The following is a 57671-nucleotide window of genomic DNA, read 5'->3' as shown; positions in this document are numbered from 1 at the left end:
TCTGTTATCTTACGAGCTACCAGCGCCAAGTCTTTCAAATCAATCACACCATCTTTATTGATATCGGCACGTTTGGCCTCAGCCCAATCCGGACTGCTGGTATCCTTGCCATAATTAGCAGCGACAATCGCTAAGTCACCGATGGACACTTTGCCATCTTTATTGATGTCACCAGTCATACCAGGCTCCGGCTCCTCTGCAGTTATCTTGAGCTTATGGCCCGACGTAACAGTTTCGCTCTCCTTGCCTTCCGCATCTGCTACGATCACTTTTTCAATCTGAATAGTACTCTCTGTAGCTTCCGCTACTGTTTTAGTACCGAAATCCAAGGTTAACAGCTGCAGATTGCCAGTCACAGCATTTCCCGCACCTTCACTCACCACCAGGAGTCGTAGTTTTCCAGGCGTGTGATTAGCAGTTTCAAGCACCTGGATTCCACTACGCAAGGAAGTAGCAGCCTTGAATTCCAATAGCTTAGGATCATAGTTCATGGTTATATCCATCGCATATACAGCATCTGTTACACTTTTTACCCCAAACGCCAGTTGAAAGTCATTACCTCCAGCTACAGTGTCTACCCCAGACAGAACAGAAGTCATCTTACCCGATGGATCAACCTCACCATTCCCGTCTTTTTTAACGGTAATGATCTCGTGGATTTTGGGTTTAGTCGAACCCTCCCACTGAATCTTCACTTCAAACACATTACTATACTTGGAAGTATCAAATGTATTATAAGATGAGGACAGGTTACCTATCTTATGCCATCCTCTCGCATCTCGCACGGAAACCGCAGCGTTTGAATTATCCGATGGATTTTGCAAAACTATCACTTCTTTTACCTTTGTATCCTTCGACAACTTATAATTTAAGGAACCCGTATTCCCAGTACCCGGCATATAGAAGGTGGATAGCTTTTGGTCAACGGACAGAGACGCTTCATTCCCTATAACTCCAGCAGGTTCAGCCTGAATAGCCGGATTGGCAGTTCCCGGTCTTTCAATTCCTTCATTAACCAAAATTTCATTGAGCGCGAGCCATGCATCTTGTGTTTCTGTTGAAATTAATCTTACATATCGGGCTTGCTTGCCGCCGTCAACTTGAACTCGCTTATAACGGTAAGGCACCTCGTGTTCTGGGAAATTCAAACTCCGATCGCTCGGATTAGTAAACATATGGATCGTATCCCATGTCTCTCCGTCTAGCGACAGCTGTAAATCTCCTTTACGGAAGAAATCTCCTTCACCGTCTCCAATCACGACAGCTACATTCTGGACATTCACCACACCGCCCATGTCGATCTGAATATACTTCCCTTTCGATTGAATCGAACCGAACCAAACCTTGTTCTCTAAAGAAGTATTGTACACGTTGTTGATAGAACCTTCATAAATGCTTCCGTAATTATGAGTAATCATAGGTGGAGAGAATTTGTTCAGCTTGATCATGAGCCTTGTCAGATCTACAGTGATATTCTCAGTTCCCTTGTTTATGATCCGGAAATAGGCAGCACTAGCAAACGCCCCATTCCCCTCATTAATCTGTTCCCATTCCACACCGTTCTTTGAGGATTCTAACCGAACTTCTCCGTTTGAAGCTTTCAACACCACTTGCGTGATCTCTTCAATGGATTTCAAATTAATCCCAACATATTGGGATGGCTTTAATGTGATTCCGTCCATATTCGATAATTGCACAGAATTATCTGCTACCATAACAGGAGTATCCTTCAACTCTGTCACATCGGTGTAAATGGATACCTTATCTTTACCTGCATTTACGGAAAACTCGCGAACTGCCGTCCATAAATCAGGCTTACCTCCAGGTATTCCAGCATGAGTCAATCGATATCGAACCATCCTTGCCTCCACATTGAGCCCGGAAGCAGAAATTTTATACCCGGAACGCTCTTCTCCGATTGCAGTCCATTCTTGACCGTTCACGGAATACTCAAGAAACCCCCTTTGGAATATATCGTGATCCGCATCATTTCTACCTTGTGTGATCGCAATTTCTTCCACTTTAATGGTTTTTCCAAAATCAACACCATACCAGTCTCCATTCTGTTGAAGGGTCTGAATATAGACGTTCGTTGCTAAATCTCCGTCTACCATCAGGTTTAATCCTGAAGGAGAACCATAAGAGCTTACAGCTAGAGGTTTAACATATTCCGGGTCCACCAAAGTATAAATCTGAGCATCCAGTTTATTGATGAGCTGCTCAGCAAAAGGAACCAGCCGCTTTGCTCCTGCCTCAACTGTCACATCTGGAGAATTAAGCTTCTCAATTTTGAATGTTTTGGATAAGCTTAATGCGCTTGTGGCCTTAGCCAGTGCTTCCCATGCCTGATCAACATTCTCTTTCTGGATTGCTATCGCAGAGAGAACTGCCAATTTATCGGCAAGAACGACATTTTGCAAGCTATTTAGCCATGGATCAATTTCTTCTTCCATATTTTCATTCGTGTTATTTACTCTAAACGACGCGATGGCATCCAATACTAGATCAAATTCTTGAATCAATGTATTCCCCGTCGTTTCTATCGGCTGACCACTTGAGTATTCACTTAAGAATTGCGCTAGCTCAGCTTTGATATTTTCCGATTCACCTACTACAAGTCCATGACCGCTAGGCGATGGGTCACTCATATGATAGGCGATCGTATTAAGCTCAGAAGCAACTTCAGGAGCAATATGCTTAAATGAATCGAGCCAGCTCTCCTCTTGATCAAAATCATCTACATTCCAAGTGTAATCCGCAACCGCGAATATACCGATCTTAGATAATTCCGCATGCTTCATAGGATTAGACACTACACCTGAAATATTATGTGTACCTGGAATGAGCACTTCTGCTTTACCGAGCAGCAGTCTTGCATCCTTATAGTCATTCACTGGCCAGTTTAACCACATATAAGGGTCTCTTCCATGTGCATCTTTGGGCCACTGCATATCTGCCGCGTTAACAGAGGCAACAACGCCGTTCCCGGTCCACATTATATCTACATTCTCTGGCACATTTCTCAAGGCTTCAAGATAGGGTCTGCCAGTCGTTCCTGTCCAGCTTTTATTATAATATGGAGGACAATAAATTAATGATTTGACGTCTTTCTTGGACGTTACCCAATTCGCAACATCCGTAATAAGCCTAACATGTTTGTCCTTATCCACTAACGATTGTGATGTGCTGATATCATCCATAAATAGTCCAAATTGACGTACGCCTACACTGTACAATTGTTCAAGCTTCGCAAGTAAGGTTTGGAGTTCAGCATCATAATTGTTCCAATTGATCATATTGAACCCTGGATGAATCGCCCATACAAACTGCGTCTTGGATTCATGACCGACATCCACCAGTTCTTTGATCTTGGCAAGCTCAGCTGCAGGATAAGGTGTTCTCCATTGCGCGTTATGGTACTTATCATCTTTAGGTGCAAAAATATAAGTGTTCATCTTTAGTTCTCCACCAAAACGCATCAAGCTCATTCGATCTTCATGTGACCAAGGTGTGCCGTAAAAGCCTTCGATAAATCCCCGCGAGCGAGTGTCAGAGAAATCTTCGATAGTGAGATTACGAACCTGCAGATCAGGAATTTGATCAAAAATCATCTTCAGCGATGCCAGGCCATAATAAGCCGCATCCGTATTTTTACCTAATATCGCAATAACACCTTTATTCTGTTGCTTGGTGCTAACGTTAAGAACATAAGCGTCCAGCTCATTGAAGTGATCCGCCTCATAGGGAATATTCTGAGTGAAGTAGTTGTCTACATAGCCTGATGAATTTCTAGTTCCCAAAAAGATATTTGTTTTCCCTGCTACTACAGCTCCTGACTCAGTGACCTGAAGTGATTTGGAATCCAGTATCCTTTGAAGCAGCTTTCTTGTCGGCTGGTCAATCGAATCTTCAATAACAACGTTTACATTTTGTGTAATGGTTAAGGTTGTCTCTTCTTCGGTTTGTTGCTGCGGTAATGGATAGATTTCATAGGATTCCGTTAATTTTGCATCTTTTTGTGGAAGATCAGAAGCTACATCCGCTGCAGCTGCAAAACTGGAGAACAAGCCGGCCACCATCATAAGTGTAATGAAGATACTGAGAATCTTCTTCGGCATTTCCTTAACCCTCCTATAATTAACCTTTCAACGCACCTGCTGTTAACCCACCCGTAATTTGACGTTGATACAACACATACATCACAATGACAGGAATCATAGAAATGGAAAGACCCGCAAACAATGGCCCCCATTCCGTTCTGTACTGCATTTCCCCTTGCATAATGGCTATTCCGACAGGAATGGTGTATTTCGCTGGATCGTTGATCAATACCGTGGCCATGATGTACTCATTCCACACCGTTAAAGCATTCATAATTCCTACTGTGATTAATCCTGGCTTCGATAATGGCAACATGATCTTGAAGAAAACGCCGTATAGTGAAGATCCATCAATTGTTGCGGCTTCTTCAAGCTCACGGGGAAGTGCCTTGAAAAATCCAACCAGAAAGAAGATACCGAATGGAAGGATGCCAATCGTTCCGACAGAATAAACAAGCGTGAGCCCTACTAAGGAGTTGGACAAATTCATATCTCCGAGAAGAAAGAACAATGGTATCAATCCGAGTGTGGTTGGAATCATCATTGAAGCAACGTATACAAAATAAAACAGGCCTCTAGATTTAAAGGTAAACCGAGCTAATATATATGCTGTTGTAGCAGCCATAATAAGCGATAACAGTGTACTAGCCACGGTTACTATAATGGAGTTCAGGAAGTAATCTCCAAAGTTTGCTCTGCTCCACACATTTGAATAGTTTTCAAAACGAAAAATAGATGGGAAATCCCACGGTTTCCCGAGCATAACCTGCTGATTATCCTTTAAGGATGTCAGGAATGTCCAAAGAACAGGATATAAGACTACCAAGCTCCACAAGATGAGGAAAAATCGAACTGCAATTTTTGATATCAGCAGAAGTGGTTTTTTGGCGGGATTATCGTTCAAAGTATTTTCCTCCTTACATTTCAATGGACTCTCGGTGAAGAATGCGCTGCAAAATTAGAGTAGTGATTAAAGATAACAGTAAGATCAGCACCCCGATGGTTGCCCCGTAGCTTAAATGGAACTGTTTGAAGCCCATCTGATACAAATAATAACCGAGCACTTGTGTCTGATTATCCGGGCCACCATCCGTCATCAGCTTAACGATAATAAAGGAGCCGTTCAGTGTTGTGATTACGATGTGAATGATAGAGGTTTTGAATTGCTCCCAAATCAGGGGTAAAGTAATTTTAGTAAACTGTTGCCATTGCCCCGCACCGTCAATACTGGCTGCTTCATATAGCGAGGAAGGAATACCTAGAATAGAAGCGATAATGAGCAGCATATAGAATCCGATACCAGCCCATACACTAGGAGGAAGAAGTGACCACATTGCGAGGTTTGAATCACCTAACCAGTTCGTTTCCACTGGTTTTCCTGTAAATAACGAGATGAATGCATTCAGGAATCCAAGACGGGGATTGTATATAAAACTCCACAATACACCGATAACGGCTACGGAAATGATATTCGGAAAGAAAAACACCACTCGGTAAAAACCGTATTCTTTCAATTTTAAACGGGTTAATGATACTGCGAAAAACGTTGCAAATAACATGATTAAGATGACCTTCCAAAAAATCAAGAAATAATCATTCGAAATGGCTTTTGGTATGATCTCATCCGAGAATAATTGTCTATAATTATCAATACCGATAAAATTCATCGATTCGGAACCGCCTGACCAATCGAAGAAGCTTAAGTACAAGCCTCGAAACAGTGGATAAATAGTAAATAGACAAAAGATAGCAAACGTAGGCAGCAAGAAACTCGCAATAAACAAATTACGTTTCCACAATTTATTTTTCTTCATGAGCGTAAGCCATCCTCCCCTTAAATTTGAAAGAACAATCAGAGGCACCTATGTCCTCTGATTGTTTAGAAAGAAGAGTCATGAACTTACTTCCGGATTTTGGCTGCCGCCTTCTCCATACGGTCCATCCATTCTTCTGGTGTAATAGAACCTTGCAGCAATGCAATGGTTGCATCATTCTCAGCCTGCTCAATGTCCGCGGCCAATTTAAATACAGGAGCAACGATCGTGTCACTACCGTTGAAATATTTCATTGCCGTTTTAACAACATCACTTGCGCCTGAAGATTCCAGATCTGCCTTGACGTTCATCAAAGCGCCAGTCAGCTCAGCCCAACGAACTGCGGCTTGTTTAGTAAAGATAAATTCAATAAATGCTTTTGCTGCATCTGGATTTTTAGCCTTCTTTGCAATTGCAATGTTACTAGTGTAAGGAATAGCCACAAATTTACCGCCTGGCTTTTGCATAACGGAAGGAATGAATCCAAATTTGAAGCCTTCTGGAACATCTTTTTTCATTTCATTTTCGAGCCACAAGCCATTAGGAATCATTGCATCTTTATGTTGCAAGAAGAGCATTTGGGAGTCTGTATGACTCATACCGAACGATGCGTTATCGAAATACCCTTTGTCCCTCATATCAACGATCTTTTTCAAGGTATTCGCTACAGCATCATTTTTGAAAGAACCTTCTTTAGCAGCTTCTTGATCCTTTAAGATCTGCGGATTGTCCCCATTCTCAGATACAAAACCTGTATTTAAGAGACCTCCCACGATGTAGTATGGGTATTTACCGGTATGAATGTAAGGATATACGCCATCCGCTTTGATTTTTTCACTTGTGGCGAGGAAGCTATCCCAATCTTTCGGAACATCCCATCCCTTTTCAGTAAACAGGGTTTCATCATAGAAGGTTCCCCATGATCCGAATACGAGTGGAATCGTATAGTTTTTGCCACTGTAGTCTTGTGGAGGTGCGATCAAGTTGCTCGTAAGCTGCTCGCCGTCCACATTGCTCGCATCTTTAACCCAATCTGTAATATCCATCAATTGGTCGTCGAGCACCATTTGCGTTTCGTTCGAGCCTGCTCCATCGATGTATACAACATCTGGTGGATTACCTTGGATCCAGCGGGGCTTCATTTGCTCGTTGATTTGTGAACCTGCGGATTCCTTAATGTTGACATCTGGGTACTTCTTCTTGAATTCACCAATGACTTCTTTCCACCAACCGTCTCCATAACCACCGACAAAGTATTGGATTTCGAGGTCTCCCGTTACTTTCGGCTCTTCAGGCTTGGGCTCGTCTGTCTTCGCTGGCTCAGTCTGCGTCGCAGCTGTTGTTTTCTCGGGAGCTGGAGCTTCAGCCCCATTTGTCCCCCCGCCACATCCTGCCAGAGACAATACAATGGACATCATAACTAGACTTAATGCCGCTTTCTTTTTACCCTTGCTTTTCATTGGCTATCCCCCTCGAATAAACTTGCTCGACTTCTCTAAGCAATTGATTTTACAATTCTGACTGTAATTCCATTAACACTTTTCCATTATATAGGCTATAAAAACGTAACCACATGATCTCTTTTGATGTGGAGTTGATACTTTTTGTCCTATAGAACCTTTTTTGTTTACAAAAGAAGGACACCTGAGTAAAAACTCAGGTGTCCTTCTCTCAATTCAATATTTTTTGAGCAATTGCTGCTAAATCCATAATGTCGATCTTTCCGTCATTATTAAGATCTGCACGCTTAGCCGTCTGCCAATCTACACTGTTCTGATCTTTACCATAGTGCGAAGCTGCAATCGCCAAGTCACCGATGCTCACTTTACCATCCTCATTTAAGTCTCCGGATTTTATCGGCGGCTGCTCATCTGCCTTAATCTCGACTTCGATATTTGAAAGATCGGCTTCTGTCTCCAGTCCATTCGCGTCACCAAATACAGCACTGCTTACCTTTATGCTCGCTAACTCAGACTTCGTCACTGGCTTTGCTTTGAAGTTTAGTTCAAGCACCTTGGCATCACCGGTTAGACCAGTTCCCGTACTAGCCGTGATTAGGCGAATGGTTCCGATTGGATCATTCTTTGATTCTAACACCTGTATCCCATCGTTCATCGATTCGCCCGAGATGTACTCTAGAAGATTCTCGTCGTACTTCAATCGAATGTCTTGCGCATAGGTCGCATCCGTGACATTGCTAACGCCCATGTCAACTGTAAAGGTCTGACCTTGATTTATCGACTTAGGTCCACTTAAAGTTATCGCAGTAGGTTCATTCCGTTCAACAGGAACATATTCGAAAGCATCAATCATCGCAATGGTATTCGAAGAGGCGTTGTTCTTCGCCCCTTTCACGACAATCTTAATTGTATGTTCCCCTTTGGAGAGATCGGATTGTTGGAATAATACCTGCTGCTTCATCGTCGATGGACCATATCCATCAACAGCCTCTGCGACTAGCCCTCCATCGAGATACACATCGAAATGTCCGTGGTTTGCCTGCAAAGCGCAGATAAATTTAATCGATGTTCCTGTAAACGTGAACGACGCTGAAGCCCCTTGTTGATTACTATAGCTTTCTGTGCCCTTGTAATCGCCTGTGTCACTGTAAGGACTCCACGTTCCGGTATATACAATCGACGGATCTTTATCATCTACTTTTATTGGAAGCACTGGTGGCTTTACACTGGATACAATCTTATATTGCTGTCCTTTCACTGTTGGAAATTCAATCAAGTTCCCATTCACCGTGAAGTTGATGGATTCCTCGCTTCCAACACGAACGACCTTGAATTTATTGGATTGTACAAATCCAGGGTATTTAACAGAAGCCTTATTACCCTGCTTAGAAGTAAGCAAGGCTTCTTTCAAGATCGTACCTTCCCAGCGCATATCCACTTCAAATCCGCCTCTTGCCACAAGTCCTTTAACGTTTCCGGTAGCCCATGCATCTGGTAAAGCAGCTAATAAATCGATACTTCCAGTTTGGCTTTGTAGAAGCATTTCTGCGATTCCTGAAGTTGCTCCGAAGTTACCGTCAATTTGGAACGGTGGATGTGTATCGAACAAATTGTCGAGCGTGCTGCCTCTAAGCTGCTCACCTAACAGTTTATGTGCACGGTTACCATCAAGCAGACGTGCCCATAAATTGATCTTATTCGCTTTACTCCACCCCGTTCCACCATCGCCACGAGAATTCAAGGTGACTCTTGCTGCTGCAAATAACTCCGGATTATTCACTTCATTAATAAGCGTACCTGGATACAAGCCGATCAGATGCGAGATATGGCGGTGCTGATCTGTTGGACTATCGATATCATTCTTCCACTCCTGCACCTGCCCCCAGTTTCCGACCTGCGGCATCCATAGCTTGCTTCGTTTCTCCATGACCTCGTTACGCAGCTGTTCATCGACACCCAAGATTTCACTAGCCTTGATGAACTGTGTGAACAACTCCCAGACTAATTCCTGATCATAAGACACACCGATGGATATATCCCCTTGCTCTGGAGAGTAGGAAGGAGATGATACTAGACTTCCGTCTGAATCTTCGACCAGGTATTTAACCCAGAATTGTGTTGTTTCTTTGATAATGTCATACACTTGGCCTCTTAAAAGATCTTTATCTCCACTAAAAGCATAGTGATCCCACACCTGCTGCACCATGAAGGCGTTGGCAGCCGGTGACCAGCCCCAATAGAAATCAGAGCCTGGTGCAGTATAACCAAATGGGTTGTTGACGGTATGAATCGCCCAGCCTTCCCCTTCAATTCCATGATGTCTTTGGGCTGTTTCCCTACCCGGCTCGCGCAGGGAATCAATATAATCAATGTACGGAATATCGGTTTCCGCTAAGTTAACAACCTCGGAAGGCCAATAATTCATCTGCACATTGATATTCGTATGATAGTCACTGTTCCATGGTGGATTATTTACTTGATTCCATACCCCTTGTAGGTTAGCAGGCAGTGAGCCTTCCCTGGAGGATGCGATAAGCAAATAACGGCCATATTGGAAAAATAATGCCTCCAAGCTTCTTTTCTCTCCGTCACTAGCATTCGTTTTATAACCATTCAAAAGCTCATTCGTAGGAAGATTTGTAGTAACCCCACCAAGATCAAGTGAGACTCTATCGAACAGTTCCTTATAATCTGTCAAATGGGATGCACGCAACTGATTGAATGATTTAGCGGATGCTGCGTTTAGGTTCGCTTCTACAATTTCTTTTGGCGTCTTGTCACTCTTATACGTAGGATAATTATTGGCATAATCTGTTGCAGCGGTCATCAGGATCGTGACAACACTCGCACCGTTTACGGTAAGTTTCCCATCCTTCGCTGTTACAGTTCCTCCTTCATGCTGTACTTGAAGCTGCGCTTCGTATGCCATCTTATTACTGGGTACCTTTCCACTTAGCGTTAGTTTATTTCCTTCACCCTTCACCGTATTGGACGGCTGAGCACCAGTAAGGCGAACATCGAAGGTCATCGGCTGATGCTCATCCGTTGTCAGTCTCATCACCATGACCTTATCCGGATAACTGATGAAATACTCACGCTTGTATTTTACATTGCCCGAAGTATAGGACACTCTTGCCATGGCATCATTAAGATTCAATTCACGCCGATAATCAGAGTACGTCTGAGCACCGCTGTTCCCCGATGCGCTTGTCATCTCCATCTCGGACAATTGAATTTTCGTTCCGCCCTTGCTTACAAGATCGAATTTATAGAATTTATAAGCTGTAGCATTGGAAAAAGTATATGATTTCTTCTGTTTGCGGCTTGCAAACTCTTCATTGGATCTGTTATCTAGCGGGGTCCACTGCTGCCCGTCATTCGAGCCTTTCAGCGTCCAGCTCTTCGGATCCCGATCAGGCACATCATTCCCTGAAGTGAACGAATAGCCGGTAATTACCTTAGCCTCTTCATATGCCCACTGCACCCAAAAAGGTGGTGCTCCATCACCTGAATACCATTTCGTATTTACCGAACCATCGGTTAAATTGGAAATAGGCTCGCCGTATTGTGGATTATCCGAGCTCGCTGTTACCGTATACGCTGACTGACGGTTAAAATCTAAGAACACGTCACCAAATGCTTGATACGCTCCGAAAGAACTATCACCAGCACCCATAACACCAGTAATCTTCCCTACAAGAGCCTTAGCTTCATTAATTTTCCCTTCTTTTAGAAGCTGTCTTATGGTCTCAACATGTTGCTGAGCACCGTCTTTAATACCATATTGAAAATTTGAATCTGCTCCAGGCCCACCGCTCCACAGTGTCTTTTCATTAAATTGAATTCGCTCCTGCTCAACACCACCAAATACCATGCCACCCATATAACCATTTCCGATAGGGAGCGCCTGCGTCTCCCAGTTCGTGGCCGGTGCTTGATACCATAATGACAAATCCTGATCTGTCGCAGGCGCAGTTTCAGCTGCCGACTGAACATCTGCATACACTTTTGGACCTAAAACACCATTAGACGGAAGTATGCTGATAAGTAGCTGCGAGCAAGCGATCCATACAGATAGTAGAATTGCAGTCTTTCTGACTAATCTACTTTTACCGATTGGCATGCGTTGATCCCCTCTCATAATAACAACCACTGATTGTAAAAATGAGGCAACCTACTACTCCACAATCTTTTTCGCAAGTGCAGCAAGATCAGCAATATCTATTTTGCCGTCCTTGTTCAGATCTGCGTGATTAATCTTACTCCAATCTGGACTGGAGGAATCCTTACCGTAATGGGCAGCCATGATTCCTAAATCGCCGATACTCACTTTGCCATCGCCGTTTAAATCTCCAGGTAATTCCGTATTTACTGTGATCTGAATGGTTAAGGATGTCGGTTGGAGCACGGATTCTCCCCCTTGACTGTCACTTATTATCGCTTGAGTAAGCCGGATAACTCCCTCTGTGTCTTGTATTATATCTGCTGCTTTGAAACCAAGTTCAACAATTTCAGCATTGCTAGTAATCGGATACTGACTACCCAAACTTGCCAAGAGAACCCTTAGCTTACCGGGAGTACTTGTAGATGGTTCATTGATAATAATTACGCCTTCCTGCAAAGAGCGAATTGAATCTGGAAGGTATTCCATGACAGCCGGATCAAATTCAAAGGTAATGTCCTGTGCATACACATCACTGGAGACACTGGTGATCCCATACTTCACGGTAAAAGACTCCCCCGGCATAACAACCTTCTTACTCCCTACTAAAGTAGCTGAAGGCATAGGATCAGATGCATCTGCGTTCACTACAGGATTCGTAAAAGATACACAGCTTAAAACCACGGCGATAATGGTCATCATTACCGCCTTTTTGTACCATCGACTATTGTTCAAATTCTTCTCACCTTCATCTTTTAAATTTTGTTCAGGATGTTAGCGTGTGTTATTGAGTTACGATTTGTTTCGCTAATTGAGCAAGATCTGTAATATCGATCTTACCGTCACCATTCATATCCGCACGCTTCGCTTGCTGCCAATCAGGACTTGATGAATCTTTGCCGTAGTGTGCAGCAACGATACCCAGGTCACCAATGCTGACTTTTCCGTCGCCGTTAAGATCGCCTGATATTCCTGTTTGTTCTGGTTTCACTTTTACAGAGATTGTAGCTGGTGCAGTTGCGGTCTCTGCTCCGTCTTCATCACCAAGCAGTACCTCTGACACGCTGATATTAACGGTAACCGTCTCAGATACTTCTTTTGCCTGGAATGTCAGCTCGGCAATTTGTTGATTTCCGCTTAATCCGTATTCCGCACCTTCACTCGCCATAATCAAACGAAGCTTTCCAGGTGTTTTAATTGTCTCTTCAACAATCGCAACACCTTGGATCAGTGATTTAGCGGACACATAATCCATGCGGTCAGCATCGTACTGAATGGTGATGTCCTGTGCAAATACCTTCCCGGAGATATTGTTCACATCATACCGGACAACAAAAGGCTTGCCGGAAGTAACGGATGCATCAGCACTCAATACGGCTTGCACTTGAGCCGTTTCCTGCTGCACTTGATACACTGTTATCTCGGCTGCGGATGCGAATTCACCCACGCCTTTTACAGCTTCCAGCTTAATGTGAGTCGCTTCCACCGGAGCGAAATTCACTTCCTTGAGCTGTTTGCTTCGCAGCCAGTTCCCGCTTGTCATGAGCGTGTAATTCACACCATCGGTGCTTGTGTACACGTTGTAAGCAGTAATTGTGCCATTGCCTTCATCCGGCCGAGGTAAGTATCCTAGCTTGCTGATGGTATACTTTCCGCCCAGATTCACCATTATTGATTGCGGAAGTGGATCAACGTTAAACCACTTCGTATGCCAATGTGTATCCGGATCGCCGTCCAATGCCAAATTCGGATCGTTTTCGCCTGCTTCATAGCTCGTAGCTTCTGCACTCATTTGACTTTGCGGAATTTCGGTTAGGTTGCTCTGTCCAGTAACCGTCACCACACTTGTTGCTGTAAATCCGCCTTCTTCCGTCGTCGCGGTAATCGATGTCGTACCCTGCCCTTTTGGCGTGACCATTCCCTTACTGTCTACGCTGGCAACACCAGGATCGCTGCTTACCCACTTAACTGTCTTATTACCGGCATTCTCAGGCTCAATGCTCGCTTTCAATTGAACCGGTGCGTCCAACGCCTTAAGTGAGAGTGTCTCACGGTCAAGCTTTATGCCAGTAACCTTCTGTCCGTCTTCCAGCGGGATGCCGAACAGCTTGAATTCACGAATAGCAGCCTTTGATTGAGCATCAGGCAGTCCGGTGATCGTAATTCTAGCGAATCTACCCTGGCTTCCAAATGTATCCTGAATGGTGCCAGTTTCCTGATTATTCGTTCGATTCGTTACTGTAATCCAATTGGAGTTCGCGGTTTCCCGAACTTCAATTTTGTACTGATAAGCCTTGTTACTGTGTTCAAAAGAAACTTCGGAGGATTTAATGGAATGCATCATACCGAGATCAACCGTCCAGCTATGGCTATTGTTCTTATCCGCTGCTGACCAGAATGTGTCCACATTCCCATCATTAGCGAGGCCAGCCGGATGCGCTTGATCCTCACTGTCCGCTGTAGCAGGTTTACCTTCTGAAATCAATCGAACTTCAGGAGCTGCCTTCGGCGCCTCATAGACATCGACCTCCGAAGCCGAAGCGAACCCTCCAAGTGCAACAGCTGCTTCAAGCTTCACATAGCGGGCGGAAATACTATCGAAAAGGATGTATTTTTTCAAGTTGTTTCTGAGCCAGGTACCACTGGATACCTTCGTATATGCTTCTCCATCTGTGCTGACGTAAAGGTTGTATGAGGTAATGGTTCCGTTCCCAGCATCCAGACGTGGTGCATACCGGAATTGGCTAACATTGCGAACCTTACCTAAATCGAGAATGATGGATTGCGGGAGCTTATCGGATCCATCCCATTTCGTATGCCATGCGGAATTCCGGTCCCCATCAATCGCTTTAGCTGCTTCCGCACCAGGCTGAAAGCTTTTCGCTGAGGCTGTCATCTCATTTTTAGGTATCACTGTCGGTGAAGGCTGTGATAGATCACGATACAGATTGATCTCTGCAGCAGATACGACACCCCCAACAGCTTCTGTCGCTTCAAGTTTCACAAAAACAGCTTCAACTGTATCAAAATTCACCGTCTTCTCTAGTTTGTCATCATTCCATTGTCCACTGCTTACGAGCGTATAGTTGGTTCCATCCATACTCGTATACAGCTTGTAACCTGTAATTGTGCCGTCTTTGCCACCGTACTGTCTTGGCAAGTATTTCATTTTATTCACATACTGTTTAATCCCCAGGTCTAAAGTGATGCTCTGCTTACTTCCAGCATTTGCTGAAGAAAGCCATATCGATTCATAGCTGCCATCCAGCACATTAGCTGCCGGCGTATCCGAAGCCGCATTCGTTGCAGTTGCAATCATATCTTCCTGCGGAATACGACTTGGGTCTGTGTCCACCTGAGGCAGCTCAATTTTGACAGCATCTACAAGTGGAGTCGTATCTGCTGTAAAGCCTGCGACTTTCACAATAAATTCCTTATCAGTGGATATGGATGGTGTTTTAATGTACAGGATGCCGCCTTTATCTTGCTTAGCATAGTACCAGCCACTTGTTGCGCCATCCCATGCTGCTTTGGACTGCAATTCAGGATAGGATGTTCCATCTACAGAAACAGCCTCCGGGTGATCTGGCATGTGGATTGTAAACTGATTCTTACGTGACTCCAATTTGCCTTTATAGTCACCTACGCTTGCTCCAACCTTGATAATCAAGTCTCCACTCCCTTGCTCAGGAGCGGTGGAGGTTATTAATGTTTTGGCAAATTTGCCTGTACGATGCTCCTTCGATATACCATCATCTTCATAAATCGTAAAGCTTGACGATTTATAAGGATAAATATCATAAGTAATTGGATCAGGAGGAACCTGACCGTCGTATAACGATTCAGGATACATCGGGATGATAGCCCCGCCCTTTACTAGAAGCGGCAAGCGATCCAGTGGAGCATTGTATTCGTCTAACATTTTTGAACCGTAATGTTCTTCTCCTGTCCAGTAATCGATCCATTTTCCTTTCGGAAGATATATTCCGTTTCGCATAGTCGTGTCGGTATATACTGGCGCAACCAGAAACGATTCCCCAGACATGAATTGATACTGTGTTAAAGTTCCTTTGGAGTTCGGATCATTCGGATAAGAATAGATCATTCCCCGCATGATCGGAGCCCCGGACTCGTAAGACTCATTGAGATAGGTATACAAGTATGGTGTCAATTGCTGTCTTAGCTTCAATGCATCCCTGTTATAGCTCGTATAAGGTTCTCCCCATACCCAAGGCTGCTTATCTTTGGCTGCCCAACCAGACATGTTCATCAGGATTGGAGTGAAGATCTTCCACTGTAAGTCTCGAACGTAGGTTTTAGCGCTTCCTCCGAAGATCCCATCAATATCTCCGGTTGAGTAAGGCATCCCAGATAGCCCTGCTCCGATCATCGACGGGATATGGAATCGAATGTATTCCCAGTTGCCCGACTGATCTCCGGACCATACGGTAGAATATCGCTGGGTACCTGCCCAGCCACCAACGGACCAGACATAACCTCTGTCATCAGAGTTATCTTCAATTCCTGTAAACGCCTGTTTGCTGGCGCCCAGGGCGAAATCGTATCCAGGTCCCACCCAGGCAACGTCGAGTTTAGCCAGCCTTGTACCCTCTACTCCAACTTCTTGCGCGATTTTATCAACACCATTTTGAGTCCATAGTCCGGTATAGAAACCTTCCTTGTGTAGTTCGTCAACGGTGTTGCCTAGATCCGTATAACCGCAACCATATCCGTCATTCGGTAAAATCCAGGCTCCAGGCATATCATTTTCCCGATATTTTTTAGCAATAAGGTTAACGACATCGGAGGTCTTTTCTGGATCTCTGTTGTAACAATCCGCATCACCAAGTCCCATACCCCAACGAGGAATCAAGGATGGTTTACCTGTAAGATCTGTATAAGCGTTCAAAATATCTTTCATTGTCTCACCGTAGAAATAATAAGCATCAAACCGATTTTCGTTATGCGTCAGCTTGACGGTCGAATCAAAATCATAAGTACCGCTTTGAAAAGTGTTACGAAGCACTCCATATCCTGCAGTACTCAAGTAGAATGGTGCAGGATTCGAAACCGTGCCGCTTCCCCAATCCCCATAGTTGTTAGCGATAGTAATTTTGCGATCACGATGATTGAAGAATCCATTCTGCATACCGCCGCCGTAGAAATATTCATCCTCACCCCGGATAAGCTGTTGTGAGGCTGACTGTCCGTTATAGTTCAAGCTAGCAGATTCTTCCCACACCACCGTTTGGTTGTCACTTTTGTACATGGCGAACTTCAACGGATTTTTGTAGGCTCTCAGCACGAATTTTCCTGTTTCCATCTTGTAATACGTACCTTCATCAGACCACTTTACATTAACAGGTCCGAAATCATCCTTGATGACGATTGGCTCGATCGGCTTTTCCGCGCTTTTTCCTGTCAATTCCTTGAATTGCCCGTTCACACCAAGCCAAATCCGGAACATATCCTCCCGCTGAAAAATCACTTTTATCTTGTCAGAGCCTGACGTAATCTCAAACGTGTTATTATCTTTCTTTACGAAGTCAGAAATGTTACCAACGGAAGCACCATGGGCGGTTTCCGGGCGAATCATGAGCCCTGTAACCATAAGAATCATCAATGCCAGCATCCACATACCAAAGCGATTATAAATTGATCTCAATCCATTCCCTCCATTCAAATGAAGCGGCAAGACAGGATACAGCCTCCACTGTAGTTTGAATTCCTTGTCTTGCCGCTTGGATTCAAGTTGCTATTGTTATTCGATAACAATGTCTTTAGCTATAAGCACCAGGTCCGTCAGATCGACCTTGCCGTCACTATTGATGTCTGCCCGTTTCGCCTTATCCCAATCTGGGTCTGCAGAACTCTTTCCGTAGTTAGCTGCGACAATAGCCAGATCGCCGATGCTGACTTTGCCATCACCATTCAAATCCTTAGAAGGTTCTGGCACTGTTGTTGTAAACTCCACCTGAGCCGAGGAAGTAGCTGCGCTTGTTTCCTGTCCTTCGCTATCCCCAAGCGTTGCACGCTTTACAGTAATACGTCCGGTTTGGGGCTCTGTCAGATCCTTAGCCTTAAAGGTAATCTTAGCTACATCAACATCCCCTTTAATCGCACTCCCTGAACCTTGGCTAGCCAGAATCAGACGTACAGTGCCTTCTGTATTCTTCGTCTCAAGGATACTCACGCCGTCCACCAACGCATTAGCGGATACATAATCCATTAGTGAAGCGTCGAATTCAATCGTGATATCTTGGGCGTACACCGCCTTTGTAACATTGTGGAGACCTATCGTTATGTCGAAATTCTGACCATAAGGAACGCTTTTCGGAGCAGCTAAACTTGTTGCCACTTCACCTGGAACCTCCCTAGCCACTGTAATCTTACTCACCGCTTTATGTCCTCCGGATACGGTAGTTGCAGTAATATCAGCGGTTCCTGCCTTTAACGCAGTCACGACAGCTTTCCCGCCTTGAACTTGAACAGTCGCAATAGCTTCATCGCTGCTATTCCAGGTCACCTGTTTATTCGTTGCATTCCCCGGTTGAAGTGAAGCACTCAGCGTTTGTGTTTCTCCGGCCTTCATCGAAATTTCAGTTTTATCCAGCTTGATACCGGTTACCGGAACTTCAGGAACGTTATTGCTGTACATAAAATTATCAAACACGGTAACTGAAGGACCGAATACTCTAGCCCCCATTTTCCCAGCGTCTGTTGGGATCTGTGCAATAGCATCATCAAAATAAGTCGTTCCATTGATAATCAGCGCTACATGTTTCCCTTCAAACTTCACTTTTACGGTCGATGTTGTGCTTTTTTTCAATTTGGCGGCCTGAGCATTGGTCAATAAACCATAGGAATCCTGAGCGTTCACCCAGTACCAAGCACCTTGATCAAAGCCTATAGAAGCCCAAGCATCATTATTGACATAGCGCAAAATAACACCCGTTCGTATAACATCACTCTGCGGCGTAATCTTAAACTCGATCTCACCATCTCCAATGCTCGGAGATTGCTGATCGATAAACAGATTATTTACACTGTTGGAGGTGAACTTAACGGCATGCTCGCCCGCTTGATCAGGTGCTTCTACAAGCTCCATACGTCCGACACCTTTACCGATGACATGCTCCCAGCCTTCGAGCGAGTTATTCTCAAAGCTCGCTGAATATCTCACAGGCGCTGGAACTTCTACAGGATCATCGGGGTTAGGAGCGTAGACTTCAAATTCATACATGGAGTAACCATAGGTTCCCACTCGCTTCGTACCTAACATTCGGACATATCTCGCTTGTTCAGTTGGGAATTTGACAATCTCTACTCCGCCAACGCAAGCGTTAGTCGTGTAAACGTCCCGCCAGTTCTCCGCATTATCGGATACTTGAACTTTATAGCCTTTGGCATAAGCACTTTCCCATTTGAAAATAACCTTGCTAATGTCAGTACTTTGGCCTAAATCAACATAGATCCACTCGTTGTCGGTATATTTGGAGGACCAGCGAGAAACACCCGTATCAACCTCATCCACTACAAGACTAGCCGGAAATTGAGGTACTTCGACGGAAGAAGCTACTGCTGTTTTGTGAGCAGCTAAATTGATGGTCCAAGCGGGTGATCCTGCTTCCTCCGCAATTTCTTTTCCTGATAGTACCCGATTAAAAATCTTGAATTCATCCAGTAGTCCAGTGAATGCTTTGGATGAACTGCCGATTATAGCCGCAGGTAGCATTGTCGTTACAGCAACAGAGCCTTTTAGATCTCCATCAATATACAGAGAAGTTCCATTTAGATCTCCTCTGAAGGCAACATGTACCCAGCGCCCAACTGGAATCGCTGCATTAAAGCTGTAATCATAGCCCTCTCGGGTGAATCCGGCATTTGGTGTCCCTTTCTGCTTCAGCTTTATTGCACCATATTCGGATTCCATCAGTATTTTTTCATCCGCTTCATGTTGATCATCAAGCTTAACCCACGTGGACACCGTCCAAGGGAAGCCCTTTATTTGAAGCGGTGTTTGAATATGATCTGAAGTCCCTGCAAACCGTACGCCTTTTCCTGTTTTTCCATCATCCACGCGAGTAACGCCAGCTCCTAATGTAGCATCATAGGAATTTCCGGACTGATCAGAGACCGTCTGCGCGCCTTCTTCAAATGGATAATGAACAACAAGATCAGTGGCCGTATTCACTTCATGTAATAAATTCGTTCCAGGACCTTCGCCTAGCTTCGCTGACAACTGCTGGAACTCGGTGAATGTGCTGTCCGTGGACTGGCCTCTCCACATCTTTTCTGCAAGGACAGGCATCGCTTTCTTCACACGATCGTGGACGTCCGCCTCACTTACTTTCTTGCCCATCATATCGTTCCAAGCCCCAAACATCGCACCGAGCAGGTTCGGCTCACCTTCCTGCAGCTTCGTATTTCCACCAAAGTTCGTTGGGTCCCAGTTATTAAACAACCACTGAGAATCCAGATAATCATGGTAATATCCAGCTTTCGGTACAATGTAGAGCGTGGAATCCACCGTATTGATAATTTTGAATCCATCTCTCACCGATGCTACCGGATCTTGCCAACCGTTATTCCAGGCGTTTACGGCTATATCCTTATCTACTACCGTGGTACCCGGGAATGCATTCAAGCTGCCCCACATTCTTGATTTCTTTCCCTTGCTCTTTAAGTGTTCGTTCATCGTGTTCAAAAACTCGCGATACTTCTCAAATGTAGTCCGATCATTAGGTGCGAATTCATCGCCTCCAAAATGAACTGTTTCTGAATCAAACCATTCCCCATCTAAATATTCGTCCCATACATCCTTGATGAAATCGACCGTTTCCTGACGTGTAATATCCAGATGATCGACAGGCAAATTATCCTTAACCAGATCTGGTCTAACCTTTGTAAATGAAAGAGCATGGCTGGGGGTATCAATTTCCGGCGTGATGTTAAGCCCCCGTATTTTGGCGATGTCCTGCAGTTCACGCATATCCTGTTTCGTGTAGTGTCCATCCTTTGCCGTTAATTCCGGGTACTTGGTACTTTCTAAACGGAAAGCCGTATATTTGTTCCAATGCTCCCGGCTGTTATCCTTAAAAATCTCGTTATCGTTCAGATGGAGCTGGAAATCATTCATTTTGTAGTAGGACATAAATTTGGCGTAATCCTTCAGGAAGTCTATCGTGAAAAACTTGCGTCCTACATCAAGCATAAAACCGCGTTCTCCATACTTAGGAAAATCCTTCGCTACCCCTTTTACAATGCTGGTCTTCTCAGGATCTTGCTCCAAAATTTGTAGTGCCGTTCTTGTTCCATAGAACACACCGGTCTCGGTGTTTGCATGTATTTCCACATAATCTCCTACTTCAAAGTAGTAGCCTTCCTTGCCAATCGATTCATCAGCTGTCTTATCGAGCCTAAGCAGGAAGTCCCCTTTAGAAGCAGGCTTATTTTGAACAATCGGTAAATCGTATCCGGTTAATTCCTTAAGATCCTCTTGAAAGACCTCTGCGGTATTTGGTAGTTGGCATAAACATTCGTCGGTGGGAATTACGATTCTGGAATTAGCTGTCATCTTGAAAGAACCACTACCACCAGTCCACTCTTGTAAACTAGGTATCACTTTTGGTTTAGCGTTCTCTGCTTCAGCTGCTGCTGCAACTGGTAGTGGAGTAGAGTAAAGCACTAGACAAAAAACTGTAAGGGCGTACACCCATTTTTTCATCTGTCATCCTCCTACTAGTCAAATCATCCCTTTTGAAAAAAACCAGGTACATCATGTTTAGTTACTCACACATGTACCTGGCCTATGATCTTGATTACTCTACAATTTTGCGTGCTATAATAACCAAATCTTCCAACCCGACTTTGCCGTCACCGTCAATATCTGCTTTCTTCGCTTTCTCCCAATCTGGGCTTGCTGTAGTCTTGCCGTACTGCGCTGCAACCATTGCCAGGTCACCAATCGTTATTTTGCCGTCACCGTTAATGTCGCCTTGCGTTCCTTTCTTACCAATCTCTACATTTACGGAAGAGATCGCTGCCGAAATTTCTTTACCCTGATCATCTGAAATGATTGCACTCTTAACGGCGATTGCCCCATTTACCGTTTGGTTAACTTCCTTCGCTTTAAAGGTTAATTCGAGGACATCTGCACTGTTACTAATTCCATGGGTCGCACCTTCACTTGCTACAATAAAGCGAAGTTTACCTGGGGTGCTGTTGATTGAATCAATAACGCTTACCCCACTAATTAACGAACGCGCCTCAACGAATTCCATAACATCCGCGGCATACTCTAGGGCGATGTCCTGCGCAAAAATCTTATCAGATAGATTCCGTAGTCCATATTGAACTTTGAACACTTCTCCTGGCTGAACTTGACTTGGCGCTGTCAAAGTAGAGGAAGCTTTTAACTCACCGTCTGTTTCTGTTACGATAACTCGGCTGGTCGCAGAGAAGCCCCCATCCATTGTTGTTGCCGTAATTACGGTTTCGCCTACCTTCAATCCCTTAACTAGAGCATGACCTTCTTGCTGTTCAACGGTTGCTACAGCTTCATCACTGCTGCTCCAGAGTACTTTTTTATTCGAAGCATTCAGAGGCTCTATTACAGCGTTCAATTCGCCCGTGCTGCCTACTTTAATCTCTAGCTGTTCTTTATCCATAGCGATGCCTGTGACTTTTACTACCTCTGCCTCATCCTCCGTCTTGAACACATTGAGTTCTGCAGCAGATGCGAAGGTACCCACGCCTTCTATAGCCTCAAGTCTCAAATGTGTTGCTTCTACAGCTGTAAAGCGAACAATTTTTGTGGTCTGATCGAGGGACCATGATCCATCTGCAATTTTTGTGAAATTCGTTCCGTCAACACTCGTGTACAGGTTATAGCTTGTAATCGTTCCATTGGTTCCAGATACTCTAGGTGAATAATTGAATTGATTAATGTTATATTTGCCTCCGAGGTCCAAAGTAATGGATTCCGGTAAGTGTGCCGGGGTCCATTTCGTATGCCAGATTGTAGACATATCTCCATCGAGTGCAAGACTCGCTTCACCTCCAGGCTGGAAGCTACTCGCCGTTGCAGTCATTTGCGATTGTGGAATTTGCGTGTTAGGCATATACACATTAATCGTCGAGGCTGCACTTTTTTTACTTCCATCCTTTGCGGTAGCAGTAATGATGGCTGTTCCCGCTTGAAGTGCAGTAACTTTTCCGGCCTGATTCACCGATACAATTTCCGGATGGTCAGAAGTCCAGAGCAGTGTCCGGTCCTGAGCATTTGCTGGTTTTACCTGAGCGCTAACAGTGCTTGACTGTCCTTTGTTCAGATCCATCTTATTTGGCGTTAGTGTAATAGTCGAAACAAGTACACCTTCCTCCGGAACGATCGCACCCTCATCATCGACTCGAATGTTATCGACCACCAGCGTACCGGTTAACTCCTTCTGACTGTTCAGCTTGTTTTTGATAATGGCCAGATAGGCATCTTTCGCCCCTTCGGTTGTAAAAGATAGATCCAGCGTGTCGCGTCCTTCTTTCAAATTCTCACTCACCAGATCACGAACTACCCCATTCTCCTTCACTCGAATAGCCACTGTGTACATATCCATCTCATCTGAATTGTAGTCCATCGTCAGATGGTAACGGTTATCCTCCTTCATTCGGAGCGTGTGAGGCAATGTACGCAGCCATTCACCGGTTGCATCTTCATTCGTTTTAAGCGACCAATTACCATCCAGAACATAATTCATGATCTGATTGTCGCCTTTTTCAACTAAATGCGTACGAACTGGACCTATTTTAGAATAAACGAAGGGACCCCAGCCCTCATCAACGTTCTCGAAATCCTCGAACAATACAGAATTACCAGCGTCAGTCTTGGTTGGATTCTCCCATACTCTTACATCGTCAAAGGTTACAGTCGAACTTCCATCTTCTACATTCAAATAGAGATTGGCGGTCTCACTAACCGCATCAAAGGTAACCTTAATCCGCTGGAAGTTCGTGCTCACATATTTATGCTGCTGGGCTAAAAAGCCATGCTCTGTGTTATCCAGTGTATTGACAACCTTGTCAGCCCCTTGCTTCACACCGATTTCCACGGTGCGTTTCCCATCTACTTTCACCCATACTGATGCAGAATACGTCTTGCCCGGTGTAAGTCCGGTAATCTCCTGCTGAATTACTGCATCACCAGGACCCTTCACTTGAAGCTGGTCATCGGCGTTACTGTTCTTCACAAATTTAATGTGATCATCACTTGCAGCTGTGGAAGATTTCTTCCAGCTACCGAATGTTTGGCTGTCAAAGCCAGGGTCCTTTACCGAACTCCCTTCGCCCCATGCCATTTCCGGCTCTTCAGCAGCTGTTGTCTTATACAGGGCATAACCAATCCCCGGCTGCGCGGTAAGTGTGACTTTACCTCCAGTTACTTCTACACTGCCAACATGCTCACGTCCTAAATCTGTCAGCTTATACAACTGTGCCGTCGTTACGTTACTCCATGAGTCTGGAAGACTCCAAGTCGTTTGGCCACCCGCTGGATTCCAGTGATAGATTTTATCTTCTGTCTCAGGACTCCATGGAATAAAGACCGTACTGTCACTAATGTTGCTGCTATCTGTCATGATAGCGATTTCACGACCATCCTTACTTAAATGGATCTTACCGTCCTGCTTACGTTCAACTACAACCTTCTTTTCAAAATCAATACGGTTATCGGTCATCTTGATGATCGGGAAATGCTGCATATATTTTGTTGGTAGATTGTGATTGAAGAATGCCGCACTAGTTGATTGGTAGCTGTAGAATGGAGCACTGTTCTGCCAGTAACCCACCCCTACCTGCTTATTCCCTTTCAGTAAAGGGGTTGTTAAGAAGCCATCCAGCGATTGATTCCGTAGGAAACGGGTAACCTTGCTATCGTCACCTTGGTTCGGGTACCCCGGATCTGTTCCCCAATGAACCCAAGCTGCCTGCTCAAACAGAGGTCCTGCAAATTCTGTTCCGAGCATCCAGCCGTTACCGTTGATATAATCTGCGAGTTTCTTCGCATTGTAATCGGCACCATCATATACATCCACATATACAAACGATAGGTTGTCGCCTGTGTCGCTTTTCAGCATATCCAGACGTCTTTTTAATTCACCGGATTCCACATCTTTGGTTTTGTTAACATAGAATGTTTGATCCAGCCAGCCCCAACCTTTACTCAATGGCTGATTCATATTTTCCATTTTGGTGCCGAAAGCATCCAGCGCGTATTCTGTTGCGTTAATGTGTACACCGCCGCGGATATTGTATTTCTTTCCTTCACTCAAAATATAATTAAAATCCTTCACTCCACCCTGACGGATACCGATATGACCGCCGTAATCTGGGTGAGAGTCATCATGACCTTCCGCTTGATATCCTTTGAATAGAATCAGCTGTCCAAAGCCATCCGTGAGATTAGAGATCTTCTTCGCATTATCAAAAGCACGCAAGAACGGAGAAGTTGTAGTAGATCCGATGTTCATGCTGATATAAGAGATATTGTCCCTTATCATTTCACTGCCGGTTGGAGCATCCGTATTCTGACGATATACAATAGCTCCATCTTGCCAGTCAACAACTTTGTCTCCATTCGCATCTGGAGTCAGTACAACCTTAGCCCAAGGCAGTGGCTCCGGATCAAGCACAGTACTTCCACGATAAACCCATGAGCCTCCTGATAACGCTGCTTTCTTCGTATGGAGTGCTGTATCATCGCCTACCTTAATACGTACCTTATCAAAACCATTTACTACATTGGTGATTACACTCGCAGCTAAGACGTCGGAGTTAACGAATGCGTATGCACGACCCCCACTCACGTCTGCTACTCCTGTCTTAAGATCGTTAAATTCGTCCTGTACAACGTTCCAGCCCCCAGTTATCCGGACAGCCGTTTCCTGCGCTGTAGGCTGGGTTCCAATTACAGAGACAAGGTCATGATCAGGGAATTCGATCGTTCTTACTTTTTCAGTACCATTCTCTTCAATGCTGGCCACTTTGAACTGAAGAATGTTATCCTGAACCTCCATTTCAACTTTGAGATTCACTTTAATTTCTGGAATCTGAAGCGTGTAGGCTGCAGACTCACCATGAGTGGCATCTGCTGCTTTTTTACTAAAATCAGAAGCGACTATGAAATAGGACTTCTCGTTGATTTTTATCTCATTAAATCCATTTAACTGTCCATACATTTCCGCGCCGCTGTCTAACCATGTGTATTGTTTAACCCGAGGGAACTCTTTATCGATTTCAACCTTCATGGTGTCAGAGCTTAGAGTTTCAGTAATCGTAATCGGCCTCGGTACTGGATCAGTGGATACAATTGGAGTTACCTTCACATCGTCAATCCATAGGGTCTTGTTATTAAACCAGCTGCGTAGTCCAATCTTCCCTGCACTTGTCGATAATGAGGGAAGACTCGTCGTAAGCACGTTATTGCCATCGATCGATAAAGCTACGCTACCTTTCTCATAGCGCAATTTGAGGGTATACTGTTGGTCAGCAGCAAAGGTAAAACTAGGAGCCGTAATATTTCCATACGATTCCGTCCCTCCTTTCATTGCATCCCAGCCCCAAGAACCCGCATCATATTGGATAACATTGTAGTTATTGCTATCGACGAATCGGTAGACCAGTCCAAATCGTGTGGCAGGCTGACTAAATTTTAACTTCACCTCATATTCAGCATTGGCAACCTGAGGTGAATCTTGGTCTGCTAAAATAACAACCCCTTGTGTCACCGCCTTAACAGCACCTTGATCCGCCGAAAAAGTAGTGGTCCCCTTAGCTGCAGCCCATCCCTCGATGTTGCCATCATTGTAATCTCTGAAATACACGTCCGATTCTTGAGCCGCGAATACGGCTGCCGATGGCAAGCCAAGCTGTACCCCTAGCAACAACGTCAATAGCAAGCTAACCGCTTTGTAACGTTTTCTCATCTCTATGACCTCTTTTCACTTAAATATAAGTAGAATGAACATTATCAATTCACATATTTCCTTTAATTGTATGTTTTTGACATCACAAGGACATAATGAGCCCTCCTTCCATAAGAAGGTGCGTCATTATATGTTTTTTTGTATTACTTGGAATTTAACAATCGCTTGATAACAGCGGCTGATTCCGCTCTTGTAGCAGATTCTTTTGGTGCAAATGTAGTCTGAGTTCTACCTTTCATTAATCCAGATTTCAAGGCAAAGCCCACCGACGCTTTAGCCCACGGGCTTATTTTACTATCATCTTTAAACGCAGTGGTGGAATCTGAGGCCATACTATCGACCTTTACACCGGAAGCATAAGCTTTCGCTCGCATCAGCATCGTTGTCATTTCTTCACGAGTAATGCTTTTTTCCGGAGCAAATTTCGTCTTGGACAAACCACTAATAATTCCGGCTGCATAAGCTTTCTTTACCGTATCTTCGTACCAAACTCCTGATTTCACATCCGTAAACGGATTACCTCCAGAACCTTCTTTAAGATCTAATGCTCTGGCTATAAGAGCTGCGAATTGTGCGCGAGTGATGTTATTATTCGGGGCAAAGCTGTCGGCATCCATGCCTTCAACAATTCCTTTAGTGACCATTTCCATGATATCTTGCTTCGCCCAATGTGAGACGATATCGCTGAAAATCTTGGTGAATGTTGAGGATTGATTCGGGGTGAATTCCTGATCTTTCAGATTACGATCAAGAACCTTTAATGCGGTCCATTTTACTGCAGTTGTACCAGCCCTTTTAGCTTTAAAGGTAATCGTGGCAATGTCCAAATTACCCTTTTCACCATTCACATTTCCGATCTTGGTATGGGCTATCGTAATTTCATTGTTTTTCACGATTGGAGATACAGAAAAGCCTTTGATCTTCGTTTCTGCTTTTACAATCTCAAGCACTTTCGGGTCAAAATTAAATTTAGCTTCATATGCGTATAAGTCTTGAATATCTTTACCCTTTAATGTAACGGTGAACGTAGAATTAGCAGATTCAGTAGCTGATGTCTGCATCTCGAAGTCAGAGACTTTTTCAGCATGGACTGTACTCAACCACATGGAAGAACATAACGTACAGATTAGTGCGAATGTGAATCGTTTGCGTCTCATAAGAACATCCCTTCACCCGTGAATTTTAACTCCCCCCTATCATATGGATTTTGAAATCGGATACACATGATTTATTTTGTTCAACATTGATTATTTTTGTTATTCATTCTCTCTGCGATAAGCTAAGGGACTAATTCCTGTGATTTTTTTAAAAATACGACTGAAATGTTCTGGATTCACGTATCCTACTTGCTCAGAAACCTCGTATATTTTCATTCCGCTCTCCAGCGCCTTTTTAGCCTTCTCGATTCGCAGATTCGTCAGAAACTGAATGAAATTAACACCTATTTCTTTGGAAAACTGTTTGCTTAAATAGCTCTCGCTTACACCGACAATCTGACTAATATTCGACAAATGGACATCTTCGTTAAAGTTTTTCTCTATGAGCTCTTTCGTTTTAGCAACAACAGGGCTAAGAAAGCATTCCTTGGGTTGATCTTTCGGATGCAGCTTTTGATGCAGATGTTCCAAGAACAGTCGGCACCAATGCACCGTATTCTCCCAGGTTTCCTGCTTATAAATATGATCCGTGATAGGATAAGGCAGCTTATCATGAAGCTTTTCCCAAGAAACGCCTTTTTGATAAATTAATGCACTTGCCTCCCAAGTCATATCGACTACATCTGATTTGATAAGCTCAGGTGAACAAGGGTATCGCTGAATCAACAAGCTACAGCAGTGTTCATAGACCTCCTGCCATTTCATTAAATCCGGATCACTTAATGACTTCAGCATTTCGGTTCTAGCCAAATACCATGCCTCTTTCCAGTCACTTTCCTTAATAGCTGGACGCCTTTCAGCTTCCGGATAATATAATCGATTGTACCCCTGGTAGAAACTCAACCCTGCTAATCGTTCAGCTTGGCGGAATAATCGGTTCCACTGCTGATGACCATCCACAATATCACTGATGCCCATAGAAAGCTTCAAATTAATAAATTGCTTTAATCTCATGCTCACCTCAGACAAGATTATGTCTGTCAATCTACGAATGGCGATGATGCTGCATTGCTCTGGAAAAGAGAAGAACAAAACATAATGCCTGTCATCATATCTGCATACTTTGCAGATCCCTTCACTTCTACTTCGATTCGTTACCGTTCGTATCGTCTGCATAATCATACGGTGTGAATCTTCAAATTGAACGGTATCTGATAGCCTAAGAAGCGCAACCTCCAGATTTTTTTCCCCCATATGCTTTCGAACAAGCTCCAACGAAGGCGTTATATCATCATCTGTCACTTCTAAAGAATCCGATAGGCAAAGTCGATGCAGAACGGAACAGATCGAAGCTTCTACGTCTTCTAATGTTGATACTGTCTTTGAGGAGCTTTGCCGCCGCTTCAATTCATCCACAGTCTTAGTCAGTACCGGTGCAATATAAGTTTCATCTAACTTGGCTTTAACAATGTAATCAAAGGCGCCGAGCACAAAGGAATCTCTTACAAAAGAATAATCTCCGTATGCGCTAAGCATGATGGTTAACGGTTGATTCGAAAAAGTAGTGTTATTCAGTGCTTCGAGTAGCTCTACTCCATTCATATTTGGCATTTGAATATCCGCCAGAACTAGATCCACATCCTGATGGATTTTCAGCATATTTAATGCCTCCTTACCATCTCCTGCTTCCCCTGCAATCTCAAAATCGGTCGAAGCAATGGATATATACTCCCGGAGGGCTAACCTAGCTAATGGTTCATCATCAACAATGAGAGCTTTAAATTTCATCATAAATCCCTCCATAATTGATCTATAGGATTACCTCAAAGCCTCAACCGCTATCTCCCAATCATCATTCAATTTTTCTTGAATATCGGACACCTCAGCACCTGAAAAAATTTCTTGTGCAGCCTTCTTTTCATCAAACTGTATGGCATTTTTTACTTTTTCAAACTTCTCATCGATCCCCAGGTACATAAACGGCTCAAAGGGGTGCTTCTCTTGAACATTGTTGAAGAACGGCAGGAATGATTCAATATTGATCACTGTCGATGAATTTTGCGAATAATTAATATACACTTGGTAAACATCCCGGCTAAATACCCACTCCAAAAATGCTTTAACTTCTTCCGTATTTTTGGAGTTTTTATTGATCGCCATATATTGATCTGGCATAGTGATTGCCTGCAAACGCTCTGAAGTTGTCTCTCTCCAGGGCAATGTGAACGCATCTAAATCTTTATCATCCTTCATTTTGGATAAATGATCTCTAAGATACCACTGACCGAGTGCAAGCATAGCCGCTTTATTATTTTGAAACAGCAGCGTTGCCTGATCCACACCAATATTGAGTGCATCGGGCCCTGCTAGTTCATTCTCTGCTATTTTCTTAATCATCACTGCTGCTTTCTCGAAAGGAGAACCTTTTCCAAAAGGGCGTTTCGTCTGTGCGATTGAAGATAAATAATTTTCATCCTTGGATAGTAGAGGCGGCCCAAACTCAGTGAAAGGATAGAACGTCCAATTCTCTTTCCCGCCAATCGCAATCGGAATATATTTGCCATGCGCTTTAATCTTCATCATCACATCCATAAATTCATCCATCGTTTGCGGAATCTCTACGCCGGCCTCTTGAAAGATACTTGGATGGTAATAGACATATTCAGAGAAGGATACAAGTGGTAGACCAAGAATGGAATGATCTAATCTAGCGGGATATTTATTGTTTTTTGCTGCGGTTAATCCATCCAGTGGAAGAAGTACTGCTTTGTAAGTGAGTAGGTCATCTGGCTTCAGGTAAAAAATATCCGGCAAATCATTGGCTGCTAAACGAACCTTTAAATACTGACCGCTATTATCGGGAATTGTCTCTACTTCAACCGTTACATTAGGCTTAATTTTAGAGTAGTCTCTTACTTTTTCCGTCCAAAATTTGATATCTGTCTTCGCTTCCCACATGCCGAATTTTATTTTAATCGGTTGATCCAGATTCACCTTTCCCTGTTGTTGCTCTATTGCCCCTCCTTTGGGACTAAACTTACTTAAAGAGAAGAAGCCACCTACAAAAATAAGAGAAATGATCCCTATTAAGGACACACGGAGTATTATTTTCACTTCTATTAATCACAGCCTTCGAAAAAAAGTTTATACCATCATACCTCCTCTGAAGTTACACATGAATGATGTTTTCCCTCTGGACTATGATCTTTTATGATCCTCCGCAGCATTTTGCTTCATCCTCCCTCCCCTAACAACTGATCCTGCATCTCATCCTCCGGCGTGTCGATCAACGGTAGTCTTATCGATACTATCGTTCCCTGAGGTTTATTCTTCTCGTACTTTAAACCGTAACGCCTCCCGTAATGTAGCTGAATTCGCTTATTAACGTTACTGTTTCCCATACCACTGAAAGAATGCTGATGGCGTATACCATCGCTGTCATATTCCTGAGCATCCATATCCAACATGCCTACACCATTATCAGCTATAGTTATAAGAAGATCTTCCGCTTGTTTGCTCACTATGATTTCGATGATACCAGGATAGTCAACATTCTTTAGTCCATGAATAATACTGTTTTCTAAAATAGGTTGTATTAGCAATTTCAATATATAATAACCTGCTAAATCCTCATCTACTTCCCATCTCGTTTGAATCGGTCTACCAAAACGAATCTCCATGATATACAAATAATTCTTTAAATGATCTATTTCCTCATCAATCGTAGTCAGAATTCCACCTCGATTAAAAGAAGAAGCCAACAGACGAGTTAGCGCATGCGTCATATTCCGTATGTTATCTGCTTTACTGATTAAAGCCATAAACTTGATTGAATTGAGTGTATTTATTAAAAAGTGTGGATTGATCTGCGACTGAAGTGCTGCAAACTCCGCCTTTCGCTTCTCCACCTCTTGCCTTTCATGATGGTAGAGCAGATCCTGAATACGTTCCGTCATATGATTAAAAGAATGCCCAAGCTTAATTAGCTCCAGGCTGCCGGTTCTCATAAATTTAGCGTTTAAATCACCTTCAGTAACCAGATCCATTTGCCGGAGAAGCTCATTTAACGGCTTAGTAACATTAGATACAAAGTAAAATGAAACAAGAATAAATGCTAAGATGATCATCAATGCAAACACCCAGACGATATAATTCACACTAAGGTAATTGGCTGTTAGATCAGCATATGGAATAGACTGTACAAGCCACCATCCGGTCTGATCAATCTTGGCGTAGGTTATCAAATTTCTATCTTCACCATTAACATCCACAACGTACCCTTTTTCCTGCGGCCCACGATTTGCGAACCAGTGCATTTGGAATCCCCCCCCTCTAGAGGCAAGGGTATTGGATGAGATAATTTGACCTTCCTCTGTGACGATAAAAAGGCTGGATTCCGTATTATCACGTGACTGCAAAATATGATCAAAGGCACTACTCTCAAACGTAAAAAGAATCATTTCTAGCTGGGATAAAGGATTGATTACACTTGGAGATAGGGCAGCAACCATATTGTAAGGATTGTAGTTACCATATAAAATATTGGGCATCATCCCCAGAAAATGAACGCTATCGGGATTATTCAGCACCTGCCCATACCACGTTTTTTGGCGAAAATAAGAATCATCCAAATTCAAATTCTTTAAGTACGAATAGGATTGATGGTCTTTAAATAGGAAGTTCACCGACAGTACTCGTCCTGAGATGGATGCCGTGTACTTCTCTATTAAGACCTTTAGCTCATAGTAAGCCTGCTGTTTCTCGACTCCACTCTTACGATTAATTTCATAAAGCTTTGCCATCACATCCCTGTCCATACCGATGGAAGCAAATAGTCCCGTCAACCTCCTTATTTCCTGACTAACGGAATAGGAGATCGCTTGAGCCGTTTGCTGAGATCGTGATGTATTTTGCTGAAGAATATCTCGCTTATAAATATTTAGAATAATGATGGAGAATAAGATGATCGGCAGAATGACTACAAGTATAAAAAAAAGCCTCAATGTGCTAGACATCCGCCAATTTTTTCTCATAAGTTCCCTCCCCTTTAAAAGATAACTTATAAACGCTCACTTCTACCTCACCATGAATATTGAACAACATATTCCCTTAAATTTGTGCTACTTCCTGCATGGCGACAAAAGTACTCAGAATATTACACACAACCATTCACTTAATCTTTAAATCTGAGTTTTTTCCCAGTTTTCGACAACGTTTACGAGTTGATTCAAAATGAAAAAGAGCTGACATTAATGTAGAAAGTTCTACTTTAGGATCAGCTCCTTTAGTTCGGTCAATCGTCTTTTCAAACAATATTCATTTGCATAAAATAATTTAATTTGATAGTATAACTGACGAACGTTCGTTAATATCGAGGTGATTTTTTTGAAAAGTAAAGAAATTAAAGACATTGCTTTGAAATGTTTCACAACTCATGGATATGAGGGGGCTTCTTTGTCTCAAATTGCTGAGCAAGTCGGGATGAAAAAACAATCTCTTTATGCCCATTTCAAAGGGAAGGATGATCTTTTTCTGCAAGTTCTACAAGATGCCAAAGAGACAGAAATCTCATCCAAACTACAATATTTGAGTAAGGTAGGGACTCAAAATCCTAAAACAGATTTATTAGGATATCTGCAATTGGTCATTGATATGTTTCAAAAGAACGAGCAGTTAAAGTTTTGGTTGCGTATCTCTTTTTTTCCACCGCCCCATCTTGCTAAAGCGATTGATGAAGAAGTAATCGACACAGAGAAAAAGATTCAACCCGTACTTGAAAGTAAATTCCAAGCTTGGATCGATGCCAAAGTCATCATGGAAGATGCAGCCTCCATCCCAACGCTTGCCTTTTTAGGTGTAGTTGATTCGATCATGCTAGAGCTTGTGTATGGCAATAATGAAATCCGTTTAAATGAAAAACTAAATGCCTCATGGACCGTATTTTGGAGAGGTATTTCACAGGTGTGATTCTACAAAGAGAGGTATTACTTCATGAAGAAACCATTGAAAGAACAAAAAACAGTCTTACTCATTCTACTAAGTAACATATTCATTGTTTTTCTAGGCGTTGGGCTGATCGTCCCTGTTATGCCATCCTTTATGAACATTATGCATTTGTCAGGTAAAACGATGGGGTATCTTGTAGCAGCATTTGCATTCGCGCAATTACTCATGTCTCCTCTGGCAGGGCGCTGGATTGACACTTACGGCAGAAAAAAAATGATCGTTATCGGCTTAGTGCTCTTCAGTGCATCGGAATTAATCTTTGGTTTAGGCACACATGTATCCGTTCTTTATTTCGCCAGAATTCTTGGAGGGATTGCTGGTGCATTCATTATGCCTGCCGTCACTGCCTATGTTGCGGACATCACCTCAGTAGAGGAAAGACCTAAGGCAATGGGTTATGTTTCTGCCGCCATTAGTATCGGTTTTATTATTGGCCCAGGAATCGGAGGATTTATTACTGAACTAGGTATACGTGCTCCATTCTATTTTGCTGCTGGCTTCGCCTTAATCACTTGTATTTCGTCGATATTTATTCTGAAAGAGCCACTATCCAAAGAGCAGCTTTTGGAAATCAGTAAACTAAAAAAAGACACCAACTTTATCACTGATCTGAAACGCTCGTTTCATCCAGCATATATTATTGCGTTTATTATAGTGTTTGTCCTCGCCTTTGGCTTATCGGCATATGAAACTGTGTTTAGCCTGTTTTCTGATCATAAATTTGGCTTCACTCCACGGGATATTGCAACCATCATTACAATAAGCTCAATCTTCGGGGTGGTTGTGCAGGTCTTTTTATTCGGTAAAATGGTAGATAAGCTCGGTGAAAAAAAGCTCATTCAACTCTGCTTAATTGCTGGCGTAGCCTTAGCTGTAGCCTCCACCATGATCAATAACTATTTAACTGTTCTGCTAGTAACCTGCTTCATCTTTCTCGCATTTGACCTACTCCGTCCAGCACTAACGACCTATTTATCAAAAACGGCTGAAAAAGAGCAAGGCTTTGTCGCTGGCATGAACTCAACCTATACTAGCCTTGGTAATATCATCGGACCTGCATTAGGCGGAGTATTATTTGATGTAAACATCAACTATCCATATCTCTTTGCGGCTGTCATTATGTTTATTGGTCTTGTAATTACGATGGTATGGAAAGAAAAACAAGCTACTAATGGCTTGGTAAACTAAGGTAAGGAACAACTGCGAATAGTAAGATTTACAAAATAAAAACAGCTCGCCCTATATGGGGACACGAGCTGCTCAGGCTGTCGAGAATGTCTCGACAGCTTTCTTTATATCTAATCATTTACAGTCTTCACCACGTATTTTATCCTCGTTCCCACTGCTTGTACATTAAATATACAAAAAACGGAGCCCCTAACCATCACTTCATGACCAGTACCTTTGATTTCAATTTGCTTGAGAATAATTCTTCAACCTAGAATGGATTGATCACATGGAAAAAGACGTTAGGCGACGCCATACGGTAATAATAGCTGCACCAGCCTGCACCTTTGTCGGTGAAACGGTTCGTCGTGCTATACAGCAATCGTTCCTGCTCCAGCTCCTCGATCCGTTCGAGCTTTCCGTCCGCATATTCTAACAGCCTCATGCTCGCTGTATCCAGCCGGCTTACAACACCGCCGTAACGAATATCGAGCACCTCCCAGCCGAACGGTTTGAACATCGATAGCCATTGCTTCCGGTGTGCGGCGCGAAGATTTTGCACACCCAGCGAAATTTCGGGCAAAACATCCTCTGCAATCCGCCTAAGTACTGCCTTGTCTCCACTGTCATAAGCCCGCTTCAGCTCAAGACCGATTTCGCTCTTCTGCTTCAACACCGCACATAGCTTTTGTGGCACCTCAAACAAGTAATCTAGCTCTGCCTCAGCTTTTCTGCGGCTTGCAATTTCGCCTTCCGCCCATGCATAATGAGCCGCCATATCTAGCCCATCAATCTGTTTGTCGAACAGCCCCAGCAGTACATCCTGATACAACAGAAACTTAGACGGATTGCTCTGCTTCTGATTATTTGGTGCAGCTCCCGGTGTCTCGTCCAAATACTTCAGCCCCATGTAAGCGTCCGCCTCGATGCCGGTGCAGAACCGAACGCGCTCGGCCAGCGCCTTGTCAGTCGGCGTCGACGAAGAATAAGCATGCTCCGCATAAAACTGCAAGCCGAGCAAAGCAATGTACGGATTGCTCTCCATTCCGTCGTCACCCCACATCGTCGCATAAACTTCCCGGATGCCTTCCTTCTTGCATACCGTCAGCGCTGCATCGGTCGCCGGCAAGGATAGCCCGTAATTGACGCCGAACGTATTGAATACCCACACAGCACCCGCAAAAATAAGATTATTACCGAGCGGCCGGTGTTTGGCGATCAATGTTTCGTAGTCCTTCTCCTCGACGTGGTTATAGTCCCAGTAAACCATATCTATGTCCTTAGGAATGCGGCTCGACATGTCCTCTGATATTTGCGTCTCATGGCCATAATAATCTTCACCGTTAGCTGAAGCCAGCTTCAGGAACATATCGCTCCACATCATCGGTTTCAACCCTAAGCGTCGAGTTACTGCGAGCACCCGCTCCAGATGGCCTGTCATAATATCAAAACGGTTCATATGTCCATTGCGATCCAAAAATTTACCGCGTCCAAGCTCTTCCGCTTCATCCATGCCGATGTGGATTTTCCGGCTGCGGAACGGCGCGCTAATGCTGACAATCATATTTTCGACCAGACGATCGGTCTTCTCCGCTCCAACTAGCAACGCGCCTTTTGTATCTTTATATTCCTTTACCGGCTCCCATTTCAAAAACTCCTCCAAATGAGCCAGTGTTTGAATGCTCGGGAACGCTTCAATGCCGAATTGATCGGCGTAATCGTCGATTTCCTTCAACTCCGCCGCCGTGTAGCGGCCGCGCATGTAGCCGAAATATGGCTCGTCTTCTATCTCGTAAGTGTCTTCCAAATAGAGCATGACGCTATTCAAGCCCATCAGCGCCATTTTACGCAGCATAAACTTGAAGCTTTCAACGGTTAGCACTCCATTGCGCGATAAATCAAACATCGGACCGATCACATCGAATTGTTGTTGCTCTGTAATTTGAAAGCTCTCTCCGCCCCTAATCTTCTGAATCAACAGTCCCAAGCCTCGAAAAAATTGATGTTTAGCGCCGTAACGAATATAAGCGCTTTTACCATCATAACCAACTTCCAGTTCTCCTGAAGACGGTTCTATTAAAACGGGAATTCCATCCTCCGACCATTCTGACTTAAGTTCGGCAAGCAGCAACCGAAGTCCTGATTGAAGCTCGCTCAATTCTCCTATAAAATGTAACTTCACTATCAATCCCTCCACAAAAATGAAATATATATAAAATTACACCAAAAACTCGATCAAGGGTGTTAACCTTTGACCGAGCCTGCTACCATGCCTTTCATAATTTGCTCTTGGAAGATCAAAAAGATGAGAATGGTTGGTATTGCAGCAATAAACATCGCGCCCATCGTTAAGCTGTAGTCCGTTCCGAATCCATCGGAGAAGAGCGACAAGCTGAGGGGCAGCGTCTTCAACGCTTGAGAATTAATAAAGACGAGCGCGAAGGAGAAATCATTCCAAAACCTCAAAAATGCAAGAATTGTAATCGTAGCGACGATCGGCAGGGACAATGGGAAAATGATGCGTCCGAAGATTCCCCACCAGCCGTTGCCGTCGATCATCGCCGCTTCCTCTACTTCTCTCGGAATGGATACGATGTAGGACATTCCAAGGAAGATCGCAATTGGTAATTCAAATGCCGTATACGGTAGGATGAGTGACCAGTACGTATTCAGCATCCCGAGCTTGTTCATGAAAATAAACAATGGAACGAGTGTGCTATGAATTGGAATGAGCATGCCTAGCAAGAACAATCCTTTTATAACGCCACTCAACTTGAATGGGAACCGAGCAAGTACATAAGCTGCAAGCATACCGAGCACAATGGTCAGCAGCAGTGCTGAAAGGGTAACAATTGTGGAGTTGAGCACCGCCCGGCCCATATTTCCGAGATCCCATGCCCGGGTTATATTGTCGAACTGCCATTGCTGCGGCCAGGAATAGGGACGATTGAAAAATTCCTGATTTGACTTGAATGCACTTATTCCTAACCAGTATAGCGGATACAATGTAATTATGGCATAAAATAACAGGATGATTTTCGCAATTCCGGAAATCGGCTTACGCCACAGCGAGCCTCTCATCTTCTCCGACCGAGCGTCTATCATTGCTTGCATAGCGATTCACTCCTTCATCGGCCGGGCTAACATTAGCCGACCGCCCATTAGCCGCGTCTCTTCGTGATGATATGATTTAGGCCAATGAGCACGGCGCTAATCAGAATAATCATTGTGGATACCGCAGAGCCGTAGCCGTAACGGTATACCGTAAAGGTGTTATTGTACATATATGTGGCGAGCAATTCTGTCGATTGTGCAGGACCGCCGCGCGTCATGACGATAACATGGTCGAATGCCTTCAAACTTCCAGATATGCACAGTACGATGGTTACAACAACTGTTCCCCAAATTATCGGGAGCGTCACGAAAAATAGCTTTCTCCAGGCTACCGCCCCGTCGATCTTCGCAGCATCTTCAATTTCTGAAGAGATATTTTGGAGTGCAGCGATGAAAATGATAAGATACGGGCCGATATTCGCCCAGTTAATCGGGATCGATACGGCAAACATATTGATTTTAGGGTCGTCTAGCCAAGGCCGGCGCCAAGATTCCAGTCCCAGCGTCTCCAATAATTGATTCAGCAAACCGATTTGCGGGTGATAAATATAGCCCCAGATGAGACCGACGACGACTGTAGACAGCACCATCGGGAGAAATACAGCGGAGCGCATCAACCGATTGAACATCGTGTTCTTGAGCAAGAACAATGACAGCAGCAATGCGACCGATACTTGACCTATTACTGCCGAGACAACAAGGATCAGGTTGTTTTTCAGTGCTCTCCAGAATACTGGATCCTCTAGTATCATTCGATAATTATCCAACCCGATAAGCTTAGCAGCACCGAGTCCCTTCCACTCAAAGAAACCGTAGTAAGCTGACCAAAAAATCGGAACGATCGCAAAGATGATAAAGATGAGTAGTGCAGGAAGCAGCGCCATGATGACGAAGCTTCTGCTGCGCAATGATGCAGGCATGGCGACAGCCTCCTTTACGTACTTTTGTCTGATTACTTTTTAGTCGAACGCGCTTGCGCATCCTGCAGTTTTTTAGCTACATCCTCCGGCTTACCGCCCATCATAAGCTCTTGAAGACCGTTGTTGATCACTTCGCCTGCTTCAGCAGATAAATAGGCGTCATATACCGGCGTAATTTCAGAATTCACAGCCAATTCATAAGCTTTGAAGTAAAGCGGGCTTACTTTCGACTTATCCAGTTCTACTTTGTACATAACCATTGAGTTGCTTTCTGCGATCGCCTTTTGGCCATCCGGTCCGCTTACTGCGTAGATCAGATCAAGCGCTGCCTGCTTCTGTGCGCCTTTTGTATTTTTGTTAAGCGCGAAGCCTGCGCCTGCGCCACCGGAAATCGTATTCGGTTTGCCTGCTCCACCTTCTATGCCAGGCATTGTTGTGACTTCGATAGGTGCCAACTGCTCAGGAGTTGCGGATGCTGCAAGATTCGTAAGCGACCATGCGCCGTTAATCATCATAGCTGCCTTGCCTTGAATGAAGTATTGCTCTGCTTGCGTGTTGTCGATGCTGTTTGCGCCATCTTGAAACGCTTTATTGTCAACGAGCTCTTTGTACTTGCCCAAAGCATCAATGAACACAGGATCTGTAAAAGACGCTCCATCTTGAGCTGCAGCTTTCAAGAACCATTCCGTGCCCGTCACGCGGTCAGCCAACGAACCGATAATCGTCGATTGTGCAACCCATGGCGCTTTATTGCCGAGGGCAATCGGCGTAATGCCGTTGTCGTTGAACGTTTTAATTGCAGTCATCATCTCTTCCCAAGTCGTCGGCACTTTTACACTATGCTTCTCGAAAAGATCTTTGTTATAATACATGAACGAAGTTGCGGACATACCGAGCGGCGCTGTGAAAATTTGTCCTTTTTCAAACTCATAGCGGTCGAATGCCCCTGCCAAGAAACTATTCTTCCATTCTGGGTATTTATCCATCAACTCTGTAATCGGTTGAAGCTTACCGGCATCATAGAACTCTTGGGATTGGCTGCCCGCATAAACGAAAAATACATCTGGCATTTCATTTGCCGCAGCAACTGTGCTTAGGCGTTGACGATAACCGTCAACCGGGATCGCTTGCGCGTCTACCTCAACGTCTGGATGCTCCTCTTTATACTTGTCAATCAGGTCTCTAACCGCTTTGGCACGAAGGTCGTCACCCGCGAAGTTATGCCATATTGAAATTTTCGTTTTTTCTCCAGAGCTTTTATTGTCTTCATTGCTCTGCTCCTTTTTTCCGCTATTGTTGCAAGCGGTTGCCAAAAGGGCAATCATCAAGATAATTGTCGTTACAAACGCAAGTCTCTTCTTCATTCAAATATTCCCCCTTTAGTAATAACCCTAGTATAGATAAGACAGACGAGAAGTCGTAGGGGGGAAAATTAAGCCCATACGGGGGGTATTTTCACCTTCGTCGATTCATCTTGAACGGTATTGCGAAGGAGTTTCGCCACTGTAACGCTTAAATAGCTGGTTAAAATGCTTCATATCCTCGTATCCTACCCGCTTAGCGATCTCGCTCACCTTCGCCGGCGTTTCCTTCAACAAACGGCTAGCCCATTCCATTCTCGCTTCCGTTACATACTCAATATAGTTTTTACCTGTTTCCTGTTTAAACAGCTTGCTAAAATAGTTTGGATTCATATGTACGCTTGCCGCTACTTGCGCCAAAGACAAGCTGTCTGCAAGATGCTCGCGTATATAGGCTACAGTTCGGTCAATGGCTTCATTCCTGCTGCCGTTTAATCGTTCATACTGCGCATGGATCGCAAGCAGCATCTGCTGCAAAGTTTCTTCTGGGTTCGCAGTAAGCAGCTTTATGTCCAACTGTTCAAGCTGTGGAAGCTTCGGCATCGATTGACCAACGGACGCTGCTGCACGCTCTAGCCAGCGGTACCCCCCAACAATCAAGGAATGCAAATACGCTTGAACGGAACAAGGCGTCGCTTCCGCATCCTGTCTAATGCTCACCAGTTCACCTTTAATCCACTGTTTTACGACCTCTCGGCTCCCGCTTCTCAGAACGGCGGTTAGCTTACTCTCCACTTCTTCCGTACAAACGGTCTGCATTCCTTTCCGATCTTTAATATCCTCATAGGCCAGCATTCTTGCTTCCTCTGCCAACCAGCGGTACGAGGCGGTTTGTTCGGCGGTGCGAAGTGACTCCCTCAGTTCTACCACGTTGCTGGCCCATACACCGCATGCGGCAAAAAAAGGCTGGCAATAAACGCGCTCCGCCCGCTCCATCGACGCCTTAACCAATCGCTTCGCGCCCGGCTGCCCCCTGCGGAAAATAAGCAGCCATCCATATTCCCAATCCAGAATGACGCAGCCAAGTGAATTCCTAATCATCGCAGCCGCCTCATTCATTTCACTTTCCGTCTCCTCCTTCATTGTCAGTGGAGACGCAGATGTAACTAGCCATAGCTCTAGCTTCTCCATATCCGATCCGAGCCTCAGCTCAGGATAATAGATCAACAGTTCCTCACTTTCACGCTCCGTCAGGAGATTGTCCCCGCGAAGAAACCGATCTAGTTGCTTCCAACGGAACGCCGTTTGATGGATGGCTTCTTGAAGCACGGCCTCCCGTCTGCTGACGATACGCTGCTTCACGCGCATAACCGCAGTCATGATATCGCCAGGACGGCTATTTTTAAGCAAATAATCACTTATTCCTTCCCGCATCGCTTGCTGTGCATATGCGAAATCATCGAATCCAGACAATATAATAATTTCAATGTATGGAAAATTCCGCTTAACCTCGCGAGACAATTCCAATCCCGTCATTCCCGTCATCCGAATATCGGTTAGAATGATGTCAGGACACTCTATCGGAATGCGCATCAGCGCTTCCTCCGCGGAAGCAGCCGGCGCGAGCAGCTCAATGCCATTCTCTTCCCATTTAATAACCGTGCTAAGGCCGGTCCTAATAATGACTTCGTCATCTACAATTAACAGCTTCATGTACAGATTCTCCTTCCTTCCCACAAAGGTTGTAGCCTATTTGATTTCTGATTGGATCGGTATAATGGTAAAACTAACTTTAGTGCCGCTTCCTTCTACGCTTTCGATCCGCAAACCGGCTTCATGCCCATAATGAAGCTGCAGCCGATTATGCACGTTGCGCAATCCGTAGCTGCTGCCTGCCGAGTCATTATTCTTCAGCGGATCAATGCCCAAGTTTGCGCTTACCTTCTCCCTCAACAGCTCCAATCTTTCCCTGCTCATGCCTACACCGTCATCCTGAACAATAAAGGTTATTTGCTCTCCCGCTGACATTGCTTTAACGATAATGCTTCCTTTACCCTCTCTTTTCAAAATGCCATGAATCATCGCATTTTCAATTAGCGGCTGGAGCAGCAGCTTCAGCATTCTCATATCGAGCAGCTCCGCCGGAATATTCGCCTCGTAATCAAATTTATCCGGATATCGAATGGACTGGATCTTCACATAATGATCTACATGCAAAATTTCTTGGCTGATTGCACAATATTCCTGTCCTTTATTTAAGCTGAACCGAAGAAAATCACTCAATGAGCCGACCATATCCGCGATTTTTTCGTCTCCCTTCATTAGCGCCATCCAGTGGACTGACGATAACGTATTATATAGAAAATGTGGATTGATCTGCGCTTGAAGTGCCGACATATCCGCTTCCTTCTTCAACGCTTCGTTGTGCTTCACCTCATCGGTTAGATTAATAATTCGCGAGCTCATCCGATTATAGCTAATAATCAGCTGTCCAACCTCATCGATCGATGTGACGGGCAACGTCGGCAGCGGCTCGTCTGGGCTGGAATTCCTAAGAAACTTCGTTAATGCAGACAACGGTTTCGTCACCTTTTGAATAAGTACAAGTACAAAAGCGATGACAAAAAGCATGGAAATGCTGACTGCAATTGCAGTTAACGTTAAAAAATACTGATTCTGCGCTCTGTAAGCTTTTGCCGGAATGATGCCTACGAGCCTCCAGTTAACATTCGGCATCTGATAGTATAATACTGTACTCCGCTCCTCCGCTTCTCGGTAATCGAACGAGCCCGACTTACCCTTGAATTCAACTATTCCGGGAAAATAATCGTTCAAGTTCTTGTTAGTCGAATACCCTTCCGGCCCAGCCAATATCCGATTTTGTTCGTCCAACAGCAGGGCGACGCCTTCACCCTCTAGTCCAGCTTGCTTTAAATGGCTAGAGATAACCGATTGCGTCAAGCTAATTTTAAGCATGCCGATATCGTAATATTTTGATGTGCTGCGAATCGGCCGTGACATCGTAATGACATCCTCTTTGCCGTCCGATGTAACGAAGTGATGTACCGGAGACCACCATTTAGGATATTTCTCATAATAACTGGGATATTCGCTCTGAATATCGGCCCATTCTGATTCGAGGACGGATCTGAAGGAAACCGACGGCTTATTATCTTCATTCGATTCGATCATGACATTGGCGATATATGGTTTGGAAATCGATAATGTTGTAAGTAAATTAACGATCGAGGTTTGCTTTAGCAAATCGTGTTCCGGTGTTTTCAAATAGCTTTGGACATCAGGGTGGCCGATGAGGAATAGTGATAGATTCTCAACATCGCTCACCATATTTTCCAAATAGGCCCCAATTTGCCGAAGCGTGTTCATGCCTGAACTTTTCGCTTTCTCTTCCGTTAAGCTTTCAGCAATATAATAGGAGAACAGTCCCAGAGACAACACCGGTACCAATACCGAAATAATAATCAACAAGCTCAGCTTCTGCTTTAACGATTTACCCAACCAGTTTTCCATCTTATCCTCCGTTCAGATTACCTTTATGCTCTGTTGCTAAATTGTAGCTTTCAAGACTTCCAGAAAACATGTTTGCGCTTTCATATTAACCTAAGTCGCTCGTCCCGACTAGAGTCTATTGTTGACTTGATGAAGCATTGCCTGGTCTTGAGGTCGTCGATGTACCGGGAGAGAGCACCGGATCTTACCTCAGCACAAAAAAAAAGACCGCCCTCTCGCAAAGGAATACAGTCTATTTCCTGTTTGATCCTTCGAAAAGCGGCTATTGCACCGGCAGTCGTGTTTCCACACGGCTCGCTTGCATTGCACATTTTTTCTCTCCAAACTATTCCATGAAAGAAACCTAATAAAAAGCCACTCCACTCTCCACAAAACAAAAAAAACGGCATTTCTGCCGTTTCTTTAGGATGGACTCTCAGGGGCTCGAACCCTGGACAAATAGATTAAGAATCTACTGCTCTACCAACTGAGCTAAGAGTCCATATGATGTTTGGTGGAGCCAAGGGGGATCGAATCCCTGACCTCATCGCTGCTAGCGATAGAGATGGTCTAGGTTTTAGAATGCTAATGCAGGAATAATCCTTATTATGCAAGCATTTCCTACGACTGTCAGAGGATATAAACAATTCTTTTATGATACTTGGTGACAGCGTTTGTCCCCAGTTCGTCCCCATTAAATGATGTAATATGTTTCCGCACTCCATATGCATCGAATATGTATACTTAAGCCCCACATGGACATTTAACATCCACGCCTCTACCCTTAACACATACCTCTGCTTTACCATCACTTGTGATACGGTTCCCCGCGTTTGATCTTCAACTCTCCTGCCCGTTCGTATTATGAGATCAACCAGTTCTTTCTGGTTGATCCTTTTTTCATTTGCATAGAGGATTAAAGTAGCCTGGTCGAACGTACCTGCCCGTGGGACTTGATCCCGAGAGCTATAATGTTCACCCCTACTTGTCATGACCATGATTGAGGCTGGTTGGGACGTAAGATCCCGTATAACAAGCGATGCTATGGAGCGACAAAAAGATCAACCTTAGGGGATGCCGGTGAATCTACACTTACAAGGGGAGATGAAATGAATCCAGTTATCGGTCTAGATATTTCTAAAGAAGAAAGCCATGGACAAGCCTTTCTAGAGCGCGGAAAGCCATTCCAAGGGATATTCCACTTCGAGCACACTCGAGATGGTTTAGCAAATTTCCTTCAAGTTTTAACAGAAGTTGAATTTGCATCTCAACAACGTCCTTTGCTTATTCTAGAAGCAACCGGTCATTATCAAAGTCCCGTTGTTCAGTTCCTAGAGGAACATCATTATATTTATATTGTTATTAATCCGCTCATCTCAAATCGGCTTAGGAAGTCTCAACTTCGTAAAGTAAAGACGGATGCTGCTGACGCTTACCTATTGGGAGAGCTGTACTACAAAGAAGAATTTGAACCGTTTAAGAAAAGAGGTGTGCAACTTCTCAATCTGCGCTATCTTACAAGACAATATGAGTCTCTTTCAAAGATGTGTGTACAAACTAAACTACAATTCCAAGCTGTTTTAGATCAGGTTTTCCCTGCTTACAAAGGTGTCTTTGGAGCTATGTATTCCGGTATTTCATTACAGTTTTTAAGTGAATTCCCAACCTCATATTCAGTATTACAGACGGATGAAAACACACTCAAATCTAAGATGAAAGAACTGCTTTCTTCAAAACGGGGGCGTTCAGAGGACTGGATTAACCAACGGGTGCAACGGCTGCTAGTTGCGGCAAAACAAAACCCATTTCAGCAAACCATGTATGCAAGCCACTTAATCAATTTGAAAGTCCTTATTACCCTCATTCTTCAGTACCAAGAGCATCTTACTGGATTGGAACAGAACATAGAGCGATGCTTTTCTCTCCGCCTGTTCAATTATTGCAGTATTTCTGCTTTGTTAGTTATACGCCTTTTCCTTGCGTGAAGTAAAAAACAAACGGCACGGGGCTTTCCCATGCCGTTTTGAATTCCATTTTTATTCCCGTTCTTACCTTTGAGCTTAACTTAATGACATTGCCTGTTTGGGTGTCCTTATTGTTTTTCTAAGTTTTGCTTGCTAAGCGACTCTATTCAGCATCATTCTGCTCTTCCAGTCATCTCAAAATCGCTTGGTTTGTTTCTTCCGGCTTTTCTTGCTGGATCCAATGACCGCAATCCAGATTGACCACTTCCGCATTAGGCACGAACTTTGTCAGTTTTTCAGACCTCTGGACCGTATCCCGGTCACCATAGATCATGAGGGTCGGCCGTACCATAAAAATGAAGGGGGTTGCGATTTTGGATGAGCTGTTTCATCCCTTCTTCATTTAGCGATTTGATTTATGCCTCGCATTTAAAACGTTCTGACTTTTGATGAGAATTAAACCCTAAATGATTGAGAAATACAGTAGCTCCTCTCTCCTAAAGATCAGGGAAACAATAGACCCAGATTTATGCAGTACCAAAAATCCTTTTAACGATTCTTTTGTTATTTGTATTTCCTTATTCTGTAATATTATTTTTGCAATGTTGAAATTTTAGCCCTTCTTCAGATGAAGCGATCAATATTCCAAGCCTTCTTAATCGTGTTTCTTCTTTCTTGGCGCTCATTACCCACCAGATAGAATCTCTTTTATAGGATGGTGATAAATTAGTGAAGAATAGCCAGGCTGTTTGATTGGCCTTGATTTGTTCTTCATATTCTTTGGCAAGTTCCACGTTTCTTTGTTCAGAGGAATAGCCTTGTGCATCGGTTCTGTTGTTAAAGACGTGCATTCCTTCTGGTCTCATCTTTCCAAGCTGTATTAGTGCTTTTACCTTCTTTACGTTCACAGCACTCCATACACTATTTACTTTGCGCGGAGTAAAGCGAATCTTATAGCTTTGTTTATCAATGGTTTTTCGTATACCGTCAATCCACCCAAAACAAAGAGCGGCATCTACTGATGCAGACCAAGTAAGGCTTGCACGCCCTGTACTTATCCCAAAATAGCCCACCCAAATTTCACTAGCTTCAGCATGATGTTCTTCTAACCAATCGTTAAACTCTTCTTGGTTGTTGAAAAAAACTACATCTCCCATTGTTCCAGCCATTTTAAAATCGCTTGGTTTGTTTCTTCCGGCTTTTCTTCCTGGATCCAATGACCGCAATCCAGATTGACCACTTCCACATTGGGCACGAACTTTGTCAGGTTTTCAGACTTCGCAACCACATCCCGGTCGCCGTAGATCATGAGGGTCGGCTGCTGGATGATCGGGTTCACTTTCGCCAATAAGCGCCAGTTGCGGTCAAGGTTCCTGTACCAATTTATGCTGCCCGTGAACCCTGATGTTTCAAAAGCGGAGACGTAAACGGCCAGCTCGCTTTCGCTCAATACGGGCTCACCGAGCGGTGTTTCTGCTCTGGCGAGATTGATCAACGCCATACCTGGCTCAGGTGCTCTGAGAGGCTCGTTCTTCCGGTACAGGTTGCGAAGGAACCTGTATGTATTGTCTTCGAATACGGCGTCCGCGACGCCTGGCTGTCGATTGAAGTGGACGAAATAGAAATCGCCGCCAAGTATTTCTTCCATGAACTCGATCCAGGGTTTTTCTCCGCGCACTTGGTAAGGCAAGCTCAGATTTATCACTTTATTGACTCGGTTTGGATGCAACAAGGTCAGTCCCCAAACGACGAATGCACCCCAGTCATGACCGACAAAGGTAGCGTCCTCGTATCCATAGTGATCGAGAAGCGCGATGAGATCACCCGACAAGTGTTCAATGTCATAGTCTGTTACTTCGGTCGGACGGGATGAGTTGCCGTAACCCCGCTGGTTGGGGACGATGACATGGTAGCCCGCTGCGGCAAGTGCGTCCATCTGATGGCGCCAAGAAAAGGCATGCTCTGGCCAGCCGTGGCAGAGTACAATAGGTTTTCCTGCGTTTTCTCGGCCTGCTTCAAACACTTCGAGTTCCACACCGTTGGCTGAAATAAGGGTGGGCTTGGGAAAATCGGTTGGATTAAACATTGAATTAAAACCTCCTTCTTGTGATACTTGTAGTATAATGGATAAAAGGTGACATCAAGGTGTCACCGTTCTGAAATCATGTAAAAAAAGAGGGCAATTATGGACAAAGTGGAGAGACTCATTTCGATTATCATGATATTGCTGAAAAAAGAGGTTGTTTCTACAACGGAATTCTCACAACTATTCAATGTCTCCAAAAGAACGATCCTTCGCGATATGGAAACATTGAGCTTATCGAATATCCCGATCTACTCTGTCAATGGGGTCAAAGGGGGCTACGGCATAATGGATGAATACAAGGTGGATAAACGCCTTTTAAGCAGCTCCGATTTACAGAATATATTAACTGCGCTCGGCGGATTGGAACAAATCCTCCGTACTGAAGAAGTTGAAAGAACGATAAATAAAATAGAGGCAATGGTTAGTCCATTGTCTCTAAATCGTTCCATTCAACTGTCGTTTTATGATTGGGAAGGTCGGTCCGAGATTCTTGAAACCTTAAAGACATGTCAAGAATCCATTTCAAAAAAGAGGCTGGCTTCGTTTTATTATACAGATAAGGACGGGGCTGTAACGAATAGAATGGTCGAGCCCTATGAGCTGCATTTTAGCGAATCGAGTTGGTACTTGAAAGGATTCTGTTTACATCGACAGGGATATCGAACTTTCAAGTTATCTCGGATCGATCATATTACTATGGATGAACGCGCGTTTCATCCTAGAGACGATTGGTCAGAGCAAGTACACGAAGCAAATTATCTACCTGAATTCGTCACGATTAAGGCATGGATATCGCCTAGCATAAAAGATCAAATCATCGAAAGGTATGGTCGAAGAAGTATTGAAGACCATAGTTCTGGATTTTTATTAGCAACCATTTATGTCCCACAAAATCGTATGGGATTTCAACTTTTAGCAAGCTTCGGCACTCATCTAAAAGTTGTAGAGCCCAAAACCTATGTTGAAGACTTTCGAAATTATTTATATCAAATGATGGAGAACTATTCCTGATATATTTAGCATTAAAGCTTCAACCTTCAACTCAACTTTTCGCCCTATTTATGGTACGGTTCACCGTACCATCTATACAGCGAACGCAAATATTCTACTTACCTAATTTTTAGATAGTAAAAGCGAATGAAATGTTTCAATCGCTTTTATCTAAAAAGGTCCATTATATATTAGCACTATTCCTTTATTTCATTTGCTTCTTCATCTATTAGACCATGCTCGCCATTGTAAAAAGTATATTTAGTGAATAACTTATCAAATTGGGTTGGAGGTGTATTTTCAACGAGAATTATTTGATGATGATCACCTAATTCAACTAAAATTTTATAAAACTCTTCATAAACTTCAGGATCTCTAACTTGATTTTTTTACTGGACCTTCAGCAATATTTAAATCCTGATTTTCTTTCTTCAAAGTACCCACATACTTGCTAATTGAGTCTAGCAACAATAATCCTGGGTGTCCTACAGCGAAACCAGCTTCCTTGCTATTGAGAATAGCACCTAAGTAAGATAGCTGCATACTTTCTAGCAATCCTCCACTTTCATGTGCATAAACGCTAGCTCCATTATAATATGGAATGAAATTTTCTCTATTAATGTAGGTATCTTCAAGAAATTCATATTTCAATCTGATCATGAATTGACGATACTCAAGATCAAGGAAATTAATAATCTTTTCCTTTTCCGCACCTTTAACCTGTAACGCTGCTAGTTTCAATTTCAATTTCTCTTCTTTAATCCCTAGAGAAATAATAGAAGCTTCTTTTTCCTCGATTTTATGGTAAATCCTCATACTTTCTTTAAAGATTTCTTGATCTCTTGTCAGTCTGTTAATCATACTATTTAAAGTTTCTATTTGGGAAAGGAACGGAACTTCTGTTTTCTTGCTGAAAACCTTAATCGCTTCATCAAAAATTTCGCGTTTTTGATTTAGATTTGATATCTCATTATTTAGTTCTTCTACTTTCTTATTTTCAGTCTCTATTAATCCTGATACTAAAGTTTTTTTGCTTTCAATTTCCTTCCTAATCTTTTGTAAATTTTTTTCTGTTTCACCACTATTCAGGACTCCACTAGTATGATTATGCTTTATTTGTGAATTACACAAAGGACACTCAAGTATTTGATCAGCAATAACTAACTTGTAATTTATATTTAATGTTTCTTCTATTTCTACAAGTTCCACGTCATATTCTTCTAACAACAACATTTTAGAAGAGACCGATAAGTTTAATAACTTTTCTTCTTTCCGAAAATTAAACACCTCATTAGAAATATTCTCTATATCTCTTTTGAGCTTAATATATAATTGGTTTTCTTTATTCTCATTAGAAGCGCGGGACGGCTTACCGGCTTCATCCGTCCATTCAGGAAGTTTTATTCTGTATCGTCGAAAAAGCACATTCCGGTCGCGTTGCCGCACTAATCGGAATGTGCTTTAATCAATTGTTCCCGCGTCTACTCCTGCTGCTGCCCCTCTATTAATTGAAGAACGCGATACAAGAACGTCGCCGCTTCCGCTCTGCTGGTCGTACTCTTCGGCTTCATATAGCCGCCCGAGCCCGTAACCAGCCCATGCTCGAACAGAGTTGCCACGCTGTCCGCAGCATATGGCGCAATCTGGCTCGCATCACGGAAGCCCTCAAGTGTTGAACCGGATGCGGACGGCTTGATTGCCCCCGTCGTTTGAAGCGCTCGGGTTAGCATAACCATAGCGTCCTGGCGGCTGATTGAGTCACGAGGAGCAAAGTTAACTTCGTTCACTCCCGAAACGATTCCCAATTGCTTGACGATGGACACCGCATCGTAGTAATAATCATTCGGTTTCACATCGGTGAACGTCGAGGTAATCTCGGCGCGCAGGTCAAGCATGTTCACCAGCATAAGGATAAAATCAGCTCGCGTTACTTGATTTGCGGGGCTGAAAGTGCCATTTTCGATCGAAGTGCCTTTGACGATGCCTCTTTCGGCCAGCTTCTCTATCGCCTCGCGCGCCCATTTATGCTTGCCAAGGTCAGTGAACGCAACTGGTTTCTTGCCGCCGACAGCATAGACGCCGACTTGGTCGATGGAGAATCGCAGTACGCCCTTGTCTTTGTCATAAGACGTGCCATCAATTACTGCCGCGCTGTCCCCCGTCAGCTCGAAAGCTTGCAGATCAGCAGCTTGCTCGCCCGCTTGAAGCGAATACGGAATCGCAATGGAAATCGGTGCCTTCGCATTATTCCAAGACAGAGCTTCACCGTCCAGTTGCAATGCAACTTCAACGATTGGCCTGTTGCCGATCCGGCCAGCCGCTTCGTTGCCGCGATACTCGCCTGCATGGTCGCTTACGATAACGAGCAGCTTTCCGGCATTCTCCTTGACTCCAGCCAGCATGTCGCCAGTCAAAGCAAGCTGGGCATACGGCGTGGAGATATGCAGAATCAGATTAGACTGGTTCGTCAGATTAGCTGCGGGAAGCTCCAAAGCATAGCTGTCAGCCGCGTTCGACAGCTTCAATTCAAGACGAATATGCTTGTTGCCGTTGCTGTCGGCTGTTGCCTTGAGAATCGCGGCATTCAGATCCGCTGCTCCGACCGAAGCCACAGCCTGATTGCCTTTCAATGTCGGGACAAGCACGGCTTTGACTGAACCGTACGTTTGCAACGTATACGGATCTTGCGCCGAACCGCCTCCAATGCTGCCCCCATTGCCTCCGCCAGTGGAAGGCGGCTTGCGATATTCGAAGGCGGCCTGCGCTGGAGTCGTCATGTCATCCGTTTCAAGCTCGACCGTATACAGTCCTTGCTCTTCTCCGGTTAACGTAAAGGCGATGCGGAAGCTTCCGTCATCCTCAGTGCCCGTCTGGCCGGTATATTGAATGTTGCCTTTTGGGTCAAGCACTTTGACATACAAATGTTCTTTCTTGCCGTTCATGACTAACCCATTGATCGTAACTTTCTTCGTGGAGGCGTCCACGGCGGTTTGTATGCCGTCCAGTGTCTTCAGCTCTTGCCGCTGGGAAAGATTGTACACGCCGAATTCATAGAAGGAATAACCGTAGAACGTTGCCCGATTCAGTCCCTCAAACTTGATGTATCTCGCCGTCGTTGCCGGGAATACCAGCGTATTCTTGCCGTCGGACGCTTTAACCACGCCATTGTTGCCGACTTTCAAGGGCTCCCACGTCTGCTTATCATCCGAGACGCTCAGACGGTATTGGTCCGCGCGCGCATATTCCCAATCGATGCGGACCGTATCGAAGGTTTGCTTGCTGTCCAGATCGATCTGGAACCAAGCCGTATCGCGCACTTCGCTCGCCCAGCGCGTACCCGGTGCGCCATCCAGCGCCTTAGAAGGCTCTAGACCTGCGGCTTCCGTCGAGGATGCCTCTGCTTCTTTGTCTTGTGCGATGCTGCCAATCTCGTAATACACGCCTTCCTTCAGGGCCGTATAAGCGCCTTCCGTTACAAATTCAAGGCCTTTAGCCCCTTCCAGCTTCGCATTGAATGCCAGCAAATAGCCTATGGCTTCCTCAGGATCGCTCTCTTGCGTACGCTCCATCATAATCAGAGCGTTGCGCATAGCGCGTACCGTATCGGCAGTGCTAAGCTGCTTGTTGTCTGCGTATTTATCAACAAGAGCCAATAGACCTTCAGCGCCCAAACGAGCTTCTATTACGAACTTAACCGTCTTGGATTTGGCAGCCGCCACCGTCAGCTCCAGCACATGCTTGCCCGGCTTGCCCGTCAGATCTACTATAGTTCCTTGCGTATAAGGTTTGCCGTCATACTTGGCCGTTACTTTGACGATACCGCTGTCATCATCTCCCGGAATGGCCCAGGTGAAGGCGGCCTGTGTCGTATCAGGCACAATCGTATGCTCCGAGATCGGCTCCCCGTTCATGAGCGCTACAACATCAGGCGCAGCGGCGTCTTGCTTCTGATAAGTGCCCTTCACGAATTGGTACAGCCAATCGTAGAGGACGCGGATAGCAGGATCCTCGCTTTTCGCCGCGCTGAAAATGGCGTTGTTGCCTTGATAATACGCTCTATACCCTTGCTGCATTAGCCCTGTATCCACGCCGCTGTTCAAGTAATCGATGAACCGCTCGCGGAAGACGGCGTCATTGATCATCCGGTCATCGAACTCCAGCTCCAGCGACATGCCGTACCGTTTCGCCATATCCGCTGTATCTTCCAGACGCGAGAACTCCATTTTCTCGAAGAAATAGTTCGGCTGCAGAGATACGGCATCGATGCCGACATCCTTCCACATGAATTTCTTATAAGCCAAAGAATGAGGGATCCAGAACATCTTCAGGTCTGCGTTATGAACGATGTCGCTCGCTTTCTTGACCATCTCCGGGCCAGTCGAATGCGTGCTTATTTGTTCCTCCAGCCAATACATGCCGACGAGCTCCAGATTCGAGTAGCCCGCAGCTGCCCATCTTGCTTGCACTTCATCGGTCCACCACTGAATCGCTTTGGCCCGGTTGTTCAGCGATACGTCATTACCGACCACACTTAGGTTGAAGTCCAGATTTTCATCGTTAATGCTGCCAAAATCGGACTGATATTCGCCCGGATCGGGTATCATCATAACAACCTTCGTCTTACGGTCAGGCTCGCCAAGCTTCGCGCCTACCTCGGCCGTCGCCTCGTTCAGCGCGCTCATATCGCCGCCGGTGTTAAACGTTTTATTCAAATACCATTCCCATTCCACTCTTCTGGCTTTGCCGGCCGCTTCAACCGCGCCGAAGCCTCTGCCGTTTTCCGACGTCAAACCCAGATACAGCACGCCGTCGAACAGCCAATCGACAGGCTCTCCCTGCTTGTTCACATAGCTGATATTAGGGATAACCCGTTCCTTCGTCCAGGTTCCTGTACCATCCGGGTAATGCCCGTTATACAGCAAGCCCAAATTTTCAATTCCGCCAGTAGCCTCCCCAGGTTGCTGGAGACCATAAGGTTCGGGCTGCACTGGCTGGGCTCCGTCGATCAAGCCGTCCGCGCCGGTTATCGTCACCTCGTCGATCATAGTCCACGCCCTCGGATGCACGGAGAACACCACTTTCACATACTGAGCGTAAACCAATCCTTCGGTATAATCGCCACGCTTGACGACTCCGGTCTCTGGGCTGCCGTCCCATTTATACGTCTCGGTGTTGGTCTGATCGCCCCATAACAATTTAGTCGCATTATGAGACAATACGCCCCAGTTCACCCCATCGTCAGACGCGTAGAATGAAACGGTGAGCGGTACAAGCGTTTCGTTGTTCGGCCAATCTTGCAAGAAACGCGCGCTCACGTCCTTGATCGTTTTTTGCTCGCCTAGATCAAACACAACCGAACGGGATTTCTTGTAGCGGTGGCCCACCCAGTTGCCGCTGTCACGGGATGTGTCTACGGCATTGCCGTCCGTCAGCTTCGTCCCGTCATCCGGGAAAGCGTCCTCCGGCTGATCCAACCATGTGTACGTTTTTCCTTGAACCAAATTATAAAAGCTGGCACTCTCTCCGCCCGGCTCCTCCGCATACACGGAGGATATCAACGAGAACAGCATGACCGGGACAAGCAGCAAAGCAGTCAAACTTCGTCTAGTTTTCACTTAAGCTCACGCTCTCTTTCTATACATAATTAGTTCTGCTCCTGCGCTTGCAATTCTGCAAGCGCATCGAGCATGTTCAGAATGACGACCACAGCTTCAGCACGCGTCGCCGAGGCGGCCGGGGCAAACCGGTTGTCCCCGCGAACGTTCATTACTCCCGCCTCCTGGGCTGCTGCCACATACGGCTTCGCCCAATCCGGGATTTGATCCGCGTCCGCATAAGAGAGCTCATGCCCTTCCGAAGTCTTCAGGCCCAAGCTGCGAACAATCATCGCTGCCAGTTCTGCTCGGCTAATCGAAGCCTTCGGACGGAAGGTCCCATCCGCATAGCCGCTGATCAGGCCGGATTCCAAGGCTTGCGCAATATAAGGATTCGCCCAAGCTTTAATTGAGACTGCGTCCGCGAAGTCCAGCGAACTGTTCGTACCTTGCAGCTTCAACGCTTTGACCAACATGACGACGAATTCGTCCCTGCTGACCGTCTTATTCGGCTTGAACGTCTCGTCGGTATAGCCCGCTACGAATCCAAGCTCAACGGCCCGTTTGATGGACGCTTTTGCCCAATGGCTCGCAATATCGTTCAGTCGAACCGTTGTCGATCCGCCAGACTCCCCGCCATTGCCATTGCCGTTGCCGTTCTCATTGCCATTGCCTGGATCTCCGCCTCCCGGATTCGAACCGCCGTTTTGGCCTTCTTCCGGATCTGGAGTTTTTGGAGTCGGAACCCATCCTCCGCCACCAGAGCTAGGCAACGCTTTGATTTTGATCTTGAACGTTTTTTTCGCGGATGCATCTCCCTTGCTGATCGTCGCGGTCAGCACGACCTCCATGTCGCTGCCTGACGGACGTTGCAACAATTGTCCGTTGGCATTCAGATAGTCGGGCTTCGAGCTGCTCCAGACGATACGCGTGCCGAGCTGTCCTTTCTGCGGTAGATAGAGATTCGCGGCAATGCTTTCATTCACATTAAGCTCGATCAGACCCATTACGTCTTCGATCGTTAGACGATCGCGCGCAACGCTCAGCCCGGCATACGCCTGCTCGGCCTCAGGACGAGTCAGCTGGGCGGTTTGAATCGCCGCAGTCGCTTGTACCATCGCCTGTTGAAGCTGTGCCCAGCCCTCAGGAGAATAATTGTCCTCCACGAGCTTGTAGGCCTCGATAGCCGTCAACAGGTCGATAATCGGCCGTATATTGCCGAGCTTATATTCCTCGCCGTACACTTCAAATTCCTCAAAGGAATAGCCGAACATGGTAGCTCTGGATACGCCTTCGAACTTCACGTATCTGGCTGGCGTGCTTTGGAAGGTAGTCACGACGCGTCCCGGCTTGCCGTTAATCTCGCCGTTGTTGTCTTTCACGACATTCGTCCAGTTCTCCTTGTCCTCGGACACGAGAATGCGGTACTTCGAACCGTAAGCCGTTTGCCACAAAATAGATACAGCATCAATGTTCTTCGCTTCACCCAGATCCACCATGAACCAGGTATCGTCCACCCAATTGCTGGACCATCTGGTGTCCCCTCTGCCGTCCACCGCTTTGTCCGCCGTGTAGGACGAGGATTCCGGCAGCGAGGATTCGGCTTGCTTATGCAAAGCCAGATTTCCATGCAGGTCCACGTAGATGTTCCTTACGATGAGTTCGTCAATCAAGCCTTTAAAAGCATTCGTTTCACTGCCTATTTTGGCTACTGGCAATACGAACGTTTCCAACTTGGAGCCGTCTTTGAGAGTAGCCGTATACTCACTGCCGTTAATGAAGATGGAGGTCCCCGTGTCATCGCCGATCATAATGACATGGGTCCAGCGGTCGGTCGGCAGCTTATAATTGAATTCGCTGACGTAGTTTTCTTTCGTGATGGCCAGTTTGCCGCTGCCCCCGATGTTATATTTCAGCTGTCCATCCGGAGATTCCAGCAGCACAGCTCCTTGCGGGTTGTCAGCGTCCGGTTTGATCCACATGGACATCGTCCATCCGAAACCGAGCGTGCGAAGCGGCGTTTCCACGTAGCTGGCTCCGCCTTTGAGCCTTACTGCTTGCCCGAAGATTCCCTTCTCCGTGCCTGCATTCACCGCGTTGCCGTCAAAGCCGTTGCCCGAACGATCCGCGAAGCCCTCGTCGAAAGTATAATCGAGAACGATATTGCGCTCATTGTCGACTTGAAGCTTGTGCGACTGATGAACACCCGGCGGGTCCACGTACTTTGCGGCATCCGTCTGGAAGCTTGCAAAGTTCCGGTCGACGCGGTTGCCTCTCCACAGCTTCTCCGCCAACACTTGCATGGAAGGCAAGATACGCTGATGCGAGTCCGCCATGGAGACGCCCTTCTCTACAGACACGTCGTTCCAGAGCGCGAACATGCCGCCTTTTACCTGCGGGTGCCCATAAGGAAGCTTCGTCTCCAGCCAATCGTTAGGCTCCCACTCATTGTAAATAAAATCGTAATTCAAATAGCTGCGGTACAGTTGCGGAACGATATAGAGCAAGTTCGTGTTGGTATTGACAACGTCGTAGCCAAGCTTAATGGCCTGCAAGACACTTCCGTACGGCTCATACCAGATGTCCATCGTCGCATTGTTGCTGACTGGCGTCGTGCCGTCATATGCGGACAGACTGCCCCACAGACGAGCGCGCTTGCCTTTGCTGTTAATGTGGTTAAGGAGCATATCCGCGTACCTGCGGAACGCCTCCTTGTCGTCGCCGAAATATTCATCCGTGCCGACGTGCACGTCCGGGCCGACGAAGGTCGGATTGCTGCCGTCGAGATACTCGTCAAAGAGTTCTTTAATGAAGTCGAGCGTCTCCGGACGATTGATATCCAGCTGATTGTTGCTGCCCAACCTAGGGTCGTAAGCGATGAACGCGCCGGAATGGCCCGGTGTATCGATTTCCGGCACGACGTTTACGCCGTATTCCATCCCAAGCAGCTGCAGGTCTCTGAATTGCTGCTTCGTATAGAAGCCGTCCTTGCTCGTCACTCCCGGGAATTTCTCGCTCTCCAGACGGAAGTAACCGACATCGCCGACATCATCGTTCAGATGAATCTGGAACCGGTTCATCTTATAGTAGGACATCAACTTCACATAATCCCGCAAAAATTCGATCGTATAAAACTTGCGGCCCACATCGAGCATGAAGCCTCGATCCGCGTATTTCGGATAATCGCGCGATTGCCCCTTGGGCATCGTCTTATGATCGGCATCGTGGCCGAGCAGTTGAAGGATCGTTTTTGTGCCGAACATGACGCCCGTCTGATCGGAGCCAGCGACGGAAGTATATTCGCCGATATTCAGCTCATAGCCCTCTGTCCCCAATCCCGTTTGCGCGGCATCCAGCACCAAATAGATGTCCCCCTCTTGAGGTGAACCAACCGTAACCGTCAGCGGA

General features: G+C 45.0%; 28 protein-coding genes and 1 tRNA gene (2 of these 29 running past the window's edge). 4 read left to right on the top strand and 25 right to left on the bottom strand.

Going from position 1 to position 57671, the window contains the following annotated elements; genetic code table 11:
* The 13 genes from MKX60_RS28735 to MKX60_RS28675 all read right to left on the bottom strand — a co-directional run.
* Positions 1 to 4118, bottom strand: partial view of a beta-N-acetylglucosaminidase domain-containing protein gene (locus tag MKX60_RS28735; RefSeq protein ID WP_341061657.1) — the 5' portion only. 4 nt of this gene lie to the left of the window's left edge; only the first 4118 of its 4122 coding nucleotides appear in the window; it begins with the start codon at positions 4116 to 4118; its stop codon lies beyond the left edge, outside the window.
* 19 nt (positions 4119 to 4137) lie between these two features.
* Positions 4138 to 5004, bottom strand: a complete 867-nt coding sequence (locus MKX60_RS28730) for a carbohydrate ABC transporter permease (RefSeq protein ID WP_339246646.1) — start codon at positions 5002 to 5004, stop codon at positions 4138 to 4140.
* A 13-nt stretch (positions 5005 to 5017) separates the two neighbouring features.
* Positions 5018 to 5914 (bottom strand): carbohydrate ABC transporter permease, encoded by an 897-nt coding sequence (locus MKX60_RS28725; protein WP_341061656.1) that lies wholly within the window; start codon positions 5912 to 5914, stop codon positions 5018 to 5020.
* Positions 5915 to 6000: 86 nt separating this feature from the next.
* Complete coding sequence (locus MKX60_RS28720; protein WP_341061655.1) at positions 6001 to 7374, bottom strand: extracellular solute-binding protein; 1374 nt, start codon at positions 7372 to 7374, stop codon at positions 6001 to 6003.
* Positions 7375 to 7585: 211 nt separating this feature from the next.
* Positions 7586 to 11497 (bottom strand): glycosyl hydrolase family 95 catalytic domain-containing protein, encoded by a 3912-nt coding sequence (locus tag MKX60_RS28715; protein ID WP_341061653.1) that lies wholly within the window; start codon positions 11495 to 11497, stop codon positions 7586 to 7588.
* A 54-nt stretch (positions 11498 to 11551) separates the two neighbouring features.
* Entirely contained in the window at positions 11552 to 12271 is a 720-nt protein-coding gene (locus MKX60_RS28710) for a cohesin domain-containing protein (protein ID WP_341061652.1), read from the bottom strand.
* Positions 12272 to 12320: 49 nt separating this feature from the next.
* Entirely contained in the window at positions 12321 to 17201 is a 4881-nt protein-coding gene (locus MKX60_RS28705; RefSeq protein ID WP_341061651.1) for a discoidin domain-containing protein, read from the bottom strand.
* A 96-nt stretch (positions 17202 to 17297) separates the two neighbouring features.
* Positions 17298 to 21263 (bottom strand): family 20 glycosylhydrolase, encoded by a 3966-nt coding sequence (locus MKX60_RS28700; protein WP_341061650.1) that lies wholly within the window; start codon positions 21261 to 21263, stop codon positions 17298 to 17300.
* Between the two features lie 94 nt (positions 21264 to 21357).
* Positions 21358 to 26514 carry an endo-alpha-N-acetylgalactosaminidase family protein gene (locus MKX60_RS28695; RefSeq protein WP_341061649.1) on the bottom strand — a complete coding sequence of 1719 codons (5157 nt, stop codon included), beginning with the start codon at positions 26512 to 26514 and terminating at the stop codon, positions 21358 to 21360.
* A 143-nt stretch (positions 26515 to 26657) separates the two neighbouring features.
* Complete coding sequence (locus tag MKX60_RS28690; protein ID WP_340968507.1) at positions 26658 to 27671, bottom strand: S-layer homology domain-containing protein; 1014 nt, start codon at positions 27669 to 27671, stop codon at positions 26658 to 26660.
* 99 nt (positions 27672 to 27770) lie between these two features.
* Positions 27771 to 29402, bottom strand: a complete 1632-nt coding sequence (locus MKX60_RS28685; RefSeq protein WP_341061648.1) for a response regulator transcription factor — start codon at positions 29400 to 29402, stop codon at positions 27771 to 27773.
* A 27-nt stretch (positions 29403 to 29429) separates the two neighbouring features.
* Positions 29430 to 30725 (bottom strand): ABC transporter substrate-binding protein, encoded by a 1296-nt coding sequence (locus tag MKX60_RS28680; protein WP_143759572.1) that lies wholly within the window; start codon positions 30723 to 30725, stop codon positions 29430 to 29432.
* 119 nt (positions 30726 to 30844) lie between these two features.
* Positions 30845 to 32644 carry a cache domain-containing sensor histidine kinase gene (locus tag MKX60_RS28675; protein WP_341061646.1) on the bottom strand — a complete coding sequence of 600 codons (1800 nt, stop codon included), beginning with the start codon at positions 32642 to 32644 and terminating at the stop codon, positions 30845 to 30847.
* Positions 32645 to 32996: 352 nt separating this feature from the next.
* On the opposite strand from MKX60_RS28675, the gene MKX60_RS28670 reads away from it, so the two are divergent.
* Complete coding sequence (locus MKX60_RS28670) at positions 32997 to 33578, top strand: TetR/AcrR family transcriptional regulator (RefSeq protein WP_076283299.1); 582 nt, start codon at positions 32997 to 32999, stop codon at positions 33576 to 33578.
* Between the two features lie 24 nt (positions 33579 to 33602).
* Positions 33603 to 34805: an MFS transporter gene (locus MKX60_RS28665; protein ID WP_076283300.1), complete on the top strand. Its 1203-nt coding sequence runs from the start codon at positions 33603 to 33605 to the stop codon at positions 34803 to 34805.
* A 250-nt stretch (positions 34806 to 35055) separates the two neighbouring features.
* On the opposite strand, the gene MKX60_RS28660 is transcribed toward MKX60_RS28665, so the two are convergent.
* From MKX60_RS28660 to MKX60_RS28630, 7 genes are all read right to left on the bottom strand, one after another.
* Complete coding sequence (locus MKX60_RS28660; RefSeq protein WP_341061730.1) at positions 35056 to 36966, bottom strand: beta-N-acetylhexosaminidase; 1911 nt, start codon at positions 36964 to 36966, stop codon at positions 35056 to 35058.
* Between the two features lie 62 nt (positions 36967 to 37028).
* Positions 37029 to 37889 (bottom strand): carbohydrate ABC transporter permease, encoded by an 861-nt coding sequence (locus MKX60_RS28655; protein WP_256716411.1) that lies wholly within the window; start codon positions 37887 to 37889, stop codon positions 37029 to 37031.
* A 56-nt stretch (positions 37890 to 37945) separates the two neighbouring features.
* On the bottom strand, positions 37946 to 38818 hold the full coding sequence (locus MKX60_RS28650; protein WP_042186574.1) for a carbohydrate ABC transporter permease: 873 nt from the start codon (positions 38816 to 38818) through the stop codon (positions 37946 to 37948).
* A gap of 32 nt (positions 38819 to 38850) precedes the next feature.
* The gene (locus MKX60_RS28645; RefSeq protein WP_149644696.1) at positions 38851 to 40182 is read right to left on the bottom strand and encodes an extracellular solute-binding protein; all 1332 of its coding nucleotides are present in this window, start codon (positions 40180 to 40182) and stop codon (positions 38851 to 38853) included.
* A 105-nt stretch (positions 40183 to 40287) separates the two neighbouring features.
* On the bottom strand, positions 40288 to 41832 hold the full coding sequence (locus tag MKX60_RS28640) for a response regulator transcription factor (RefSeq protein WP_341061645.1): 1545 nt from the start codon (positions 41830 to 41832) through the stop codon (positions 40288 to 40290).
* Positions 41833 to 41868: 36 nt separating this feature from the next.
* A complete protein-coding gene (locus tag MKX60_RS28635) occupies positions 41869 to 43650 on the bottom strand; it encodes a sensor histidine kinase (protein WP_341061644.1) in 1782 nt (593 codons plus the stop codon).
* A gap of 408 nt (positions 43651 to 44058) precedes the next feature.
* Positions 44059 to 44131: transfer RNA gene (locus MKX60_RS28630), tRNA-Lys, on the bottom strand.
* 607 nt (positions 44132 to 44738) lie between these two features.
* Here MKX60_RS28630 and MKX60_RS28625 point away from each other — a divergent pair.
* On the top strand, positions 44739 to 45614 hold the full coding sequence (locus MKX60_RS28625; RefSeq protein ID WP_256716424.1) for an IS110 family transposase: 876 nt from the start codon (positions 44739 to 44741) through the stop codon (positions 45612 to 45614).
* A gap of 557 nt (positions 45615 to 46171) precedes the next feature.
* Here the strand turns inward: MKX60_RS28625 and MKX60_RS28620 are convergent.
* Complete coding sequence (locus tag MKX60_RS28620; protein ID WP_256721570.1) at positions 46172 to 46762, bottom strand: YdeI/OmpD-associated family protein; 591 nt, start codon at positions 46760 to 46762, stop codon at positions 46172 to 46174.
* Positions 46738 to 47679 (bottom strand): alpha/beta fold hydrolase, encoded by a 942-nt coding sequence (locus MKX60_RS28615; RefSeq protein ID WP_341061643.1) that lies wholly within the window; start codon positions 47677 to 47679, stop codon positions 46738 to 46740. Before MKX60_RS28615 ends, MKX60_RS28620 begins: the two co-directional genes overlap by 25 nt.
* A 99-nt stretch (positions 47680 to 47778) precedes the next feature.
* Here MKX60_RS28615 and MKX60_RS28610 point away from each other — a divergent pair, with 99 nt between their 5' ends.
* Positions 47779 to 48690 (top strand): helix-turn-helix transcriptional regulator, encoded by a 912-nt coding sequence (locus tag MKX60_RS28610; protein ID WP_341061642.1) that lies wholly within the window; start codon positions 47779 to 47781, stop codon positions 48688 to 48690.
* 354 nt (positions 48691 to 49044) lie between these two features.
* Here MKX60_RS28610 and MKX60_RS28605 read toward each other — a convergent pair whose 3' ends face one another.
* The 3 genes in view from MKX60_RS28605 to MKX60_RS28595 are tightly spaced (at most 35 nt apart) and all read right to left on the bottom strand, a layout consistent with a single transcriptional unit that may run on beyond the window.
* A complete protein-coding gene (locus MKX60_RS28605; protein WP_143764009.1) occupies positions 49045 to 50115 on the bottom strand; it encodes a coiled-coil domain-containing protein in 1071 nt (356 codons plus the stop codon).
* 35 nt (positions 50116 to 50150) lie between these two features.
* Positions 50151 to 54284: a DUF4855 domain-containing protein gene (locus tag MKX60_RS28600; RefSeq protein WP_341061641.1), complete on the bottom strand. Its 4134-nt coding sequence runs from the start codon at positions 54282 to 54284 to the stop codon at positions 50151 to 50153.
* 29 nt (positions 54285 to 54313) lie between these two features.
* Positions 54314 to 57671: the 3' portion of a discoidin domain-containing protein gene (locus MKX60_RS28595; protein WP_341061640.1), read on the bottom strand. The gene runs 953 nt beyond the window's last position; 3358 of the gene's 4311 nt are visible here — the last part of the coding sequence; its start codon lies beyond the right edge, outside the window; it ends in the stop codon at positions 54314 to 54316.

The organism is Paenibacillus sp. FSL R5-0914 (genome assembly GCF_038004525.1).
Taxonomy (GTDB): Bacteria; Bacillota; Bacilli; order Paenibacillales; family Paenibacillaceae; genus Paenibacillus_AQ.
This window is presented reverse-complemented; position numbering and strand designations above follow the sequence as displayed.

Excerpts from the sequence above, each read along its gene's own strand:
- MKX60_RS28675 (WP_341061646.1), bottom strand. The coding sequence starts at position 32,644 with ATGAGAAAAAATTGGCGGATGTCTAGCACATTGAGGCTTTTTTTTATA.
- MKX60_RS28635 (WP_341061644.1), bottom strand. The coding sequence starts at position 43,650 with ATGGAAAACTGGTTGGGTAAATCGTTAAAGCAGAAGCTGAGCTTGTTG.
- MKX60_RS28625 (WP_256716424.1), top strand. The coding sequence starts at position 44,739 with ATGAATCCAGTTATCGGTCTAGATATTTCTAAAGAAGAAAGCCATGGA.
- MKX60_RS28665 (WP_076283300.1), top strand. The coding sequence starts at position 33,603 with ATGAAGAAACCATTGAAAGAACAAAAAACAGTCTTACTCATTCTACTA.
- MKX60_RS28615 (WP_341061643.1), bottom strand. The coding sequence starts at position 47,679 with ATGTTTAATCCAACCGATTTTCCCAAGCCCACCCTTATTTCAGCCAAC.
- MKX60_RS28715 (WP_341061653.1), bottom strand. The coding sequence starts at position 11,497 with ATGCCAATCGGTAAAAGTAGATTAGTCAGAAAGACTGCAATTCTACTA.
- MKX60_RS28610 (WP_341061642.1), top strand. The coding sequence starts at position 47,779 with ATGGACAAAGTGGAGAGACTCATTTCGATTATCATGATATTGCTGAAA.
- MKX60_RS28690 (WP_340968507.1), bottom strand. The coding sequence starts at position 27,671 with ATGAGACGCAAACGATTCACATTCGCACTAATCTGTACGTTATGTTCT.
- MKX60_RS28645 (WP_149644696.1), bottom strand. The coding sequence starts at position 40,182 with ATGAAGAAGAGACTTGCGTTTGTAACGACAATTATCTTGATGATTGCC.
- MKX60_RS28695 (WP_341061649.1), bottom strand. The coding sequence starts at position 26,514 with ATGAGAAAACGTTACAAAGCGGTTAGCTTGCTATTGACGTTGTTGCTA.
- MKX60_RS28640 (WP_341061645.1), bottom strand. The coding sequence starts at position 41,832 with ATGAAGCTGTTAATTGTAGATGACGAAGTCATTATTAGGACCGGCCTT.
- MKX60_RS28620 (WP_256721570.1), bottom strand. The coding sequence starts at position 46,762 with ATGGCTGGAACAATGGGAGATGTAGTTTTTTTCAACAACCAAGAAGAG.
- MKX60_RS28700 (WP_341061650.1), bottom strand. The coding sequence starts at position 21,263 with ATGAAAAAATGGGTGTACGCCCTTACAGTTTTTTGTCTAGTGCTTTAC.
- MKX60_RS28685 (WP_341061648.1), bottom strand. The coding sequence starts at position 29,402 with ATGATGAAATTTAAAGCTCTCATTGTTGATGATGAACCATTAGCTAGG.
- MKX60_RS28725 (WP_341061656.1), bottom strand. The coding sequence starts at position 5,914 with ATGAAGAAAAATAAATTGTGGAAACGTAATTTGTTTATTGCGAGTTTC.
- MKX60_RS28720 (WP_341061655.1), bottom strand. The coding sequence starts at position 7,374 with ATGAAAAGCAAGGGTAAAAAGAAAGCGGCATTAAGTCTAGTTATGATG.
- MKX60_RS28650 (WP_042186574.1), bottom strand. The coding sequence starts at position 38,818 with ATGCCTGCATCATTGCGCAGCAGAAGCTTCGTCATCATGGCGCTGCTT.
- MKX60_RS28655 (WP_256716411.1), bottom strand. The coding sequence starts at position 37,889 with ATGATAGACGCTCGGTCGGAGAAGATGAGAGGCTCGCTGTGGCGTAAG.